The 52,155-nt window shown below is 71.9% G+C and carries 41 protein-coding genes; 21 read left to right on the top strand and 20 right to left on the bottom strand.

Translation table 11 applies throughout. The features are described from left to right. On the top strand, positions 1 to 5,170 hold a 5,170-nt coding region (locus KZQ38_RS34870), incomplete at its 5' end, for a type I polyketide synthase (RefSeq protein WP_219448297.1). Between the two features lie 23 nt (positions 5,171 to 5,193). Here the strand turns inward: KZQ38_RS34870 and KZQ38_RS34865 are convergent. The 7 genes from KZQ38_RS34865 to KZQ38_RS34835 all read right to left on the bottom strand — a co-directional run bounded on the left by KZQ38_RS34865 (position 5,194) and on the right by KZQ38_RS34835 (position 15,542). Beyond that, positions 5,194 to 7,281 carry an ATP-binding protein gene (locus KZQ38_RS34865; RefSeq protein ID WP_219448296.1) on the bottom strand — a complete coding sequence of 696 codons (2,088 nt, stop codon included), beginning with the start codon at positions 7,279 to 7,281 and terminating at the stop codon, positions 5,194 to 5,196. Between the two features lie 451 nt (positions 7,282 to 7,732). After that, positions 7,733 to 8,968 (bottom strand): hypothetical protein, encoded by a 1,236-nt coding sequence (locus KZQ38_RS34860; RefSeq protein ID WP_219448295.1) that lies wholly within the window; start codon positions 8,966 to 8,968, stop codon positions 7,733 to 7,735. A gap of 352 nt (positions 8,969 to 9,320) precedes the next feature. After that, a complete protein-coding gene (locus tag KZQ38_RS34855; RefSeq protein ID WP_219448294.1) occupies positions 9,321 to 9,941 on the bottom strand; it encodes a DUF1062 domain-containing protein in 621 nt (206 codons plus the stop codon). A 495-nt stretch (positions 9,942 to 10,436) separates the two neighbouring features. Then, a complete protein-coding gene (locus KZQ38_RS34850) occupies positions 10,437 to 11,651 on the bottom strand; it encodes a PP2C family protein-serine/threonine phosphatase (protein WP_219448293.1) in 1,215 nt (404 codons plus the stop codon). A 132-nt stretch (positions 11,652 to 11,783) separates the two neighbouring features. Next, positions 11,784 to 12,806 carry an LLM class flavin-dependent oxidoreductase gene (locus KZQ38_RS34845; RefSeq protein ID WP_219448292.1) on the bottom strand — a complete coding sequence of 341 codons (1,023 nt, stop codon included), beginning with the start codon at positions 12,804 to 12,806 and terminating at the stop codon, positions 11,784 to 11,786. A gap of 146 nt (positions 12,807 to 12,952) precedes the next feature. After that, a complete protein-coding gene (locus KZQ38_RS34840; RefSeq protein WP_219448291.1) occupies positions 12,953 to 14,788 on the bottom strand; it encodes an RICIN domain-containing protein in 1,836 nt (611 codons plus the stop codon). A 49-nt stretch (positions 14,789 to 14,837) separates the two neighbouring features. After that, positions 14,838 to 15,542: a hypothetical protein gene (locus KZQ38_RS34835; protein WP_219448290.1), complete on the bottom strand. Its 705-nt coding sequence runs from the start codon at positions 15,540 to 15,542 to the stop codon at positions 14,838 to 14,840. Between the two features lie 443 nt (positions 15,543 to 15,985). On the opposite strand from KZQ38_RS34835, the gene KZQ38_RS34830 reads away from it, so the two are divergent. Together KZQ38_RS34830 and KZQ38_RS34825 are read left to right on the top strand one after the other, a co-directional pair. Next, on the top strand, positions 15,986 to 17,038 hold the full coding sequence (locus KZQ38_RS34830) for a hypothetical protein (protein WP_219448289.1): 1,053 nt from the start codon (positions 15,986 to 15,988) through the stop codon (positions 17,036 to 17,038). A gap of 37 nt (positions 17,039 to 17,075) precedes the next feature. After that, positions 17,076 to 17,558: a hypothetical protein gene (locus KZQ38_RS34825; RefSeq protein ID WP_219448288.1), complete on the top strand. Its 483-nt coding sequence runs from the start codon at positions 17,076 to 17,078 to the stop codon at positions 17,556 to 17,558. A 333-nt stretch (positions 17,559 to 17,891) separates the two neighbouring features. Here KZQ38_RS34825 and KZQ38_RS34820 read toward each other — a convergent pair whose 3' ends face one another. Beyond that, positions 17,892 to 18,512: an enoyl-CoA hydratase/isomerase family protein gene (locus KZQ38_RS34820; RefSeq protein ID WP_219448287.1), complete on the bottom strand. Its 621-nt coding sequence runs from the start codon at positions 18,510 to 18,512 to the stop codon at positions 17,892 to 17,894. Between the two features lie 3 nt (positions 18,513 to 18,515). Next, on the bottom strand, positions 18,516 to 19,652 hold the full coding sequence (locus KZQ38_RS34815; RefSeq protein WP_219448286.1) for a cytochrome P450: 1,137 nt from the start codon (positions 19,650 to 19,652) through the stop codon (positions 18,516 to 18,518). A gap of 342 nt (positions 19,653 to 19,994) precedes the next feature. Here KZQ38_RS34815 and KZQ38_RS36795 point away from each other — a divergent pair, with 342 nt between their 5' ends. The 5 genes from KZQ38_RS36795 to KZQ38_RS34795 all read left to right on the top strand — a co-directional run bounded on the left by KZQ38_RS36795 (position 19,995) and on the right by KZQ38_RS34795 (position 23,373). Then, positions 19,995 to 20,144 (top strand): hypothetical protein, encoded by a 150-nt coding sequence (locus tag KZQ38_RS36795; protein ID WP_257902938.1) that lies wholly within the window; start codon positions 19,995 to 19,997, stop codon positions 20,142 to 20,144. Between the two features lie 86 nt (positions 20,145 to 20,230). After that, positions 20,231 to 20,983, top strand: coding sequence for an SDR family oxidoreductase (locus tag KZQ38_RS34810; protein ID WP_308258737.1), 753 nt, complete (start codon positions 20,231 to 20,233; stop codon positions 20,981 to 20,983). Then, a complete protein-coding gene (locus tag KZQ38_RS34805; RefSeq protein WP_219448284.1) occupies positions 20,977 to 22,188 on the top strand; it encodes an acyltransferase family protein in 1,212 nt (403 codons plus the stop codon). Before KZQ38_RS34810 ends, KZQ38_RS34805 begins: the two co-directional genes overlap by 7 nt. Next, positions 22,178 to 22,720: an NAD(P)H-dependent oxidoreductase gene (locus KZQ38_RS34800; RefSeq protein WP_219448283.1), complete on the top strand. Its 543-nt coding sequence runs from the start codon at positions 22,178 to 22,180 to the stop codon at positions 22,718 to 22,720. Before KZQ38_RS34805 ends, KZQ38_RS34800 begins: the two co-directional genes overlap by 11 nt. Continuing rightward, a complete protein-coding gene (locus tag KZQ38_RS34795) occupies positions 22,720 to 23,373 on the top strand; it encodes an antibiotic biosynthesis monooxygenase family protein (RefSeq protein ID WP_219448282.1) in 654 nt (217 codons plus the stop codon). The genes KZQ38_RS34800 and KZQ38_RS34795 overlap by 1 nt, the downstream gene beginning before the upstream one ends. Here KZQ38_RS34795 and KZQ38_RS34790 read toward each other — a convergent pair. Continuing rightward, positions 23,337 to 24,008: a hypothetical protein gene (locus KZQ38_RS34790; protein ID WP_219448281.1), complete on the bottom strand. Its 672-nt coding sequence runs from the start codon at positions 24,006 to 24,008 to the stop codon at positions 23,337 to 23,339. The two genes, KZQ38_RS34795 and KZQ38_RS34790, sit on opposite strands and share 37 nt — an antisense overlap. 188 nt (positions 24,009 to 24,196) lie before the next feature. Beyond that, positions 24,197 to 25,636, bottom strand: coding sequence for a DHA2 family efflux MFS transporter permease subunit (locus tag KZQ38_RS34785; protein WP_219448280.1), 1,440 nt, complete (start codon positions 25,634 to 25,636; stop codon positions 24,197 to 24,199). A 138-nt stretch (positions 25,637 to 25,774) separates the two neighbouring features. Between KZQ38_RS34785 and KZQ38_RS34780 the strand changes: the two genes are divergently transcribed. The 6 genes from KZQ38_RS34780 to KZQ38_RS34755 all read left to right on the top strand — a co-directional run bounded on the left by KZQ38_RS34780 (position 25,775) and on the right by KZQ38_RS34755 (position 32,163). Next, positions 25,775 to 26,479 (top strand): TetR/AcrR family transcriptional regulator, encoded by a 705-nt coding sequence (locus KZQ38_RS34780; protein ID WP_219448279.1) that lies wholly within the window; start codon positions 25,775 to 25,777, stop codon positions 26,477 to 26,479. Continuing rightward, positions 26,476 to 27,294, top strand: coding sequence for an SDR family NAD(P)-dependent oxidoreductase (locus KZQ38_RS34775; protein ID WP_219448278.1), 819 nt, complete (start codon positions 26,476 to 26,478; stop codon positions 27,292 to 27,294). The genes KZQ38_RS34780 and KZQ38_RS34775 overlap by 4 nt, the downstream gene beginning before the upstream one ends. Positions 27,295 to 27,525: 231 nt before the next feature. Next, positions 27,526 to 28,500 (top strand): methyltransferase, encoded by a 975-nt coding sequence (locus KZQ38_RS34770; protein ID WP_219448277.1) that lies wholly within the window; start codon positions 27,526 to 27,528, stop codon positions 28,498 to 28,500. A 311-nt stretch (positions 28,501 to 28,811) separates the two neighbouring features. Next, positions 28,812 to 29,543, top strand: coding sequence for a response regulator transcription factor (locus KZQ38_RS34765; RefSeq protein WP_219448276.1), 732 nt, complete (start codon positions 28,812 to 28,814; stop codon positions 29,541 to 29,543). A 218-nt stretch (positions 29,544 to 29,761) separates the two neighbouring features. Beyond that, complete coding sequence (locus tag KZQ38_RS34760) at positions 29,762 to 30,244, top strand: hypothetical protein (RefSeq protein WP_219448275.1); 483 nt, start codon at positions 29,762 to 29,764, stop codon at positions 30,242 to 30,244. A 338-nt stretch (positions 30,245 to 30,582) separates the two neighbouring features. Continuing rightward, a complete protein-coding gene (locus tag KZQ38_RS34755) occupies positions 30,583 to 32,163 on the top strand; it encodes a helix-turn-helix transcriptional regulator (protein WP_219448274.1) in 1,581 nt (526 codons plus the stop codon). A gap of 72 nt (positions 32,164 to 32,235) precedes the next feature. Here KZQ38_RS34755 and KZQ38_RS34750 read toward each other — a convergent pair whose 3' ends face one another. After that, positions 32,236 to 33,369 carry a Dyp-type peroxidase gene (locus KZQ38_RS34750; RefSeq protein WP_219448273.1) on the bottom strand — a complete coding sequence of 378 codons (1,134 nt, stop codon included), beginning with the start codon at positions 33,367 to 33,369 and terminating at the stop codon, positions 32,236 to 32,238. Between the two features lie 61 nt (positions 33,370 to 33,430). On the opposite strand from KZQ38_RS34750, the gene KZQ38_RS34745 reads away from it, so the two are divergent. Next, positions 33,431 to 34,756: a right-handed parallel beta-helix repeat-containing protein gene (locus KZQ38_RS34745; protein WP_219448272.1), complete on the top strand. Its 1,326-nt coding sequence runs from the start codon at positions 33,431 to 33,433 to the stop codon at positions 34,754 to 34,756. Positions 34,757 to 34,758: 2 nt separating this feature from the next. Here the strand turns inward: KZQ38_RS34745 and KZQ38_RS34740 are convergent, their stop codons facing one another. Further along, positions 34,759 to 35,520 (bottom strand): hypothetical protein, encoded by a 762-nt coding sequence (locus tag KZQ38_RS34740; protein WP_308258736.1) that lies wholly within the window; start codon positions 35,518 to 35,520, stop codon positions 34,759 to 34,761. A 121-nt stretch (positions 35,521 to 35,641) separates the two neighbouring features. On the opposite strand from KZQ38_RS34740, the gene KZQ38_RS34735 reads away from it, so the two are divergent. Beyond that, positions 35,642 to 38,119: an SdrD B-like domain-containing protein gene (locus KZQ38_RS34735; protein WP_219448271.1), complete on the top strand. Its 2,478-nt coding sequence runs from the start codon at positions 35,642 to 35,644 to the stop codon at positions 38,117 to 38,119. 94 nt (positions 38,120 to 38,213) lie between these two features. On the opposite strand, the gene KZQ38_RS34730 is transcribed toward KZQ38_RS34735, so the two are convergent. After that, on the bottom strand, positions 38,214 to 38,648 hold the full coding sequence (locus KZQ38_RS34730) for a hypothetical protein (protein WP_219448270.1): 435 nt from the start codon (positions 38,646 to 38,648) through the stop codon (positions 38,214 to 38,216). A 492-nt stretch (positions 38,649 to 39,140) separates the two neighbouring features. After that, positions 39,141 to 39,515, bottom strand: a complete 375-nt coding sequence (locus tag KZQ38_RS34725) for a VOC family protein (RefSeq protein WP_219448269.1) — start codon at positions 39,513 to 39,515, stop codon at positions 39,141 to 39,143. A gap of 73 nt (positions 39,516 to 39,588) precedes the next feature. Here KZQ38_RS34725 and KZQ38_RS34720 point away from each other — a divergent pair, with 73 nt between their 5' ends. The 5 genes from KZQ38_RS34720 (at position 39,589) to KZQ38_RS34700 (ending at position 46,408) form a co-directional block, all read left to right on the top strand. After that, positions 39,589 to 40,593, top strand: a complete 1,005-nt coding sequence (locus KZQ38_RS34720) for a serine/threonine protein phosphatase (protein WP_219448268.1) — start codon at positions 39,589 to 39,591, stop codon at positions 40,591 to 40,593. 139 nt (positions 40,594 to 40,732) lie between these two features. Beyond that, the gene (locus KZQ38_RS37390; RefSeq protein ID WP_219448267.1) at positions 40,733 to 42,334 is read left to right on the top strand and encodes a GMC family oxidoreductase; all 1,602 of its coding nucleotides are present in this window, start codon (positions 40,733 to 40,735) and stop codon (positions 42,332 to 42,334) included. A 69-nt stretch (positions 42,335 to 42,403) separates the two neighbouring features. Further along, positions 42,404 to 43,120, top strand: coding sequence for an SDR family NAD(P)-dependent oxidoreductase (locus KZQ38_RS34710; protein ID WP_219448266.1), 717 nt, complete (start codon positions 42,404 to 42,406; stop codon positions 43,118 to 43,120). 35 nt (positions 43,121 to 43,155) lie between these two features. Beyond that, on the top strand, positions 43,156 to 45,279 hold the full coding sequence (locus KZQ38_RS34705; RefSeq protein WP_219448265.1) for an alpha-galactosidase: 2,124 nt from the start codon (positions 43,156 to 43,158) through the stop codon (positions 45,277 to 45,279). A 133-nt stretch (positions 45,280 to 45,412) separates the two neighbouring features. After that, positions 45,413 to 46,408 carry a methyltransferase gene (locus KZQ38_RS34700; RefSeq protein WP_219448264.1) on the top strand — a complete coding sequence of 332 codons (996 nt, stop codon included), beginning with the start codon at positions 45,413 to 45,415 and terminating at the stop codon, positions 46,406 to 46,408. 31 nt (positions 46,409 to 46,439) lie between these two features. On the opposite strand, the gene KZQ38_RS34695 is transcribed toward KZQ38_RS34700, so the two are convergent. From KZQ38_RS34695 to KZQ38_RS34675, 5 genes are all read right to left on the bottom strand, one after another. After that, positions 46,440 to 47,537 (bottom strand): ParB/RepB/Spo0J family partition protein, encoded by a 1,098-nt coding sequence (locus tag KZQ38_RS34695; protein WP_219448263.1) that lies wholly within the window; start codon positions 47,535 to 47,537, stop codon positions 46,440 to 46,442. Between the two features lie 731 nt (positions 47,538 to 48,268). Further along, complete coding sequence (locus KZQ38_RS34690) at positions 48,269 to 49,423, bottom strand: 3-deoxy-7-phosphoheptulonate synthase (RefSeq protein ID WP_219448262.1); 1,155 nt, start codon at positions 49,421 to 49,423, stop codon at positions 48,269 to 48,271. Positions 49,424 to 49,474: 51 nt separating this feature from the next. Beyond that, positions 49,475 to 50,389, bottom strand: a complete 915-nt coding sequence (locus KZQ38_RS34685; protein ID WP_219448261.1) for a glycosyltransferase family 8 protein — start codon at positions 50,387 to 50,389, stop codon at positions 49,475 to 49,477. A 16-nt stretch (positions 50,390 to 50,405) separates the two neighbouring features. Then, the gene (locus tag KZQ38_RS34680; protein ID WP_219448260.1) at positions 50,406 to 50,660 is read right to left on the bottom strand and encodes an acyl carrier protein; all 255 of its coding nucleotides are present in this window, start codon (positions 50,658 to 50,660) and stop codon (positions 50,406 to 50,408) included. Between the two features lie 59 nt (positions 50,661 to 50,719). After that, positions 50,720 to 52,155, bottom strand: a 1,436-nt coding sequence (locus tag KZQ38_RS34675) for a condensation domain-containing protein (protein WP_219448259.1), incomplete at its 5' end; no start/stop codon positions are given.

Here is a 52,155-nt window from a genome sequence, read left to right as displayed (position 1 = left end):
CGTGACCGTGATGGCGACGCCGGGGATGTTCACCGAGTTGTCCAAGCAGGGCGGGTTGGCGTCCGACGGGTTGTGCAAGTCCTTCGCGGCCGGTGCGGACGGCACCGGCTGGTCGGAGGGCGTCGGTGTGCTGGTGTTGCAACGGTTGTCGGATGCTCAGCGCGACGGTCGGGAGATCTTGGCCGTGGTGCGTGGTTCGGCGGTGAACCAGGACGGTGCGTCGAACGGGCTGACCGCGCCGAATGGTCCGGCTCAGCAGCGCGTGATCCGCCAGGCGTTGCGCAGCGCCCGGCTTGATCCGTCCGATGTGGATGTTGTGGAGGCGCACGGCACCGGGACGGTGTTGGGTGATCCGATCGAGGCGCAGGCGATCCTGGCGGTGTACGGGCAGGAGCGGGTTCGGCCGTTGTGGTTGGGCTCGGTGAAGTCCAACCTCGGCCACACCCAGTCGGCGGCCGGTGTCGTCGGTGTGATCAAGATGGTGTTGGCCATGCGGCACGACCTGCTGCCGCGCACGCTGCACGTGGACCGCCCGACCGACCGGGTGGACTGGTCGACGGGTGCGGTGGAGCTGCTGACCGAACCCGTGCCGTGGCAGGCGAACGGCCGTCCACGGCGAGCCGCCGTGTCGTCGTTCGGCGTGTCCGGCACGAACGCGCACGCCGTGCTGGAGGAAGCACCCGCCGTCGAGCGCGAGCCGGTCACCGAACCGGACGGCCCGTTGCCGCTGGTGTTGTCCGCGCGCAGCGCGTCGGCGCTGGCCGCGCTGGCCGCGCGGCTGGCCGACCACCTGCCGCCGTCGCGAGCCGGCGCGGCGTGGACGCTGGCCACCGCGCGGGCGCGCTGGGAGCACCGCGCCGTGGTCGTCGGTGCCGACGCGGTCGCCGGGCTGCGTGACCTCGCCGCGGCCCGGTCCTCGCCGGACGTGGTGACCGGTGTCGCGGCGGAGAACCCGAGGACGGTGTTCGTGTTCCCGGGCCAGGGTGCGCAGTGGGTCGGGATGGGGCGGGAGCTGTGGGAGTCGCAGCCCGTCTTCGCCGCGCGCATGGAGGAGTGCGAGCGCGCGCTGTCGCCGTACGTGGACTTCTCGCTGCGGGACGTCGTGCTCGGCGCGGGTTCGCTGGACCGCGTCGAGGTGCTGCAACCGGTGACGTTCGCGGTGGTGGTGTCGTTGGCCGCGCTGCTGCGTTCCCGCGGGGTCGAGCCGGACGCCGTGGTCGGCCACTCGCAGGGCGAGATCGCCGCCGCGTGCGTGGCGGGCGCGTTGACGCTGGAGGACGCCGCGAAGGTCGTCGCGTTGCGCAGCGCGACCGGTGCCGAACTGGGTCGCGGTGGCGGCCTGCTGACCGTCGCGGTGGGCGTGGCGCGGGCCGAGCGCGACGTGCGTGACTGGGACGACGTCGAGATCGCCGCCGTGAACGGGCCCGATTCCGTGGTCCTCGCGGGCGGCCACGACGCGATCGCCGAGGCCGAGCGGCACTACCGGGAGCGGGACGTGCGCGTGCGCCGGGTGGCCGCGTCGTTCGCCTCGCACACCCGGCACGCGGAACCGATCGCGGCGAAGGTGGTCGAGCTGCTGGCGGACGTGCGTGGCCGCACGCCCACCGTGCCGTGGCTGTCCACTGTGGACGCGGAGTGGGTGCGGACGCCGATCGACGCCGGGTACTGGGGGCGCAACCTGTGCGGCCGGGTCCGGTTCGCCGACGCGATCGACGTGCTCGGCGACCAGGGCTTCGGCCTGTTCGTCGAGGTCAGCACGCACCCGGTGCTGACGGCGTCGATCTCGGGCACGCTCGCGGACACCCCGGCCGCCGTCGTCGGCACGCTGCGTCGCGACGACGGCGGGGTGGACCGGTTCGTGCGGTCCCTGGCCGAGGTGTTCGCGCACGGCGGGACCGTGCACTGGCCGGCCGTGCTGCCCACCGCGGCACCGGCGGCCGTGCCCACCACGGTGTTCGAGCGCGGCAGGTACTGGCTCGCACCCGGCCCGGCCGCGACCGGCGACCTCGCGCGGGTGGGCCTGGACGCGGTGCGGCACCCGGTCCTCGGTGCCGCCGTGGAGGACCCGGCGGCGGACGGCCTCGTGCTGACCGGGCGGCTGTCCCGCGAGCAGCACCCGTGGCTGGGCGACCACGTGATCTCCGGCGCGGTGTCGGCGCCCGGGTCGCTGTTCGTGGAACTGGCCCTGCAAGCAGGCCAACGGGTCGGCTGCCCCGTGGTCCGGGAACTGGTGGTCGGCAGGCCGCTGGTGCTCGGCGACGCGGACCAGCCGCTGGTCCAGGTGGTCGTCGGCGACCGCGACGCCGCCGGGGAACGGCCGTTCGAGGTGCACTCCCGCGTGGACGGCGAGTGGACGCGGCACGCCACCGGAACGCTTGCCGTGCAAGGCGATCCGCCGGTGGCGCTGACCGCGTGGCCACCCGCCGGCGCGCGGGAGGCCGATCTCGGCGACTTCTACGCGGCGCTCGCCGACGCCGGGTACGACTACGGCCCCGCCTTCCAGGGGTTGCGGGCCGCGTGGGAGGCCGAGGGCGCGTGGTACGGGGAGATCGCCGTCGACACCGACCCCGCCGGGTACGCGGTGCACCCGGCACTGCTCGACGCCGCGTTCCACCCCGCGTTCCGCGTCGGCGGTGAGCCCGGTATCGGGTTGGCGTGGAACCGGGTCACGGTCCACGACCGCGCCGGAACGGCCGCGCGGGTGCGGCTCTCGACCACGTCCGACGGCCTGGCCCTGGCACTCGCCGACGCCGACGGCGCGCCGGTCCTGACGGTCGGGTCGGTGGTCATCCGCCCGTTGGCGAACGCGCCGACGCCGTTCGTCGTGCGGTGGGAACCGCTGTCACCCGCGCCCATCGGCACGGTGCGGATCCCATCGGTCGCCGACGCGACCGGTGACGAGCCCTGGGTTTTGCTGCGCGTGCCGCACGGCACCGGTGACGAGCCGACCCGCGCCCGTCAGGTGCTCGGTGAGGTTCTTGTTGCGCTGCAAAGGTTCCTGACCGGGCCTGCGCGTTTGGTCGTCGCCACGACCGACGCGTGGACCGACCCGGTCGCCGCCGCGGTGTGGGGTCTGGTGCGCAGCGCGCAGGCCGAAGCACCGGAGCGGTTCCGCCTGGTGGACCTGCCACTCGCGGCGGAGTTGCCCGCCGTGCTCGACACCGCGGCCTGGCAGGTCGCGGTGCGCGACGGCCGGGTCCTGGTCCCGGCATTGTCCCGGTCCGCGCCCGCCGACCGCGTCCCGCGCCTGGACCCCGGGGGTGCGGTCCTGATCACCGGCGGCACCGGCACGCTCGGCGGCGTCGTGGCCGAACACCTGGTCGCGCGGCACGGTGTGCGTGACCTCGTTTTGGCGTCCCGGCGGGGCGAGCACGCGCCGGGTGCGGAGTCGTTGCGGGAGCGGCTGGTGGCTGCCGGGGCACGCGTCCGGGTCGTCGCGTGCGACGTCGCCGATCGGGCGGCGGCGCGTGACCTGGTCGCCGGTGTGGACCGGTTGACGGCGGTGATCCACACCGCGGGCGTGTTCGACGACGCGTTGATCGGCGACCTCGACGGCACGCGGCTCGACGCCGTGCTGCGGCCGAAGGTGGACGCGGCCGTGCACCTGGACGAACTCACCCGTGACCTCGACCTCGCCGCTTTCGTGTTGTTCTCCTCGGCCGCGGGCGTGCTGAGCAGTCCCGGCCAGGGCAACTACGCCGCCGCCAACGCGTTCCTGGACGCGCTCGCGGCCCGCCGCCACGCCGCCGGCCTGCCCGCCACCTCCCTGGCGTGGGGGCTGTGGACCTACGACGGCGGCGACGAGCAGCGGGCGGCACGCGAGGCGCAGTGGACGGCCCGTTCCGGTTTGCGGCTCATGGCGTCCGACGAGGCGCTGCGGGTGTTCGACGCCGCGTTGGCCTCGCCGGAGCCGGTGCTCGTGCCCGTGCTGCCCGACCGGCGGGCGCTGCGGGAGCTGGCGCGGTCCGGCGGGCTCGACCCGGTGCTGCGTCACCTCGCGCCCCGTGCGACCACGCCCGGTGCGCCCGTCCTGACCGGGTTGGACGCCGGTGCGAAGGTGGAGGTGTTGACCGACCTCGTGCGGCGGGAGGCGGCGGTGGTGCTGGGGCACGCCGCGGACGCCGGCGGGCTCACCCCGACCAAGGCGTTCCGCGAAGCGGGCTTCGACTCGCTGACCGCCGTGGAGCTGCGGAACCGGCTCAGCCGGGCCATCGGCGTGCCGTTGCCGGTGACGTTCGTCTTCGACCACGAGACACCGCGTGCGGCGGCCCGTGACCTGCTCGATCGCGTGGAGCGCCGCGAGCCCGCGCCGAGCGCGAACCGCGATCTCGTCGCCGTCTACGCCGAACTGGTCGGCCGCGGCCTGCACCCGGCCGCCACCGCGCTGGCCGAGGCCGCGGCGGCGGTGCGCACGCGTGGGGAGACCCGGGCCGAATTGGTCGCCGGTGTGCGCGTGGTCCCGCTGGCCGAGGGTGACGAGCTGCCGAAGCTGATCTGCCTGCCGTCGATCTCGACGTGGGAACCGGCGTTGAACTTCAGCTCCCTGTCGGCCGAGTTCACCGGCAAGGCCGACGTGACGGTCGTCGTGCCGCCCGGGTACGAGACCGACGCCCCCGTGGCGTCCTCGTGGTCCGCGCTGGTCGACGTGCTCGCCTCGGTCGTGCGCGACCAGGCAGGCGGCAAGCCGTACCTGCTGGTGGGTTACTCGTCGGGCGGCGCCCAGGCCCACGCCGTCACCGCGGCCCTGGAACGGTCCGGCAACCCGCCGCTCGGCGTGGTGCTGGTGGACACCTACACCAGCGACCGCATCCCGTTGCGGCTCCAGGCGTTCTTCCAGCGGCAGTACCAGGCGGTCACGCGGCCGGAGAACTACTCGTTCGAGAAGATCACCGCGTCGGTGCTCTACATCGGACTGCACAACGGCGAATGGGAGGTCGACCAGGACCTCACCACGCCGGTCCTGATGCTGGAAGCCGCCGACCCGCCGGAGACCCCGGAAGGCGAGCAACCGCTGGCCGACGACGAGTGGCGACACGAGTGGCCGGGGCCGCACGAGCGGATCACCCTGCCAGGCGACCACTTCACCATCATGTCCCGTCACGCGGACCACGTCGCGGAGGCCATCGTCACGTGGTGCTCGAAGGTCGGTGGGCGTGGAGTTCCGGCATGACGGTGCCGGCGCGGTTCGCCGGTTTAGGTGGTCTCCAGGAGGTCGAGCCGCCGGCAGAGGTCGGCCGTGCGGGGGTCGCCGAACTTCTCGAAGATCGCCAAGGCCGCACGCCATGACCGGATGGCGAGGGAGGTCTCGCCGATGCGGTGAAGTGAGGTGCCCAAGGTGTAGAGGATGGCGGCGTGGTCCTGGGGATGGGAAGGGTGGTGCTCGCGGTCGAGGGCTTGTTCGCAGAGGGATATCGCTTCGTGGTGGTCGCCGGCGCTCAGTCGGGCTTGTGCCAGCCGGAGCAGCACTTGGGACTCGTCGCCGAGATAACCGGTCCGCCGTAGCAGGGCGAGGCTGTTCTCGATGTGCCGGCTTGCTTTGTCGTGGTCCCCCAGACCGCTGTGGGCCACGCCGAGGTGACACTCGATGAGGTACTCCACCCTGCCGCTGTGGATCCCGGGATCGAGTGCCGCCGCGGCCAGCAGGTAGTCGACGGCGACCGTGTACCGCTTGCGGTCCACGGACAACCAGCCCAGGTGGAACAAAACCTCGGTGATCAACCGATGGTCGTCGAGGTGGTACGCCAGCGCCAACGCGGTCTGCATCGTGCTCTCGGCCTCGTCCAACTCGCCGGAGTGCCAAAGCAGGTGCGCCGCGGTCTGCACCAGTCGGCACTCACCGACATGGTCGCCGAGACGGCGGGCCGCGGCCAGACCTGCCTGGCAGATCGCGAGTGCTTCTGCCCACAACCCCCGCATGGACAGCAACACTGTGAAGACCCGAGCCATCGCGGCGGTCGACCAGTCCAACGCATGGTGCTCGGCCGCGCGGGTGATGGTGAACGCGTTGACCTCCTCGCGTTCGGCCCAGGCCCACGCCTCGGCAGCGTCGGCGAACCGGATCCCGGGTGTGACGACGGAGTTCGGTGGGGCGGTGTCGAACCAGTCGGTGAGCACCGGCACGATTGCCTTCGCCGCTATGACGGAGTGGTGGACGTACCACTCGACCACGGCTCGGATGGCCTCATCATGGTCCTTCGGGGATTCATCGTGGTTCATCCGCCCGGCGGCGTAAGCACGCAGCAGGTCGTGGAGGCGGTAGCGGTCGCGGGCGATCGGCTCGATCATGTGCGCCTCGACCAGGGCGTCGAGCAGCCGCTTGGCCTCGGTCACCCCGGTACCGGCGAGAGCCGCGGCGGCGTGCACGCCGATCTCGGGGCCGGGGTGCAGGCCGAGCCGGCGGAACATCCGTGCCTGGGCCGGGCCGAGCAGGTGGTAGGACCAGCCAAACACGGACCACACGGCGGTGTTCTCGTCGGTCGGGACGCTCAACGCGTCCCACCGCCCCGGGTCGCTGCGCAACTCGGTGACCAGTTCGGCAAGCGTCAGGTGCGGGCGCGCCGCGACGCGTCCGGCCGCGATCCGCAGCGCCAGCGGGAGCCGAGCGCAGGTCTCGACCAACTCGGCCACCGCCTCGGGTTCGGCGTCGGCCCGCGAGTCACCGAGGACCGTGCGCACCAGCTCAAGCGCTTCGGCAGGGGTGGGCAGGTCCAGCGTCACCGGCGTCGCGCCCTCACCGATCACCAGGCTGGTCAGGCTCGCCCGGCTGGTCACCACGACCAGGCACCCCGGCTCGCCGGGCAGCAGCGGGCGCACCTGCCCGGCGGAGCCGGCGTTGTCCAGCACGACCAGCACCCGGCGGCCCGCCAACGCCGACCGGTAGAGCGCGGCCCGTGACTCCAATTCCGCCGGTACCCGCTGCACGCCCAGCGCGTCGAGGGACCCACCCAGCACGTCTCGCGGATCCGCCGTGGCGTCGGGGCCGTAACCACGCAGGTTCACGTACAGCGTGCCGCCGGGGAACCGGTGTTGGACGCCGTGTGCCCAGTGCACGGCCAATGCGGTCTTCCCGACACCCGCCGTGCCGTCCAGCGCCGAGATCAACACCGCGCCGCGGCCGCTGTCCTCGTCGCGGGTGAGCAGGGCATCCAACGCGGCGAGGTACTCCCCCCGTCCGGTGAAGTCCCGCACTGCCATCGGCAGTTGACGTGGCACCCGCACGCGGTCGGACGACTCGCGGACCCACACGTGACCGATGGAACCGGCCTGCACGATCGGTCCCACGCTCCCACCGCCGGTGACATTCCGAACGTCCGGCAGATCGTTCACGGCACCGATTCTGTCGTTCCCGACGATCGCGCTCAAAGCCACGCGGTGAACACCACTCTCACGGACGAACACGACGCTTCAGCCGCAGCGCAATGCGGCGGACACGGACGGCTATCCGAAATCGAGGTCTGCTCGGCGACACCGGCTTCCCGGGAACCGGACCTGGACGCCGGTACACAGGCGGGGCTGCACGGCCGGCCCGATCACTCGGCAACTGCCACCCTGTCGCCGGGCGACGAAGGCCGCAGCCGCATTCGCCGCCGTGCCCTCCCGGAAAGAGCCGCCCGTCGGCGCGGTGCTCACCATGGGCCGGCCGCCCCATGCGAGATTCGCCGCAGCGTACGTGAACGGCTTGGAGCGCGAACCGCCACGGCCGGTGCCGAGCCGTTCCGGTCGGCGGATCTCGTCAGACGTCGTTATCGAGCAAGTCACGGACGAGGTGGATGCCGGTACCCAATACCTCCTGCACGTGGAATGACTCGAGGTCGGAGTCCAGCGCTTGCAACCAATCCCCGACGGACTCGAACGAGTACAACACGTGCCACGGGTCGCGGTGGTTGGGGCGTTCTCGCTGCTGGGTGGTCAGAGCGATGGCAAAGGCAACTGCGGCGGGCCACACACGTTCCAGGGTCTCCTCAGGGACCAGCCACGTGTACGGCTCATCGTCCGCGTACTCCTCGACCACGAGTTCGTCCCGCTCGAGCGCCCGGTAGGTCTCCCGGAGGTTCGGGTGGACGTGGTCGAAGTGGGCGATGATGCTGCCCAGCCTGGCACCGCACCCGAAACCGGCCAACACAGGCGGCCTGAGGTCAGCCGGTGGCAGCCAGATCCACATGTCTGACGGGGTGTTCCAGTGCGTGTACGGGAGGAACGTGGCACCGTTGTCCCACCACATCCGTCGTAACCGGTCACCAAAACCCGGACCAGCCAGACAGGCGACCAGGGTGCCGACGGCAGCCCAGCCCGCGGGTAGTGCCAAGTCCTCGTCCCGTGTTCTGTCCAGGTGCAGCGCGAGCCGGGCGGGGTACGGGTTGAGCAAGTCGCCGTCGAACACACAGCACGGGCACACCATGATCTCTTTGGAAGAGGTCGAGGGAAGCAGCGCGCTGCTGTGGTAGGCGTCTCCGCACACCATGCACTCGTCGTCGGTGGGCGTATCGGCGAGATCGCGGGCACGGGCGGCGGCAACAGCGGTGTCGACCTGCTTCAACAGGTCCAAGGCCGACAAGCCTGAGGGCAGGATTTCTCCGTCGATGCCCGCGACTCGGCCCAGGTGATCGACGACGTCGGCGGTCAGCGGTGCCCACAAGGCCACCTCCAACGGGGAGTCGAGGTCGAACACCGACGGGTCGTCGGGGTGTTCGTCTCCACGACGTGCCCGATGCGACTGGGCTGCCCGGCCCACCTGGAGGGTTGCCGGTCCCGCATACAGGCGAAGCCCGCCGGCTTCGGGATTGGGCTCGACCTCGACCGGCCAGCCGGCGACGCGAAACACCTCGGCCAGCTCGGCCTGCAACCGCGATGCGGACAACTGCCCTTGTGCTTCGATCGCGCGCAGTGCCCTGGCTGCAGTCATGTAGTTCTCGCCGGTGGCGGACATACGTGCGCGAACGCGCGTTTTGAAGGGATCGTTGACGGTCACGCCGGACTCCTCGCGCGGCACGGCTTCCCACGCTCCGTGCCGGGGTGACCGGACACGACAAGAACTGCGCGCGATCGAAGACCTTGACCGGGTGGCGTCGGCACGGCGTGGGCGCAACCGACTCGGCTCGGGCGTGGCGCGTCTGCCCATGCGTAGTCTAACCCAGCACAGGGACGTTCAAGGTCGGGTCCGGTGCCGAGAAGTCCGCGTCGCGCGAAAGCAGGCGAGACGGCCGCCGTGCGGTTCAGGTGAACTGAGTGGCGTCGGTGGCCTCCACCCTCGGCTGTGGTGAAGATGAGGTGGCGAGCCGCGACCGTCCCGCCTGGACAGAGGGCGGGACGGTCGCCGGTGATCAGCCGCTGGCGCGGAGGCGGGGTGTGGGCGGGGGAGCGGGTTGGCGCACTTCGTCGCGGGAGGTGGCCGGTTGGTCGATGGTGAACTCGAAGTCCCGGTGTGCCTTGGCATCCGGGGCCATCGGCAGGTGAAGGCGGCCGTCCGCGACCATGCGGCGCACCTCGCCGCGGCTGATGCCGAGGCCGAGGGTGAGCAGTCGTTCGACGCGGATCGGTGCGGGGAGTTCGAAGGTGATCAGCACCGTGCGCGACGGGCGGGCGGTGCTGACCACCAGGTCCCACGTGCCGGTCCAGTCGAGGCGGTACCCGTTCTTCGCGGCCAGCGACGGGCTCATGGTCAGCGCCCGCACGGCGGCCGGGTCGTTGGCCTCGTACGCGACGAGGAGAGCGGGCTCCAGGGACTGGACGTGGACGCGTTCGTGGACCGGCGTCTTCCAGGTCCGGTCGCACGTCGCGCAGCTCATCAGCAGCCAGACGTCGAGGAGCTTGCCGTTGGCGTTGACGCGGAACTTGCCCGAGGGGTGGTGACGCGTGCCCGAGCAGTTCAGGCAGGGCTTCACGACGGTGGGCAGGGCGGTTTGACGCACGGCCCACCGGGCCGCGCGGTCGATATTCGTCACTGTGGTTGTTTTCCGGGCTCGGCGGAAACGCGGATCACGCCGCGGTCCTGGGGGACTGTGGGTGCACACGAGTGCGCGTCACCACCTCGGAGCCGGGTCTACCGGCTCCGAGGGTGCGCGACAGGTCGAATCGTGTTGGCAGCCGTCACAGGTACATAGGACGCATCATGATCGGGACCGCGAGCCCGGACAACCTAATTTCCGCCGGTCCGCCGCCGGGGCGGGTGCGTGCTGGTCACGCGCCCGCCCCGGCGACGTCCACCTTCTCCCAGTCGACGAGCCGCATCGGCACCCGCCCAGCTCGACGAAAACGGTCCCGCTGAACAGTCCGCCGTCGGTACGGGATATTCTTGCTCCGTTGACGCTCACGGCTGCGAAAGAGCAAGCCACCCGTTCCCCGTGAGGGGTCGCATTCCGCCGCCGATCACCAATCGGCGGCGGAATGCGGTCGACCACGTGAACCGCCCGAAGCCCTTTCGCCGCGCGAGGCGAAGCTCAAGGGGCGGGGTTGTGCCGGACCGCCAGCAACGCGATGTCGTCGGACGCGGCCTGGTCGCCGACGAGGGCGGCCATGATGCGGACGCAGGCGGCCTCCGCCGGTATCGGGGCCACGGTCTGCCGAAGCAGCTCCAGGCGCTCGTCCAGGTCCTCCTCGCGGCGTTCCACCAACCCATCGGTGTACAACGCGACCAACGCGCCGTCGGGCACGTCGACGGAGGTGCCCTGCCGCCCGGTGACGGCCAGGTCGTAGCCGATGGGCGGGCCGACCGGGACGTCCACGAAACCGGCCGGCCGGCCCGGCGCGGCCAGGACGGGTGGCAGGTGACCGGCCAGGGCGATGTCCATGCGGGAGATCGCCGGGTCGATGACCGCGTAGGCGACCGTGGCCATCGTGTGGCTCTCGAAGTGGCTGGCCTTGCGGTCCAGCTTGCCGAGCACGTCCGCCGGGTCGGGGAACTCCAGGGCGTAGGCGCGCAACGCGCTGCGCAGGCGTCCCATGACGATCGCGGCACGCAGGCCGTTGCCGACCACGTCGCCGATCACCAGGCCGATGCGCCCACCGGGCAGGTGGAAGACGTCGTACCAGTCGCCCCCGACGCCGCTGTCGGTGCCGGGGACGTACCGGCCGGCCATCTGCCAGCCCTCGGTGGTCGGCAGCAGCCCGGGCAGCAGGCTCTCCTGGAGGATGGAGGCCGCGGCCCGCGCGGAGCTGGACCGGTGCGCGTGCGCGGCCGTGGCGAGCCGGTCGGCGACCAGTTGCAGCAGGTCGACGTCCTCGTCGGTGAACCGGCGGGACGTGGTGCGGCCGACGTGCAGCACGCCGGTCAGGTCGCCGTTGGCCACCATCGGCACGCCCAGCAGGACGCGCAGTCCCCGCTGCCACAGCAGCGGGCTGACCACGGTGGACTCGTCGACGTGGTCGATCTGCACCGGCGCGCGGCGCGCGGCCACCTGCCCGGAGAAGCCGGTGCCCACCGGCACCCGGACGCCCTGGAAGACCTCCTCCTCCAAGCCCGAGGCCGCCGTGGTCACCAGCTGCTCGCCGCCGGCGTCGGTCAGCATGATCGAGACGGTGTCGACGGAGAACAGGTCGCGCACCTGCCGCAGCAGCACGTCGAAGAGCTTCCGGAGGTCCAGCTCCCGCAGGGCGCCGTCGGTCACGGCCTCCAGCACGCGGGACCGAACCCGCGTGCTCCGCGCCTCATCCATTCGTCAGCCCCGTCCCGATCCTCGCGTGCCAAGTGAACAGCCCGACCGCGTGACGGGTGCCATGCCGGTTGGCGCCGAACGGGCAGCCCACACTACCTCTGCCCGTGGCGCGCCGGTTCGACCAGGTGCACGTCAGCGCCAGCCCAGGGCGGGTGCGACGTGGGTGAGGATGCTTTCGAGCACGTGGGCGTTGTAGTCCACGCCGAGCTGGTTGGGCACGGTCAGCAGCAGCGTGTCGGCCTCCGCGATCGCCTCGTCCTCGGCGAGCTGACCGATCAGGACGTCGGGCTCGGCGGCGTAGGTGCGGCCGAAGATCGCCCTGGTGTCGGCGTCGATGTAACCGACGTGGTCGGAGCTTTCGCCGTCGTGGCCGAAGTAGGCGCGGTCGAGGTCGGAGGTGAGCGCGAAGATGCTGCGCGACACCGAGACGCGTGGCTCGCGCTCCCAGCCGGCGTCCGTCCACGCCTTGCGGAAGGCCCGGATCTGCTCGGCCTGCTGCACGTGGAACGGCGCGCCGCCCTCGTCGTTCTTCAGCGTCGAACTCATCAGGTTCATGCCGTTCTCGGCCGCCCAGACCGCGGTGGCGTTGGAACCGGCGCCCCACCAGATCCGCTCGCGCAGGCCCGGCGAGTGCGGTTCGACGCGCAGCAGCCCCGGCGGGTTCGCGAACATCGGCCGCGGGTTGGGCTGGGCGAAGCCCTCGCCCTTCAACACCGTGAGCAGCACGTCGGTGTGCTTGCGCGCCATGTCGGCGTCCGTGTCGCCCTCGCTGGGCCGGTAGCCGAAGTAACGCCAGCCGTCGATCACCTGCTCCGGCGATCCCCGGGAGATGCCGAGCTGGAGCCTGCCGCCCGCGATGAGGTCCGCCGCGCCCGCGTCCTCGGCCATGTACATCGGGTTCTCGTACCGCATGTCGATCACGCCGGTGCCGATCTCGATGCGCTCGGTCTTCGCGCCGACCGCGGCCAGCAGCGGGAACGGCGAGGCGAGCTGCCGGGCGAAGTGGTGCACGCGGAAGTAGGCGCCGTCCGTGCCCAACTCCTCGGCGGCCACCGCCAGGTCGATGGACTGCAAGAGCACGTCCGACGCCGTCCTCGTCCGCGAGTGCGGGCTGTCGGACCAGTGCCCGAAGGACAGGAACCCGATTTTCTTCATACCCGTGGAACGCGCCGACAGTCTGGTTGATTCCTCAACTACCCCGCTCTGTCGTCTTCGGACCTGCTGTGACGACGGGCACTGCCGAAGGTGTCGGGCGGGCGGCCCCGGTCGGAAGTCGACCCGGACCGCCCGCGGGACCCGGCCTACCTGCTCACGAACCGGCGGGCCAGGTTTCGGGCCACGTGCACGCCCGGACCGCCGAAGCCGATGATGTCCAGGGTGCCGTCGCCGGTGATGTCGGCGAGGAAGCGGGGGTGCCGGTCGACCCGCCACCCGCCCGCGCCCTCGTCGTGGCCGAAGCCGCCGCAGACCAGGCGGGCCTGGTCGAACCGGCCGCCGCCGCGGCCGGGGGAGACCCAGACGCCCTCGTCGCCGAAGCCGACGATGTCCGGGTTGCCGTCGCCGGTGAGGTCGGCCAGCAGTCGGAGGTGCTTCTCGCCGGACCACCCCTGGGCCTGCCCGAAGTCGTTCAGGACGAGTTCCGGCTCCTCGAAGGTGCCGTCGCCCTTCCCGCGCGCCACCACCACGCCCTGCGGCCCGAAGCCGACGATGTCCAGCGCCCCGCCGGCGGTGGTCCTGACCAGGTGCCGGGGGTGTTCCGCGACGGTGCGCCAGCCCCGGTCGACGCCGAAGTCGGCGAGGACGAGCCGGGGTTCGGCGAACGCGCCCGCCTCGTCCTGGAGCGACACCTGGACACCGCTGTCGTGGATGCCGACGATGTCGACCCGCCCGTCGCCCGTGGTGTCCACGAGGAAGCGCGGGTGCTTGTCGGTGCGCCACGCGCCGGCCTGGTCGCCGTGGCCGAACGCCCGGAGTGCCGGCTCGGCGCCCACCGGCGCGAACCTGCCCTGCTCGTCCTGCCGGGACACCCGGACACCGATCTCGTGGAACCCCACGATGTCGACGCGGCCGTCGCCGGTCGTGTCGACCAGGAAGCGCGGGTGCTTCTCCGCGCGCCACCCGCCGGCGGGGTCGCCGTGGCCGAACGCCCGGACGACCGGCTCGGCGCCCATCGGCGCGAACCTGCCCTGCTCGTCCTGCCGGGACACCTGGACGCCGTCGGCGCGGAACACCACGGCGTCGAGCCTGCCGTCACCGTTGACGTCCACGAAGGACCACAGGTCCTCGCGGCGCGCGTCGTTGACCGCGATCGTGAACGGGAGCAGCACGCGCTCGACGTCCTCGAACGTGCCGTCACCCCGGCCGGACACCGTCACGACGCCCTTCGCGGACCTGAGCGCGACGATGTCCGCCCGCCCCCGGCCCGTGACGTCGGCGATGAACCGCGGGCTGGTCCCCGCCCGCCAACCCGGGCCGCCGCTCGGCGGGCGGGACACCCCGTCGCTCCGCCAGCTCCCGGCGCCCTCGTCCCAGCCGAAGCGGTCGAGGACCAGCCGCGCGTCGCTGAAGGAGGGCGTCGCGTCGGGCGTGGGCCGCCGCGTGGTCGAGGGGGCCAGCCGCCACGACTGGCGGCCGTTCCAGTGGCTCACCGGCGTCCAGCGCAGCACGGGTTCGGAATCGCGCTCGGGTGCGGCCGGGGTGAACCGCCACCGCTGCCCCTCCGCGCCCTCGTCGTGCTTGCGCAGGGTGACCCGGGTGCCGTCGTCGTTCACGGGATCGGCCAGGTCGAGGACGGCGCCGTCGCTCACGCACTCGATGCGGTACAGGTCCGCCTCGCCCTCCACCGGGATGACGCGCCACTGCTGGTTCTTCCCGTTGTTGGCGGTCCACTGGCGGACTTTCCGGTCCGCGGTTCCGGGGTTGTCGAGCACCTTCCCGCTGCGCGCGTTGCGGATGACGTACGTCCGATTCGCCTGCGCGACCGGGACGAGCTGCCACTGATCCGGGCTCGGGCCGCCGTCCGGGTGGTCGCGGACGATGAGGACGCCGTCCGCGCTCGACGGCGTTTCCACGCCCAAGGCCCGCTTGGCGGCGGCGTTCACGATCTCTGCTTTGATGGTTTCCGTGGGCACGGGCATCCTGATGCCCCTTCCGGGCCGTTGGCTTCAGGCGGGTTTTCGGTGCGGCCTACGTGAGGACGTGGTGGTAGGGGACACCCCACTCGTTCGGCAGGCGCGGGTAGAAGGTGTTGATGACCGTGCCCGTGAAGTCCCCGCCCCAGTTGTAGGTGACGCGGGCCTCGCTGTTCGCCGTCACCGCGTGGTCCTTGAAACCGAGAATCGCGTCCGGGTGGGTGATCGGCACGAAGGTGACCCCGCCCCACGGCGTCACCGTGACCACCCAGAGCTGGGTGTCCTCGGGAGCGCCGTTCTTGCCGCGCCACTTCTCGCCGACCTTGCCCGGCAACCCGACCTGGAGCGCGTCGGCCTGGCTTTTCGGCGCGTCCTGGTGGACGGTGATGCGCCGCCGCCGCGGTTTCGGCGTGCCGTCGTCACCGCGACCGGTGGCGTCCGGTTTGTCCGTGACCTGGCCGGCGGCGCTCTCGAGGAAGTACAGCGGTCGCTGGCCGAAGAAACCACCGGGCGTGATGTGCCAGAGGTGGCCGTTCCGGTCCTTGGTGTCCGGGTCGAGGGTGGTGGCCAGTTGGAGGCCCTGGTCGTGGCTGTCCTCCTTCAGGTTGACGGGCTTGAGGTACCCGCCGTTGAAAGCGTGGACGAGCATGACCGGCCGGTTCTCGACCAGCGCCGCGACAATGGCGTTGTCGTGGCTGTTCACCGGCACCGGGCCGCCGACCACCAGATTCGCGAGCGGCGTGCGTTCCTGGGTGTACATCCCTGATACCTCACCTGTTCCGGATGTGGAGAACAACGCGGCGAACGCCCGACGTGGACCCGCCGAAACCCGACACTCAAGCAGGTGTCACCAGGTATACCGCACCCGGCTCTGCCGACGGCCAGGCAATTCACTCGTTCGGCGGGGAATCGGAGACGAACGGCCGAATGCGCCGCGGCGGTCTCACGCGACACGCCGGGAGGATCGGCGCAAACACCTCGACAACGGGTCCGGTAGCCGTCATTCGGGTGATCGACAAGCGAAGGCAGGTGTTTTCTTCGTCAATCAAGTGCAAACGCCGGGAGTGTGTTCCGCCGATTCGGTGTGAAGCATGGTCGCGGCTGGTACCCGTCGTCGTACCCGTGCTAGCGTCGATCACGGGTGCGTGCCGCCTCAGTTTCTTCCTCAAGTACGGTTTCACCACATCGGGCGAGGGTCGAGGAATGCCTGCGAACACGTACAACCTGGAACGGGTAAAACGACAGCCGCTGACCAAGCGCAATCTGCGGGAACTCAACATCGAGCAGTCCTGGCAGTCCGTCCTGAACCACCCCGACCTGGTCTACGTGGACCAGTACGGCACCAGCCACAAGCCCATCGGCTTCTCCGTGAACAAGTCGAGCTTCGGCGACTTCCAGGGCACCGCCACCCAACTGGGCTGGCTCGCCTACCTGCACCTGGGCGAGCCGCTGGTCGAGGAGCGGGGCGACGTCGACCAGCCGCCACCGGACACGTTCTCGTCACGCACCTACGTCAACCGGAGCCAGACGACGCCGCTGAAGTTCTCCGACACGGTCAACTTCACCGTGTCCAACGCGGTCACGTGGTCGCTCCAGGGGCAGTCGCAGCTCACGTTCGGCGGGAAGGCCAGCGCGTCGTTGCAGTTGCAGCTCCAGAACCAGCTCCAGTTGCAGCTCCAGAACAGCATGCAGAACAAGAACGCGAACACCGTGACCAACAAGAACAGCAAGGACTCGGTGGGCGTGGACAACGCCAACGCCAGCGAGACGGCCGCGACGAACACGGTGACGCACGGGACGACTTTCACGACCCAGGGCAGCGCCACCGGCACGGCGGAGCTGCACGCGCAGCTGATGCTGGGCATCACCGCGTCCGTCGGCGGTTCGCTGACCACCAGCTGGGCGTCGACGTCGCAGATCTCCGGCGACGTCGCGCCGAACTCGCGGGTGCAGACCATCGCCACGCAGCGGCGGACGCGGAAGCAGTACACCTACGAGATCCCGGTGACGTTCTCGGGTTTCATCGCGGTGCGGTACGCCGTGCCGGTGGCCGTCCTGTCGCCACCGCAACCCGCCGCCTACCCCGGCCTGGAGCACGTGGTCGCCCGCGACATCGGCGACATCGACCTGGTCAACGGCGGCGACTTCCGCCTCAAGGGACGGGCGGAGGTCGTGTCCTCCCTCGACGTGCACCACACGATGTTCGACAGCGAGGACCTGCCGTACAGCCAACGAGCGCTCTACAAGGCGCCCTGACCGGGCGACCGGTCCCGACGATCAGGGGTGGACAGCCATGGTGTTCGAGAACATCTTCAACTTCGCCAACAAGGGAGCGGCGATCTTCTCGGTGACCCGCGACGGCACGAAGCCGCGGCCGGGTGAGGGCGTCGACTTCGAGGACGCCGACGACGACACCTACGACGACACCCACGGGAGCCTGTTCAGCAGCGCGATCCACGGTGCCTCCGCCCGGTCGAAGGTCGTGCAGGAGCAGTCACCCGAGGCGCGGGCGATCCTGGGGTTCCTCGGCACGTTCATCCAGACCGCGCAGACGACCGCCGACGAGCAGTCCCGGTACGCCCAGGACCCGGCCTCGGTGTCCGAACCGGCGTCCGCCGGTATGCGGCAGTCGAGCACGACGGTGACCGAGGACAGCGCCCTCCAGAAGGACGAGGACCTGGAGAACCCGCCGAAGAAGAGCGACTTCACCTCGGCGCCCAAGGCTCCCGGGGCGTCCGCCGAACGCCCGCCGCGTGCGTCCGATACCGAGAAGTGATCCGCTGCTCGACGTGGTGTTCCGCGAGCACGCCCAGGGGACGTGCCAGGTCGACCGCGCGGGCGCCGTGCCACACCAGCCGGAACGGTGCCCGCGCGCCGAACCCGCCGCGGTGGAGCCGATGAGCAACCAGCGCGGGCCGGTCGGGACTCCCCTCTCCACCCCGGCGCCGCCGCTCCGGTGGGAGGGCGGTCGGCATCCCGCGACCCCACTCGTGGGAGAGCGGTTGCCCGATGGACACCTCCCGGCCCATCACGTCGACCGCCGAGGCGGTCATCCACAGTTGAGGACTGCTTCAGGTCGATCGGCCGGCCCGGCACGACATCGCGCCCCCTAAGCACGCGGTGGCTCGTGCTTAGGCGAGTCGGTGACGAAGCGTGCCGCCCATGCCGTCGCCGCGGCGACCACGTCGGCGGCGGGCACGACCTCGTCTACCAGGCCGATCGCCAGGGCCTCCGCCGCCGACACCACGCGGCCGGTGTAGATCAGGTCCTTGGCGACCGCGGGTCCGACCAGGCGTGGCAGCCGCTGCGTGCCGCCCGCGCCCGGGATGATGCCCAGGCGCACCTCGGGCAGGCCGATCGTCGCGTCCTCGGCGATGACGCGACGATCGGCGGTCAGGGCGAGTTCGCAGCCGCCGCCCAGGGCGAAGCCCGTGATGGCCGCGACCACGGGCTTCCCGATCGCCGCCACCGCGGCGAACGCGGCCTGCAACACGGGCGCGTGCACGCGCATCACCTCGTGCGTGCTGGTGGCCATCTCGGCGATGTCGGCGCCGGCGCTGAACCGGCCGACGCCGCGCAGCACCACGGCCCGCACGTCGTCCCGCCGCGTCATCTCCTCGGCCGCCAGGCGCAGCAGGCCCCGGGCGTCCCGGTCCAGGGCGTTGACCGGAGGCCGGTCCAGCAACACGGTGCCGATCCCGTGCTCGACGCGCACCGACACGGCGGGCACCGCCTACCACCCGACCGGGAGCGAGCGCAGACCGCGCATGGTGCGGTTGGGCAGCAGCTCCACCGAATCGGCCGGCACGGCCAGGCGCAGGCCGGGCAGGCGGCGGACCAGTGCCGTGAACACGGCCCGCAGCTCCAGCCGCGCCAGCGGAGCGCCGATGCAGTGGTGCGCGCCGTACCCGAAGCCCACGTGCGGATTGACGGCACGGGTGAAGTCGAGCCGGTCGGGGTGGTCGAACACCGCGGCGTCGCGGTTGGCGGCGGCGAGCCGCGGGATGACGGCCTCGCCCGCGCGGACCACGCCCCCGTCGAGCACCACGTCCTCGGTCGCGACGCGGGTGAAGAAGCCGACCTCCGCCTCCAGCGGCGTGTGGCGCAGCAACTCCTCCACCGCCGCGGGCACCAGGTGCGGGTCGGCGGCCAGCTCGTCCCAGCGCTCCCGTTCGGACAGCAGGGCCAGGGTGAAGTTGCCGATGTGGTCGGCGGTGGTCTCGTAACCGGCGATCAGCAGGGTGACGATGAACGCGATCAGCTCCTCCTCGGTGAGCCGGTCGCCCCTGTCACCCGCGTGCGCCAGAACGCTCACCAGGTCGTCCGCGGGGCGGATTCGCCGCTGTGCGACCAGATCGGCGAGGTAGGCGTCCAAACTGCCCCGTGCGCCCGTGATGGTGGCGGGGTCGTCGGCGGTCAGCGCGACCAGCCGGCCGGCCCAGCCGCGGAACAGGTCCTGGTCCTCGACGGGCACGCCGAGCACCCGGCAGATCACGGCGATGGGCAGCGGCCAGGCCAGTGCGGCGACGAGGTCGGCGGGTGGTCCGGCGGCGACCATGTCGTCCAGCAGCGCCGTGACCGCGGCCTCGACGTCCGCCCGGTGGGCCGCGACCCGGCGGGCGGTGAACGCGCCCGCCGCCAGCCTGCGCAGCCTGGTGTGGTCGGGCGGGTCCAGGCCCAGCAGTGAACCGCCCTGGTGGTCGACCGGCGTGACGCGCGGCGCGGCGGTGCCCACGGCCGCGGCCCGGCTGAACCGGCGGTCGGACAGCACGGCCCGGACGTCCCGGTGGGTGGTGGCGAGCCACGCGTCACCGCCGTGCGGCAACGTCACCCTGACCAGCGGGCCGACCTGGTACGTCGTGGCGTTCATGCGTCGGGTGACCTCCCGGTCGACGGCCCGGCGGAATCGCGCGGACCGGTTCGTGAATTGATTGTCCGGGTTCACGGTACGTTCTTCGGGACATCTCCTGGCAAGTGTCTTGAACAACTCCTGGAGTAGTTGTGGAGATCTTCGCAATAGCCTCACGGGAACGTCACATGGGGGCTTGACCTGGGGTTTTGTGGCTGGACGTGCCTTGCGTTCCGCTGTCGGGATTCTTTCGAAGTCTTGTCGGTGACCGGTTGGGCGGATCGCGGCGGGGCAAATAGGCTGAGTTTTGCGCCCGGTTCGGCGCACACCTCGGAGCGGTTCGGAGAATCATGGAAACCACGGTTGTCGGCACCGGAGTGGACGGGCACGTCGTCGGCGGGCGGGGGCGCGGTCGCGCGGTCGCGGGAGGCGTCGGCCTGGTCGCTGGAGCGGGTGGGTCTGTCGGCGCGGGGTGGGGGCGCGGACGTGTGGTGGCCGAGGGCGTCGGTGTGAGCGGACATGTTGGCGCGGTCGCCGGAGCGGGTGGGTCTGTGGTCGCGGGGCGGCCTCGCGGACGTGCGGTGGCCGGGGGCATCGATGTGAGTGGGCGCGTCGCTCTGGTCACCGGAGCGAACAAGGGCATCGGGCGGGCGGTTGTGCAACGCCTGGCGCGGCTCGGGATGCGGGTCTACCTGGGTGCGCGGGACGAGGCCCGTGGTCGGGCGGCGGAGCGCGAACTCGCCGCGGCGGGTGACGTGCGGTTCGTGCGCCTGGACGTGACCGACGCCGGGTCGGTCGAGCGGGTGGCGCGCCGGATCGAGCGCGAGTCGGACCGGTTGGACGTGCTGGTGAACAACGCGGGCGTGGGCGGCCCGCCGACACCGCCGAGCGAGACCTCCGCCGCCGACGTGCGCTTCGTGCACGAGACCAACGTGTTGGGGGTGATCACGGTGACCAACGCGGTGCTGCCCCTGCTGCGCCGATCACCCGCCGGCCGGATCGTGAACGTCAGCAGCGTGCTCGGCTCGCTGGCGCACGCCGCCGCGAACGCCGACCCGACCGGTGTCTTCCCGCCCGGGAACTTCCCGGTGATGTTGGCCTACAACACCTCCAAGGCCGCGCTCAACGCCGTGACCGTCACCTACGCCAACGAACTGCGCTGCACCGGCATCCTGGTCAACGCCGTCTCCCCGGGCTTCGTCGCCACCGACGCCAACGGCCACCGCGGCACGCTCACCCCCGAGCAGGGCGCCCGCGTGCCGGTGCTGCTCGCCACGCTCGGCGAGGACGGACCGACCGCCGCCTTCTTCGGCGAGAACGGCACGGCCACCGGGCAGGTGCTGTCGTGGTGACCACGACCCCGGCCCGGGACGCGACCGGGAAGCTGCCCGTGCTGCCTTCGTTGGCGGGGCTGCGTTTCGTCGCCGCGGTCATCGTCTTCCTCAACCACGTGATGGTATCCGCGTCACCGATCCCGCCCCACGGGCCGCTGACGCCTTACGCGGACCCGGAGCTGAACCGGGCGTTGGCATGGGTGCTCATGCCGGTCGGGTACACCGCGGTGGTCTTCTTCTTCGTGCTGACCGGCTTCGTGATCACGTGGTCGGCGCGGCCCGGTGAGCGGCCGACCGCGTTCTGGCGGCGACGTGCGTTGAAGCTCTACCCGAACCACGTTGTGATGTGGGTGCTGACGATGGTCCTCTACGCCGGCGCGGTCACGCCGCTGTCGTCGTGGTTGCCGAACCTGTTGCTGGTCCAGGCTTTCTTCCCGTCGTTCGCGGTGTTCTTCAGCGTCAACGAGCCGTCCTGGGCGCTGTGCTGCGACCTGTTGTTCTACGCGTTGTTCCCGCTGCTGGTGGTGCTCGTGCGGCGGTTGCCCGAGCGCCGGTTGTGGCTGTGTGCCGGGGCGGTGGTCGTCGCCGCGGTCTCCGTGCCGTTCCTGGCCGCGGCGTTGCTGCCCGAGGCGCCCGGGCTGTTCGGGTCGTCGGTGTCGGTGCCGCGGTTCTGGGCCGGGTTCGTGTTCCCGCCCACGCAACTGCTGACGTTCGGCCTGGGCATGGTGTTGGCGCGGATCGTCATGACCGGTCGCCGGCTGCCGCTCGGCGTGAAGGGCGCCGTCGTCGCGGTGGTGCTCGGCTACGCGGTGTCCCAGTCGCTGCCGCTGGAGTTCCAGTTCGCGGTGGCGCCGCTGGTGCCCGCCGGCCTGCTGGTGGCCGCGGTCGCCGCGGCCGACGCGCGCGGGCGCCGGTCCTGGTTGGGCAGCCCGCTGATGCGGCGGCTGGGCGACCTGTCGTTCGGCTTCTACATCTGCCAGGGCGTGCTCCTGTACTGCCTGCGGCCTTTGCTCGGGGCGGACACCTTCTTCAGCGTCCCGGTCGGCACCGCGGTCCTGCTCGGGCTGCTGGCGGTGAACCTGGCCGGCGGCTGGCTGCTGTTCACCTTCGTCGAGACCCCGGTCATGCGCCGCTGGGCGCGGAAACCGGTGCGGCGCGGTCGCCCGCAGTCCGGTGTGGACGGTACTCGTGACCATGGACGGGAGGAACTCGGTGCCCCGTGAGAAGACGACGTTGACCCTGCTGCTCGCCGGTGCGGGGGACGGGCGCGCGGGCTGGGCCGTCGCGGAGTGGCTCGCCGGCTGGGCTGAGGTGCGGTCCGACGTGGACGCCCGCCTGGTGGACCTGGCGGATCACCCGCCACCCCGCGGCCCCGCCCGCTCGCCCGTCACCCGGGACGCGCTGCCGACCAGGCTGGCGGAGGCGGACGCGGTCGTGGTCGTGACGGCGGACCACCACGGCGGCATGACCGCCGAGCTGAAGAACGCGGTGGAGCGGTCGGCGGACCGGTGGGCCGGCAAGCCGGTCGGGTTTGTCTCCTACGGCGGCGGGCACGCCGTGGCGTGCCTGGGACAGGTCATGCGTGGCGTCGACGCGGTGGTCGCGGGCGCGGTGGAGGTCACTGGTGCCACTTCGGAGGCACTGGCGGGCCACGTCGAGGCGGTGAGCGCGCTGATGGACGTGTTGGCGTGGTGGGGTCGGGAACTGCGCTGGGCGCGGACCGGGACAACGCAGACGGTGAAGGGATGTGCGTGATGGGTGTGAGAACGTGGATCGGACCGGATGTGCGGCGTGACGACGCGGCGGCCGTGTTCGTCAGCCACCGGCACGTCCCCGACCGGGAGACCGGGCTCGCGGTGCTGGCGGGTGCGGTGGCGCGGTGGGAGGAGCAGCGGGGGCTGCTGCACGCGAGCGGCTACCTGGACAGCGAGGGCGAGGCGGTGCTGGCGTACGCGCAGTGCGCCGACTCCGCCGCGCACCGCCCGTTCGCCGGGCTGCCCGGCGCGGCGACGGTCGAGTACCGGTTGCGGCGCAGCGTGGTCGTCGCGCCGGCGGTGCGGCCACCGGGCTGCGTCGTGGTGGCGACCTTCGACGTCGACGGACCGGAGCGGCAGGCGCTGATCGTCGACTCGTTGGCCGACGCGCTCGACGGGACGCCCGCCACGCGGCACCCGGGCCTGCTGGCCGCGCACTTCCACGTCAGCGTGGACGGTTCCAGGGTGTTGAACTACGCGGAGTGGACCTCCGAGGAGGGGCACTCCGCGTTCCTGGAGGGCTCGACGCGGGCGATGACGTTGCGCGTCTCCACCAGCCTGCCCGGTGTGCGGCCGATCGGCTTCCGCCGCTACCGCCTCCAGTGCGGCACCCGCGCTCAGGCCGGCGCGGTGAACGTGACGTCGTGGCGGTAGCGGCGACCCACGTCGCCGTCGCCGATCCCGGCGAGGATCGGTTCCCACACCTGCTCGATGTGCGCGACCGCCTCGGCCTCGGAAACCCATTCGGACAGCACCAGGACGACCCCGCCGTCCACGCTCACGTGGAAGTTCGCCGCGAGCGCGCCGGGGTAGGCGCGATCGGCGCCCTCCGCGTCCTCCTCGGCGGCCAGCAAGCCGTCCACCCAGGCCCGTGCCCGTTCAGGTTCCGCCATGGTGAACGTGGCCACGGGGAAGCACGTGGGCACGGGCGCGGGCGTGGTCACGGCGGAGCCGCGGACCACCCGGTAGAGGCGGAACGGCACGGACTCCGGCGTCGCGGCGCCGGGGACGTGCCGGTCGCCGAGGACACCGGCCGGGTCGTCGGCGAACGCGCGCGCGGACGCCTCCGCGCCCCACTGCGAGTACACCAGCACCGCCTCGCCGTCGGTCGAGCGGAAGCAGGTCAGCGCGAGCAGGTCGCCCGGCCAGGCCGCGGTTCGCCACCGCTCCGCGACGGCATCGGCCACGTGGCGCTGGACATCGGGCTCAGGGGTGGTGATCACGCTGACGAGCACGGTGTCGACGTCGGGTCGGTCGATGGTGGGCAACGCACCGGTTTCGACGGGCATGTCGGACTCCTCACGGCGTGGCGGCGATCGGCTTACGCTCCATCGTCGGCGCAGCGGCGGACCCGGGACAGGGCTGCTCTCACAAGATCGTGTGAAGTCGTGCAGGTTTTCTGCCCTGTCGTGCTCGGCACCCCGTGAGTGCTCCGGCCAGGGGCGACCGGAGCACTCACGGCGGCGCGCCGCGCGGCTCACCCCGCGGTGGGCTCCCGCTCCTCGACCACGGGGCGGTCGCCGCCGGTGGGCGTGGCGCGGTCGGAGATGAGCAGCGCGCCGATCAGCACCACCACGGTCGCGCCGAACGCGAACCAGTAGGTCGCGTGGAAGCCGCCGATCGTGGTCGAGCCGACGGTCTGGAGGATGAACGCGGCGGCGGCGATGCCGACCGACGCGCCGAGCTGGTTGAGCATGTAGAGCACGGAACTGCCCTGTGGCACCAGGTGTGGCGGCAACGTGCGGTACATGGCGCCCATGGCGGGCGCGCCGACGAAGCCCATGCCGAGGCCGCTGGCCAAACCGGCGACCACCGTCCACAACTGGTTGGTGTCACCGTCAATCTGAGTGAACCCGAACACCGCGACCAGGGCCACCAAAGCGCCGGCGACGGCCAGGGTGCGCGAGCCCAGCTTGTCCGACAGCCGGCCGGCCAGCGGCATGGCCGCCGCCGCGCCGAGCCCGAGCGGTGCGATCAGCAGACCGGACTCGGACGCGCCGGTGCCGTGGATCTTCTGGTAGTACAGCGGTAAGGCGAAGAAGACGGCGAAGTTCGCGATGCCGGACAAGCCCATCACCGCGACGCTGACGGTGAAACCGCGGTGCAGGAACAACCTCAGGTCCACCAGCGGGGGGATCTTGCGCGCGCCGAGCGCCTTGACGCCGTAGCCGACCACGAGCACGAGCCCCAGCACCAACGGGACCACCACCTGCCAGGCGCCGAACGCGCCGCGCTCGGCCGCCTGCGACAAGGCCAGCACGAGCAGCGCGATACCGGGACCCACCAGTGCCAGGCCGACCACGTCGAGCCGGTCGCGGTGCTGCTCCGCGCCGGGCTGGTCCTCGGGCACGAAGCGCAGCGCCAGGAGGAAGGCGATCACGATGATCGGCAGGTTGATCATGAACATCGAACGCCAGCCGAATCCCTGGAGGACCGCGCCGCCGAGCACCGGGCCGAGCACGGGGCCGAGCGAGAGCACCAGGCCCATCAGCCCCATCACGCGGCCGGCCCGCGCCGGCCCGGCGGCGCGGGCGAGCAGCACCAGGACGAGCGGGTCGAGCACGCCCGCGCCGATGCCCTGGACGACGCGGAAGAAGATGAGGCTGCCGATGTCCCACGCCAGCCCGCAGGCGACGGAGGCGGCCAGGAACAGGACCAGGCTGCCCAACCAGAGCCGCTTGCCGCCCACGCGGTCGACGGCCCACGCGGTGACCGGGATCGTCACGGTGAGGGCCAACAGGTAGCCGGTCGACACCCAGCCGAGCGTGCTCACGGAGCTTCCGAACTGGGTGGCGATGGCGTGGTTGCCCACGGTGACCATGGAGCTGTTGAGGATGCCCATGATCCCGCCGAGCAGGACCACGCCGATCTGGACCAGCAATGTGGCATCCGTCCGGTCGGACGGCGCGTGCGTCATGATGGATCTCTCTCTGGAGGCCAAGAACTTGAACCGACGAGTTCAAGGTAGAGCCGCCTCGTGCTACGGTGCAACAAGCAAGTCCAGACAAGTGAACCGCAGAGTTCAATAAGAGAGGCGCTCGGGTAGGCTGAGGGAGTGACGGACACGGCAGCTCCAAGCACACGAGGTCGGACCACCCACCGCGGGCGCATCGACAAGCGGCGGGCGATCCTCGATGCCGCGTTCGTGGTCTTCGCCCAAGCGGGCTTCGAGGGGGCGTGCGTGCGCAAGATCGCGGCGGAGGCCGGAGTGGCCAAACCGACCGTCTACAACCACTTGGGCGACAAGGAAACGCTGTTCCGGCACTCGATCACCGCCGTCGCCGAGCGGGAACTGGCCGAGCACCTGGAAGCGGTCGAGTCCCTGGTCACCGCCGGCGGCGACGTGCGCGAGGCGTTGACGGACCTGGCCCTGCGGCTGGCCCGCAACTTCGGCAGCGACCGCGCTTCCTCCCTGCGCCGGCTGGTCGTCGCGGAGGTGTCCCGGTTCCCGGAGCTGCTCGACGCGGTCTGGGGACCACGCACCAACCGCGTCGAGGAAGCCCTCGCCGACCGCCTGGCGCGGCTCGCCCTGGCCGGTTGCCTGAACATGCGCGAGCCCGTGGAGGCGGCGGAGCAGTTCATCGCCCTGCTCTCGGGTCCCATCGAGTCGAGGTCGCGGTTCGGCACCCGCCGCCTGGCCGACCAGGAACTCCAGGGCATCGCGGTCGCCGCGGTCCGCACCTTCCTGCGCGCGTTCGGGGCTCCCGCCACCGAGGGGGAGCGCTCGGCGCCCGAGGCCCCACGAGGGGAGATCACATGAAGACCGTCGTCGTCTCCGGTGGCACCGACGGGATCGGCCGGGGCATCGCCTCGGCCCTGCTCCGCCGCGGTGACACCGTGGTCGTGATCGGCCGCGACGAGCGGAAGGGACAGGCGTTCCTCGACGAGGCGCGGCGACTCGGGGCGCCGGCCTCGTTCCTGCGCGCGGACCTCAGCCTCGTCGCCGAGAACGACAAGGTCGTCGCGCGGGTCGAGGCGGAGCACCCGGTGGTCGACGTGCTGGTGCTGTGCGCGCGGCACTTCCGGTCGACCCGGGCGGTGACCCCCGAGGGTTTCGAGTACAACTTCGCGTTGCTGTACCTCAGCCGCTTCCTGCTCAGCCACGGCCTCGCGGACCGCCTGACGGCGTCGACCCGGACGCCGGTGGTGGCGAACGTCGGGGGACCGGGCGGCGACCTCGGCGAGTTCCGCTGGGACGACTACGACCACGTCCGCGACTACAGCGGCGTGGGCGCCATGATGCACGCCGGTGGCCTGGCCAACGACATGCTCGGCGCGGCGTTCGCGCAGGCGCACGACGCCATCCGGTACCTGCTGATCAACCCCGGGCCGACCGCGTCCAGCTTCGCCGGCGAGTACGACGCGGCGACGCTGGGCCACATCGAGATGATGAAGCGGTTCGGCAAACCGGTGGAGCAGGCCGCCGCGCGCGTCCTCGAGCACATCGACCACCCCCCGGCCGCGCCGCTGAGCGCGTTCTCCGACAGCGGGCCCATCAGCCTGGCCCACCGCAACTTCGCCGGTGAGCCCGCGCGTCGGCTGCACGAGCTGACGCTGCGCGCGTTGTCGCGCTGACACCACGCCGAACCGGGGGCGCGCCGGGCCTTGCCGGGGCGCACTCTTTGCGAGAACTTGTAACTGCGTCGACCGCGGCTGCCCGGGTGTCCGGCCTAGGCTCGTGAACGCGTCGACTAGACGGGGCAGCGCGGTGCGCCACCGCGTGCGCGATTCAGAGGGGGCCTCTACGTGAATTCGCAGTCGGTACGGGTTTCGGAAAGCCAGGACGTCGGGCACATCATGGCCCTGGTGTCCGGGCATTGGCAGACCAGGCTGCTGATGACCGCCGTCGAAAGCGACCTCTTCACGCTTCTGTCGCATTCACCGGCGAACGCCGCGGAACTCGCCGGGAAGCTGGGATTCCGGATGCCGGGCGCGCGTGACTTCCTGCTCGCGCTGCACCGGCTGGGCCTGCTCGAACTGGTCGACGACGTCTTCCGCAACACACCGGTGGCCGACCGGTACCTGGTGCACGGCCGACCGGAGTACATCGGCGGGTACCTGCTGTTCTGCGACCGGGAGCTGAACCCGGCGTGGAACGGCCTGAGCGGGACGCTGCGCACCGGCGTGCCGAGCAACCCGGCCGCCGTGACGGGCAGCCCCTACGAGGCGCTGTACCAGGACGACGAACTCGCCGACTCGTTCCTGAGCGGCATGGACATGTTCAACACGCATGTGGCGGTGGCGTTGAGCGAGTTGGACTGGACGCGTTACCACACGTTCGTCGACGTGGGCGGCGCGCGCGGCAACCTGGCCCACCACCTGGTGCGGGCCAACCCGCACCTGTCGGGCGTGGTGTTCGACCTGCCGCACGTCGAGCCCGTGTTCACCCGGCACATGGCCACGTTGGAGACCAACGGTTCCGTGACGTTCCAGGGCGGCGACTTCTTCACCGACCCGCTGCCCGCAGCCGACGTGCTGATCCTCGGCCACGTGCTCCACAACTGGTCGCCCGCCGACCGGGTCCGGTTGCTGCGCAACGTCCACCGGGCCGTCAACCCGGGTGGTTCGGTCGTGGTCTACGACCCGATGGTGGGCGACCGCACCCCGCCGCTGTACTCCCTGCTGGCCGGTCTCAGCATGCGGGTCTGGTCGGCCGGTGGTCAGGAATACTCGGTGGAGGATTGTCACGGCTGGTTGCGCGAAGCGGGGTTCCGGCCGGACGACGGGGGTTCTCGCCGACTCGGGGACGACAGCCTGGTGATCGCGCACAAGGACCGCTGAAGGCGTTCGGGAGCGGGGGTGGTCGCGGTGTGGTGACCCCCGCCCGTGGTCGCCCCCGGTGCGTGGAAAGCGTGGGCGGCGGTTCGGCCGACTCTTGACGGCCGAGCCAGGATGGGTGTTCACAGGGGGACTGGGTAAAGCCGCACATACGCCGATGATGTTGTCGCACGACGTCGAATTCCTTCTCGAGTGGCTTGACGGGGGGTAGTGCGCGCACCTCGGCACGATCCGGGACGACAGCCGACCGGCGCATTCCGCCCGGCTGCGCCATGCCGGAACGCCCGGTCGGGAAACGCGTGATGGGGGGTCACATGCAGATCTTGCTGGTCGAGGAACAGGAGGGAGCGACGCACTCGCCGGCCTCGGAACTCCAGCGCTACGGTCACGACATCACCACCGTCGGGACCGGCGCGGTGGCACTGGAGGTGTACGAGGACGCCGACATCGTCCTGCTCGACATCAACCTGCCCGACATCGACGGGTTGGAGGTCTGCCGCCGGATCAGGGCGGCCGGCGACAAGCCGATCATCGCCTTCGCCCGGCGGGGCGCGGAGCTGGACCGGGTGCTGGGTCTCCAGGCCGGTGCGGACGACTGCCTCGACAAGCCTTACGGGGTGCGGGAACTCCAGGCGCGGATCGAGGCCGTGATGCGCCGGATCGAGCGCGGCGGGTCGCGGTGCGCGCGCCTGAAGTGCCCGGAGACCGGCAAGTTGTCCATCGGCTCGCTGTGCATCGACCCGGTATCCCGGGAGGTGAAGCTCAACGGCGGCCCGGTGCAGTTGACCCGCAAGGAGTTCGACCTCCTGTTCTACCTGGCGGAGCGCTCCGACACCGTGGTGACCCGGCCGAGGCTGATGCTGGAGATCTGGCACGACACCACACCGCACGCGCTCAACAGCCGGGCGAGCCGCACCATCGACACCCACGTCAGCTCGCTGCGCGGCAAGCTGGGTCGGGAGTGGATCCGCACCGTCCGCGGCGTCGGGTTCCGCCTGAGCCCGCCGCACGTGCGGGTGCGGTCGATGTCCCGCGCCCGGGACTGAGCCGGGTTCGCCGCGGGTCCGCGTCGTGGCGTGGTTCCGGGCACCGCCGACCACGCCGCCCGGCGTGGTCGGCGGTGCGGTGGCGTTGCCGGAGGTCGACCTCGGCGGTGTGCGGGCCATGACGCGCGCGAGCGGTTTTGTCGGTGTCGTCTGGTGTACTCGACCGCAGGTCCGGGGCTATCCACTCCGGACGGACGCGGTTCGGAGGAGACGACGACATGGGTGTGCTGACCGATTACTTCCGCGCGGCCGACGCGGCGGACGTGGTGCGGGTGGTGGAGCAGGACCTGCACCCGCTCGACGGGTGGCAGCCGGGGTTCGACGGGGTGTCCGCCAAGCAGATCGACCCGGTCGTGGTCCTGGGCATCCTGGTGGCGGCTGTGCGCGACGTGCCGTGGGAGCCGGGCGTCGTGGGGCAGCGCGCGGTGTGGCCGACCACGCCGAAGCCCGAACGGGGCGTGTACGTCGAAGACGACCCGTGGCTGGAGGGTCCGTGGGTGTTCGAGCTGGACACCGCGACCCGGGACGTGCTGGCGGACGTGCCGGACGCGGCGTTGCCCGGACTGGGGGAGCGGTGGTCCCGGTCGGAGGAGGTCATGTGGTCCGGACCGGAACTGGCCGAGTTGGCGGGTGAGTTGTCGGCGCTCGCGCGGCGGGCGCGGGAGGCGGGTGAGCTGCTTTACTGCTGGACGTGCCTCTGACACCCGGCGTTGATCCGGGGAATGGCCGGAACGCGGGTCGGGTTCGGCCGGTGTGGTGAATCCGCCGGGCCGCGTTCCGGCCGTTTTCGCTGGTGGGTGCGGGAATCGCGGAGCCGGTTATGAGGGGTGCTCGGAACGCACGAGTCAGATTCCCCCTGATGGCACGCAAGTTCACCTGGTTGTCGGGCATGACGACTGCTGCGTCTGCGTGCCAGGGTGATGTTCTGTTCACGCGGAGTGAGCGGGGGGTGCGACCCCCGAACACCTCACCTGCGAGAATCATCGGCCTGGCTCGGGGAGGGGCGTAGACGGTGCCGCACAGAACGCAATCCGCTCGTGTGCCGGCGGCCGACTTGTCGGAAACGCTGACCAGGATCGTCGCGGAACGCGACTGGAACGCGCTGGAAGTGCTGTGCGACCGGTACGTCTTCGCCGCCGAGGGCGAACTCGCCGGCCGACTGCTCTCGGCGCTCAGCCAGGTGCCGGACGAGGAGTTGCGCGCCCGCCCGCGCCTGATGCTCTCGTGGACCGGCGCTTACTACGCGATGGACGAACTCCAGGTCCGCGAACTGCGGCCATTCCTGCGCCACTACGCGGAACTCGGCACCCGGCTGGCGGCGACGATGGACATCGCGCGCGAGACGTCGGCCGCGACGCTCGTCGCGGTGGGCACCGCGGCGATGATCGGGCTGCGCATGAAGGGCGCCTGCGCCGAGGCCGAGGAGCTGGGCGAGCGCCTGTCCACCCGCGCGGCGCAGCTCAGCTCGCTGCCCGGCGCCGACGTGGTGGCGCACCCCGGGTGGCTCGCCGTGCAACGTGGACTGACCCGCTCCCTGATGGACGACTTCCCGGCCGCGGTGGAGCTTTACCGCCAGGCGTACGAGCGGGCGACCGTGGGACCGGGCACGGCGGCCACCGCCCTCAACGCCGCCGCGAACCTCGCCATGATCTTCGGCCACCTCGGTCACGGCGCGCTCGCCCGCCAGTGGCTCGACCGGGTGCGTGGTGTCGAACCGCCCTCCGAGCGGGTCCGGTTCCTGCTCACCGCGGGCGGCACGATCGCCGAGGGCTGGGACGCGCTGGACCGCCACGACAGGAGCGGGCTCGCGCGCTGCCTGGAGGAAACCGGGGACGGCACCGGGCAGCTGGAGGTCTGGCCGTTCGTGGCGGCGCTGGTGTTCGCGCACGGGCTGCACCTCGGCGACCCGGCCACGTCGCTGGCCCACCTCGGCGTGCTCCGGCTCAACCACGCGCCCGAACTCGTCGCGCAGGGCACCGCCGCCCAGGTGGTCCGGCGCGCCCACGTCGAGCTGCTGATCGCCACCGGCCAGGCCACCCGCGCCCTGCGGTTGATCAAGGAGGCGGATGCGCAGGCGTCGTGGTCGGCGTTGCCCGCGGCCCGGCTCAGGCTGCTCAACGGCGAGTACGAGGCGGTGCGCGCGATGGCCTCGCGCACGTCCTGGCACGAGACCACGTCCCGCCGGGACGCACGGCAGATGTTGCTGCTCAAGGCGATCGCCGCGCTGCGCATGGGCGACCGGGACGAGGCACGCCGGACACTCCTGCCCGTTCGGCGCCTGCGCACGCCGGACGAAGTGCTCTCGCTGGCGTCGTTATCCCCGGCCGACCGCGACGAGGTGATCCGGTTGGGCGACCTGCCCCTGTCCGACGAGGCGGCGCACCGCCTGGCCCGCGCCCGGCCGGTGTTCCCGGACCGCGTCGAGCTGGTCGAGCTGACCAACCGGGAGCAGGTGGTGCTCACCGAGCTGGACGCCGGGCTGACCGTCGCGGAGGTCGCGCGTAAGCTCGTCGTTTCCGTCAACACCGTGCGCACGCAGATGAAAAGCGCTTACCGCAAGCTCGGTGCGTCCACTCGGGAGGGTGCGCTGATGCGTGCTTACGAGACCGGGGCGCTCTAGCGCCCCGCCCGACCGCCGTCCTCGCTGCGCCGGCGGGGCGGTCGGGCCGCGCTCCGGCTTCGAGGACCGGCCCTACCGGAAGAGCGTGGAGCCGAGCGGGCGTTCGGGGGAGAAGCCGGGGAGCACCAGGAACGTCGCACTGGCCGTCGTCGTGGTGAACGGCAGCAGCGCGTCGCTGTTGTCCATGCGCGTCAACGTGTTGGTGAACGTCCGGATGTCGTTCTGGAAGCTGATGAACAGCAGACCGGGCGCGGGTTCGTCCATGCTGTAGGAACGGCGCAGCATGTGGCCGACACCGACCACGCTGGAGTGCGCCCGCCGGACGTGGGAGTCGGCCGGGATGAGGTAACGCCCGTCCGGCGTCTTCGCGCCGAGGTCCGGGTCGGCGGCGATGGTCCCGCCGGAGAGCGGCGCGCCGGTGCTCCGGCTCCGCCCGAACACCGCCTCCTGGTCGGCGACGGGTAACGCCGCGAACCGCCGCAGATCCAGCTCCATGCGCCGGATCACGGCGATCGTGCCGCCGGCGACCGGCGCCGGTCCGGGCAGCCACAGGTCACGCTCCTGCTCGGCCTCCGCGTGCGGGCCGACGATGCCGTCGATGAAGCCGAACACGTTGCGCGGCGCGGTGACCGCGGATTTCACCGGAACGGCCGAACCACGCCGACCGGTCTGCCGCCAGCGCTCGCGCACCCCGGCACCGGCCCGGTCCAGCAGCGCGGCGGCGACCACCGGCGGCACGACCGCGTCGCTCGCGCAGACCTGCACCAGCAGGTCGCCACCACGCGCCCGCGGTTCGATCCGCTCGTGGGCGAACGGCGGGAGGTCCGTCGCGCCGGGCAGGGCGGGGTCGACCGCGCGCACCAGCCGGGGGCCGACCCCGATCGTCACGGTGAGGTCGCCCGGCGGCAGGCCCAGCAGTCGCGCGTCGGTGCCCGCGACGAGCCCGCGGACGGCCTCGCCGAGCCCCGCCAGCAGCGGGCCGACCGCCACCCCGTCGTCCACGTCGGCCACCAGGACCAGCAGGTTGGGCTGCGCCTCGCGGGGTAGCACCACGCCCGCCTGCCGAGGTCCCACGGGCGACACCGGCGCGGGCCCGTCCGGGCGGGAGCCGCCCGGTTCGCACCCCGCGGTGACGCCGGCGGCCAGCGCGGTGGCGGTGACGCCGAGGAACGCGCGGCGGGACGGTCGGTCTTCGGCTCGGCGCACGGTGTGGAGAGTGCCAGACCCGGCCTACCGCGGGCGAATCCGGCAGTCCAGACTGGGCCCCATGCATCGTTCAGGTCTTGTCGCGATCGCGGCGGTGCCGGTGTTGGCGCTGGCCGCCTGTGGCGCCGACGACGGCGGGTCGGCTGCGGGCGAACGACCGGACGGCACGCAGGTGACCATCCGCGTGCCGGTCGACGCCCCGACGATCTCCGCCGCCGTGTCCCTCGCCGAACCCGGTGACCTGGTGCTGGTCGCACCGGGCGTGTACCAGGAGTCGGTCAAGGTCGACAAGGCCTGGGTGACGCTGCGCGGTGAGTCGCGGGATGGCGTCGTCATCGACGGCCGGTTGCGGCAGCCCAACGGCATCGTCGTCACCGCGCCCGGGGTGGCCGTGGAGAACCTGACCGTGCGGAACAACACCCAGAACGGCGTGCTGCTCACCGGTTCGGCGGCGGCGGCCACCGGGTCGCCGGGGCGCGGCGGCTACGACACCGGCGACGAACCGGTCACCTTCCTCAAGTCCTTCCTGGTCTCCCACGTGACCGCCACCCGCAACGGGCTGTACGGCATCTACGCGTTCTCCGCCCAGGACGGCGTCATCGAGCACTCGTACGCGTCCGGATCGGCCGACTCGGGCATCTACGTCGGGCAGTGCAAGCCCTGCCGCATCGTGGTGCGGGACAACGTCGCCGAACTCAACGCGGTCGGCTACGAGGGCACCAACGCCGGCGGTGACATGTACGTGGTGGGCAACCGCCTCGTCGGCAACCGGGTCGGCCTCACCACCAGCTCCGACCACCAGGAGAAGCTGCTGCCGCAGCAGGACGCCCTGGTCGCGGGCAACCTGGTCGCCGACAACCAGCAGCCCTCGACCCCCGAGCAGGCCGACGGCGGGTGGGGCGTGGGCATCGGCGTCGACGGCGGCAGCGACAACCGGTTCGTCCGCAACCGGATCACCGGCCACGTCAACGGCGGGCTGGTGATCACCGCGACCGCCGACGTGCCGCCCAACGGCAACCAGGTCCTGGAGAACGCGTTCGCGGCCAACGCGGTCGACGTCGGCTGGACGTTCCCCACCGCCACCCGCGGCCAGGGCAACTGCCTGCGGGGCAACGACCTCGCGACCACGGTGCCCGACCTGCTCGCGACCACCGCGACCTGCCCGGCCGCCGAACCGTCGCCGTCCGGCACGTGGTCCGCGCCCAAACCGCCGCGCGGCATCCCGTTCACCGACGTGGCCGCGCCCGCACCGCAGCCGCAGCTGCCGAACGCCACCACCGCGGGACCCACCGCCGTACCGGCCACCCCCGCGCTGCCGGACACCGCGAAAGTCGCGCTGCCACCGGCGTCGCTGCTCGCCGACCGCGCGGTGGTGCGGACGTCCTGACGCTACGGCGTCGGGACGACCCCTGGCGCGGGCCGCACCGGCACGTACGGCCGGGCGTCGAAGTCGATGACCACGGACTGCGGCTCGGACGCCACGTCGGCCTGGACCCGGTGCATGGTGCCGTCCGGGTCGAGCCAGTAGCGGACGTTGCCCGCGGTGTCCGGCTTGGCACGCGCGGCCGGTCCGGACATGATGTCGACCCGGCGGCCACCGATCTCGTCCCGACCCACCCAGGCCGCGCCGTTCTGCGGCAGCAGCTCGGCGTTGTCGGGTCGGTCGCTGCCGAGGTCGAGGGCGATGAGCAGCGCGCTGTCCAGCGAGCTGCCCGCCGTCCGCAGCGGACGGCGGTGCCAATCGGAAGCGGGTGGCGTCGCCGGAACCTCCGCCGGGGCGTCCACGACCGGATGGAGGAACACGGTGGTGGTGTTCCACTGGATCAGCCCGTCGCTGGACGTGCCGCGCCCGGCGCCACGCACCACGCCGTACCCGATCTTGGCCCGGTAGTCGACGGAACCGGTGACGACCAGCCCGCCGGAGGTGGTCGGCACGGTGATCGTCACCGCGCGACCACCCGCCTCGTAGTTGCGGAACCGCGTGACCGCCAGCAGATTCGCCTCGTCGGCCGTCAACGGGCGCGGGCCGGCGGGCTCCCGGTCGACGGCCAGGAACGCGGTCACGCCGACCGCCGCGACGACCACGACGCCGATGGCGGTCACCACCCAGCGGGACCGCGGGCGGCGTTGCTGGGCTCGGATGCTCGGCACGCGGCGGGATGCTAACAGGCCCCCTGATTCACCCCCTGATTCACCCGATCCAGCGGCACACCGGAGGACATCGTTCTGGTTGTCTGTGGCGGTTCACAAAGACTTCATCGAGGGGACAGCGATGAGCCGGAGATCCCGGACGCGTATCGGGCGGCGGGCGCGGGTCGGGCTCGCCGGCCTGCTGCTGGCGAGCAGCGCCGTCACCGGAGCGGCGACGCCGTCCGCGGCGGCGCAAGAGGACGGCACGCTGACGGTCCAGGTGTTGCGGGACTTCTTCGGCACCGGCGTGATCAACGCGACGATGGACGTGCCGCAGCAGGGCATGAACGTCGACGTCAGCGACCCGGCGGGCCACCACGTCACCGGCACCACGGACGCCACCGGCAAGGTCGTGGTCCCGCCGTCCAACGTGCTCATCGGCGGTCACTACCGCGTGGACGTCACCGTCCCGGCTCCCTACAGCGACTACCTGCGCGCCGCGCCGGCCTCGACGGCGACCAACCACTTCGACAGCTTCACGACCTTCGTGGACGTGTCGAACGGCAAGGACGACTCGGTGATCACCGGCGTCTGGAACGCCGCCGACTACGCCCTGCCGGACACCCGGTACTTCGTGCCGATCCAGAACGGCGCGCGGGGCCGCGACACCCGGGCGCTGGTGGCGTTCGGGACGGACGCCAGGGGCACGTGCCCGACCGTGGCCTGCCCGACCCCGCTGGTCACCCAGGACAAGGTGGGCACGACGTACGGGCTCGCCTACGACAAGGCCCGGAACCGCTTGTTCCAGAGCGCGTTCGCGCGGCGGTTCACCGCCTACGGACCCGGGGGCGGTGACGCGATCTACACCGTGCCGCTCGACGGCAGCGGCACCGCGCCCCTGTTCGCGAAGGTCCCGGGTGCCGCGGTGACGCCCCACGACACCGCCAACCTGATCAGGGACGGCGGTTTCACCGAGGCGCCGGGCAAGGAGGGCATCGGCGGCATCGCGTTGTCGGAGGACGACAGCACGCTGTACGCGGTGAACCTCCAGTCCCGGTCCCTGGTGAGCTTCGACGCCACCGGGGCCACGGCCGCCGCGCCGCTGGCGACGGTGCCGATCCCGGACCCGGGTTGCGCGGCGGAGGGCGACTGGCGGCCGTTCACGGTCACCGCGCACGACAGCACCCTCTACATCGGTGGTGTGTGCAGCGCGGAGAGCACGCAGAAGCGGACCGACCTCAAGGCCGTCGTCTACGCCTACAAGGGCGACAAGTTCACCGTGGTGCTGTCCCAGGCGTTGACCGGCGAGCGCGGCTACGTCCTGTCCGGGCTGGGTGGGGAGCAGGGCACCCACTGGAACCCCTGGGACACCAGGGTGTCCACTTGGGACAAGCACGACGTCAACGGCAACGGCGCGCTGATCGACCCGCAGCCGCAGGTGGCCGGCATCGTCTTCACGCGTGACGGTTCGATGGTCCTCGGCTTCCGCGACCGGTTCATGGACGCGGCGGGCTGGGGCGGGCTGGACCCGCGGCCGGATAGGCCCGGTACCGAGAACGGGTTCTCCGGCGGCGACATCAACATGGCCTGCGTCAACCCCGCCGGTGGCTACACCTGGGAGGGCACCGGGAACTGCCCCGACCACGCGAACGGCAACAACGACGGTGGTCAGCCCGCGGGCGTGGTCGAGTTCTTCCCCGGTGAGTTCTTCGCGCCGGGTGGTTCGCCCGGACCGCACCAGGAGACCGCGCAGGGTTCGATCGCGTACATCCCCCAGCAGGACTGGATCGTCAGCACGCAGATGGACCCGACCGTCAACGTCGCCACGGGTGGCACGGGCTACTACCACTTCGCGACCGGTGAGGGACCCGGCAACAACCCGAACCGCAACGCGTACGAGTTCGTCAACGACGCGCAGAACGGGTTCGGCAAGGCCGGTGGTCTCGGTGACGTCGCCTACCAGGCCGCGAACGCGCCGATCCAGATCGGCAACCTGGTGTGGTTCGACGGCGACCGCAACGGCGTCCAGGACCCGGGCGACGTGCGGCTGCCGGGTGCGACGATCAACCTGCTGGACTCGACCGGCAAGCAGGTCGCGACGACCAAGACCGACGCGGCGGGCGAATACTACTTCGGCGGCGTGGGCGCGGAGTACGAACTCACCCGCGGCGCGAAGTACACGGTGCAGTTCAACGTGTGCACCGCGGACACCAGCAAGGTCCCGGGTCGGCCGCCGGCCAAGGACGTGGTGTTCACGCTCTCGCAGGTCGGCGACGACCGGGTGCACGACTCGAACGTCGTGCCGCCGACCAGCGGCGAGCTGTGCAACGGGTACGCGCCGGTGACCGCGCCGGCCAACCCCGGCGAGGTCGACCACACGATCGACGCGGGCGTGCACATCCCGCAGCCGGCGCCGACCACGACGACGCCCCCGGTGACCACCGAGCCGCCGACCACGGCGCCGACCACGCCGGCCGCCCCGCCGCACAAGCGGACGGATTCGTTGGCCGACACCGGTGTTTCGGGTCTGCCGTGGGTGATCCTGCTCGGTGTCCTGGTCCTCGGCGCGGGCACGGCCCTCGTGGTCCTGAGCCGGAAGCGGCGCGCCAGGCAGGAGTGAGCGACGAACGCGGGTGAAGCCCGCCCGCCCGGTTCCACGGGCGGGCGGGCTTTTCCGTTCTCACCATGGGTTTTCGCGGCGCACCGCGGTCAGGTCACCACCAGGGGGTGGAGTTGCCGTCGGTGCAGGTGCCGTTCGAGGCGGCCACGTAGCAGGCCCGGAACGCGCGGTTCGGGCTCGGGCTCGACGGGTACGCCTTCGTGTAGTTGCGGTTGCCCGCCGTGTAGGTCGAGAAGTCGTCCGCGACCCGGTCGCCGTTCAGGTCGACCTCGAAGCGGATGAGGTCCTGGGCCTGGTAGTTGAGGATCCGGCCCCAGCCGTACTGGATGCCGCCGCAGTTGCCCTGGCGGACCTGGACGATCCGGCCGTCGACCGTGCGCTCCACCGCCGTGGACGGGTTGGCGCACGTGGCGGGGTTGTCCCACCACGGAGGAGCCGCCGCGGACTGGGCCGCGGCCGTCCCGCCGATCAGCACGGTGCTCGCGGCGGCCGCTGTCACGACAGCCGCGATCTTCATGGTCTTCCTCATTGTTCCCCCTTGTCGCCGATCCAGCGGACGCGGTCGGCGCTCCAGCCCGGGTGTGCGTGCCGAAGCTCCGGCCCGTTCGGCTCGGGCGGCACCCCGTCCGAGGCCGTGCGGAGCCGCCAGGCGGTGTCCTTCGGCGTCAGGTGTTCCGGCACAGCTCGGTGTCGTCACTCCCCGCCGACACGAGCGCCTCGCCGTCCGTGCCTCATGGTCCCACCGCAAGTGGAGGCAGGGCATCAACCCGATCGGGTGAAGCGAGACCCCGCTGGTTTGCGGAGCGCGAACCGTGGTGGAGACGGGTGGGCAGCCGCTTTGGGGCGTGGCTCAGGCGCGGGAGGGTGCGCCGGGGCTGGTGCCGGTGCGTGGACGCGGGAGTCGGCGAGCTGCGGTGGAGTGGTGCGGGGCGGTGCTGATAGGTGTGCGCGCGGGGCTCGCCGTCACCGGCCCGGAGGCGCGGGGGCCGGCCCGGTCGGCGGGTGGCGAAGGCGGTGGTGCTCAGTTCAAGCGGGCGCGGAGGAGGCAGAACTCGTTGCCCTCCGGGTCGGCCAGGCAGTGCCAGGACTCCTCACCGGTCTGCCCGACGTCGACCGGTCGCGCACCGAGTGCCAGCAGGCGCTCGAGTTCGGCGTCCTGGTCGCGGTCGGTGGCGTTGACGTCGAGGTGCATCCGCAGCTTCTCCGTCTTGGGCTTGTCGCTGGGGCTGAAGACCAGCGTCGGCTGCAAGCCGCCGAAGCCCTCCTCCGGCCCGATCTCCACGGCGCCGTCGTCGTAGGTGGCGAGCACGTGGAAGTCCAGCACCGCGCACCAGAACTCCGAGAGCTTCTGCGGGTCCCGGCACTCGACGACCATCTCGGAGATGCGGCAAGCCATGATCGGCATCCTAACGGCGCGACCACCGCCGGCGACAACCGGTCACCGGCGATCCGCATGACACACTCGGTCGGTGACCACTCCCAGAGAGGAACGCCACCACGAGCTTTCGGCCTCGCTGGGCACGCGAAGCGATGCGGAACTCGCCGCGCTCCTGGACGCGGCGCGGGACACCGGGGTCGGTGTGGGCGGCGGGTCGGTGGTGCTCGACGTGGACGGCGTGCCGGTGTTCGCGAAGCGCGTCCCGCTGACCGACCGGGAACTCGCGCACCCGCGCTCCACGGCCAACCTGTTCGACCTGCCGGTGCACTGCCAGTACGGCATCGGCGGCCCGGGGTTCAACGCCTGGCGGGAACTGGCCGCGAACCTCGCGGTCACCGAGGCGCAACTGGCGGGTGGCCCGCCCTCGTTCCCGCTGCTGCACCACTGGCGGGTGCTGCCGGGACGCGCGCCGGTCGCGGCGGAGCACGGTGACGTCGACGCGGTCGTCGCCTTCTACGGCGGCGACCCGGCGGTGCGTGCCCGGCTCGACGCGCTGGCCGCCGCGTCGAGCAGCCTCGTGCTGTTCTCCGAGTACATCCCGCACGCGGTGGTGGACTGGCTGCGCGTGGAGCCGGCGGGCAAGGCCGCCGAGGTGGAGCGCCAGTTCGCGTGGATCGTGGCGGTGCTTCGTGATCAGCGGCTGCTGCACATGGACGGGCATTTCGGCAACATGCGCACCGACGGCGAGCGGATCTACCTCGGTGACTTCGGGCTGGCCACGTCGCCGCGGTTCGACCTGTCGGCCGCGGAGCGTGCCTTTGTCGAGCGCAACGCCGCCCATGACGCTGGCTACGCCGCCATGCGGTTGGTCAACTGGCTGGTGACCGACGTCTGCGGGGTGCCGACGCCGAGCGGCGGCGGTCCGGTCGCCCGCAACGAGTACGTGGCCCGGTGCGCCGCCGGCCACGTCCCGGACGACGTGCCGCCGGTCGTGGCCGCGATCCTGGCCCGGCACGCACCGGCCGCCGCGAAGATGAACGCCTTCTACTGGCGGCTGTTCGACGGCGACTTCCAGGCGGAGCACCCGGAGCTGTAGACCCGTGTTCGACTGCGGAAAGCAGCAGTCGAACACGGCCGAAGTCGTTGCACCGCGAGGTTTCCGAAATTGACACACCGGCACCGGGCGTTCGACGGTGCGTGCCGGACGCGGGAACTGCGATGGGAGCGGGGCTTTCGTGACACGGTTCGACTACGTCATCGTCGGCGCGGGGCCGGCCGGGTGCGTGCTCGCCAACCGCCTGTCCGCGGACCGGGCGGTCGAGGTGCTGCTGATCGAGGCAGGCGGGCCGGACACCAACCCGCTCATCACCATGCCGGGGGGATTCCCCGCGCTGCTGAGCGACCCGGACACCGCGTGGCACTACCGGACCCGGCCGTTCGGCCCGGCGCGTCAGGTCGAGCACTGGGTGCGCGGCCGGACGCTCGGTGGCTCGACCTCGATCAACGGCATGATCTACAACCGCGGCGGCGGCCCGGACTACGACGCGCTCGCCGACCTCGGCAACCCCGGGTGGGGCTGGGCCGACATGCTCCCGGTGTTCAAGGAGATCGAGGACAACCAGCTCGGCGTGTCCGACGTGCGCGGCGAGGGCGGGCCGCTGCACGTCTCGACCACCGACCGCACCGAGCCGCTGCTGGAGGACGTCCTCGCCGCCGGTGTCGAGCTGGGGTGGGAGCGGGCGCGGGACCTCAACGAAACCGACGGCGAGCGCATCGGGTACGCGATGGCCACGATCCGCGGCGGCGAGCGGGTCAGCGCGGCCACCGCCTTCCTGCGCCCCGTGCTGGACCGACCCAACCTGACCGTCGTGGTCGACACGACCGTCGACCGGGTGGTGGTCGAGGGCGGCCGTGCGGTCGGTGTGCGGGGACGTCGCGACGGGCACGCCGTCGAGTACCGCGCCGCCCGGGAAGTGGTGCTGGCGGCGGGCAGCATCGCCACGCCCAGGGTGCTCCAGCTCTCCGGCATCGGTCCCGCGGCGACGCTGCGCGCGGCGGGCGTCGAGGTCGTGGTGGAGAGCCCGAACGTCGGCAACCGGATGCGCGAGCACCGCATGTTCCGGTCCCAGTTCCGGCTCACCGAGGACGTCGGCTACAACCGGCTGCTCGGCACCGAGGACGGGCGACGGGCCGCGGAGGAGATGTACCACGCGGACCGGCGGGGGCCGCTGGCCGCGCCTTCGTTCGACATCATCGGCTTCTTCAAGACCCGTCCCGAGCTGAGCCGTCCCGACGCCCAGTTCCAGGTCGCGCCGTTCTCGATGCGGCTGCCCGAGCCCGGGAAGTTCCCGGAGGTCGAACGCGCGCCGGGCATGTGGTGCATCGCCTACGCGCTCCACCCGGACAGCGAGGGCAGCGTCCACATCACGTCGGCCGACCCCGACGCGCCGTTGGCCATCGACCCCAACTACTACGCCACCGAATCGGATCGCGCCGCGGCGGTGGCCGTGTTCCGGGGGGTGCGCCGCTTGTTCGCCACCGAGGCGTTGTCGCGGTGGATCGACCACGAGGTGGTGCCCGGCCCCGAGGTGCGGACCGACCGGGAGATCGTCGAGCACGGCATGGCGGAGGGGCTGTGCGGCTACCACGCCATCGGCACCTGTGCGATGGGGCCGCGTGACGACGACGTCGTGGACTCGCGGCTGCGGGTGCGCGGCCTGGCCGGCCTGCGCGTCGTGGACGCGTCCGTGCTGCCGACCATGCTCTCCGGCAACCCCACCGGTCCGGTCACCGCCCTGGCGTGGCGGGCCGCCGACCTGATCGCGGCCGAGGCGTGACCGCGGCTCCGGCGACAGCACCGGCCGCCGAACTGGTCGGGAACGAACACCGGCTGTTAGCGTCGCGCCATGATTCCGAAAAAGTCGGCGATCGTGACGGGTGGCGGTACGGGTATCGGGCGCGCGGTCGCGGAGGAGTTGCTCGCGATCGGTTTCGAAGTGGTCATCACGGGTCGTCGCGCGGACGTGCTGAAAACCACCGCGGCGGAAATCGGGGCGGTGCCGCTCGATTTCGACGTGACCCGGCCGGAACAGGTGGAGGCCGCTCTCCGGGAATTACCGGCCACGGTGCACGTGTTGGTGAACAACGCCGGCGGGAACACCGACATCGGCCGCCCGCCGGCGGCCACGCTCGCCGACCTACGGGATTCCTGGACGGCGAACTTCGAGGCGAACGTGATCGGCGCGGTGCTGCTGACCAACGCGCTCGCGGAACGCATCGCCGACGGCGGTCGGATCATCAACATCAGCTCGATCGCCGCGCGCAAGGGCGTCGACGGCTACGGCGCGGCCAAAGCGGCGGTCGAGACGTGGACCGGCCAGCTCGCCCGTGAGCTGGGGCCGCGCGGCATCACCGTGAACGCGATCGCGCCGGGCCTGGTCGACGAGACGGGGTTCTTCGGCGGCGAGCTGCCCGCGGCGCACCGGGACGTGGTCCTCGCGCACACGCCGACCGGGCGGTTGGGGCTCCCGGCCGACATCGCCGCCGTCGCGGGTTTCCTCGCCGGCGACCGGTCCGGCCAGCTGACCGGCCAGGTGATCCCGGTCGACGGCGGGGCCGAGTAACGACACCCGGTCCGAGCGACGACGAGGTGCGGTCGATGAGCGATGTCATCCACTACGCGGCGCGGGCGCGGGTCTGGGTCCTCGACACACCCTCCACCTCCTACGCGTTGCACCTCACCCCGGGAGGCCGCCTGGTCAACCTGCACTGGGGTGAGCGGATCTCCCCGGCCGACGCGGCGCACCTCGCGGAACAGCTCGGCGACGACTGGGTGGGCGGCGCGGAAACCGCCTTCGACGGGATCGAGGAGTACCCCGTCGAGGGCGGTGTGCGTTACCGCGAACCGGCGCTCTCGGTCCGGTTCGCGGATCGGACCCGCGGCGTCGAGCCGCGTTTCTCCGGAGCGGAGACGGTCGACTCCGGCACGACGCTCCGGTTGTGCTTCGAGGACGAGCACTACCCCCTCCGCTGCACCCTCAACTACCGCGTTCTGCCCGATTGCGACGTCGTCGAGCGGTGGGTGGACCTCGTCCACACCGGGGACGCCGCGGACGGTGGGATCGAGGTGCTGGTCGCGGCGTCGGCGACCTGGACGGCGCCGTTCCTCACCGGCTACCGGATGAGCCACCTGCACGGCCTGTGGTACGGGGAGAGCAGGCTGGACCGCGCGGAGGTCGCGCCGGGCTCGGCACTGGTGATCACCAGCCGGACCGGTGCGACGGGCCACTTCGCGAACCCCTGGTTCGCCGTGGACGACGGCACCGCGCTGGAGGACAGCGGCCGGGTGTGGAGCGGCGCACTGGCGTGGAGCGGGTCGTGGCGGATCGCCGCGCACCGGTCGCCCAACGGCAGGCTCCAGGTCGCCGGCGGCCTCGGCCACGAGGGCGTCCAGGTCGGGGTGCTCACCCCGGAGCGGCCGTTCACCACCCCCGTCTTCGCCGGCCTCCACTCGGCGCGGGGGTTCGGCGGCGCGAGCGAGCAGTGGCACGCGTACGTGGCCGGGCACGTCCTGCCCCGGCCGGGGTACGTGCGGCCGGTGCTGTTCAACTCCTGGGAGGCCACCGGTTTCGGCATCGACGAGGAGAACCAGCTCCGGCTCGCGGAGACGGCGAGCCGCCTCGGCGCGGAGCTGTTCGTCGTGGACGACGGGTGGTTCCGGGGCCGGACCGGCGACCACGCGGGCCTCGGCGACTGGACGCCGGACCCCGGGCGCTTCCCGCGGGGCCTGCGCCCGGTGGTCGACCGCGTGCACGAGCTGGGGATGGGTTTCGGCCTCTGGGTCGAGCCCGAGATGGTGAACCCCGACAGCGACCTGTACCGGGCGCACCCGGACTGGGTCTACCACTTCCCGCACCGCGAGCGCGGCGAGTCACGCCACCAGCTCGTGCTGAACCTGGCCCGCCCGGACGTGGCCGAATGGGTGCACGCGCAGGTGGACGGGCTCGTGCGGGAACACCGGGTCGACTACCTCAAGTGGGACATGAACCGACCGTTCAGCGAAGTCGGCTGGCCCGCCGAAAACCACCCGGACCGCGTCTGGGTCGACCACGTGCGCAATCTCTACGCGATTCTCGACCGGTTGCGGCGGGAGCACCCGGGTGTCGCCTTCGAGACGTGTTCGGGCGGTGGCGGGCGACTGGACCTCGGGATGCTCGCCCGCAGTGACGTGGTGTGGGCCAGCGACAACACCGACGGGCTCGACCGGTTGGCGATCCAGCACGGTTTCACGCAGGTGTACCCGCCCCGCGTCATGCTGGGCTGGGTCACCGACGACCACCTGAACCGGGGCGGCACGCCGCTGCGCTGGCGGTTCCACGTCGCGATGGCCGGCGTGCTGGGCATCGGCGGCGACGTGGCGGCCTGGGACGAGGAGCGGCTGGCGGAGGCGGCTCGGCACATCGCCCAGTACAAGGCCGTCCGGCCGGTCGTCCAGCAGGGGCTGCTGCACCGGCTGGAGGCGCCCGGCACGGGCGACCACCGGACGGCGGTGCAGTACGTCTCGGCGGACCGGCGGGAGTCGGTGGTGCTCGCCTGGCTGCACGCCCGGCAATTCCGCTCCGCGAAACCACCGTTGCGGCTGCGCGGACTGGAATCGGGCGCGGTGTACGAGTTGGTGGGCACGGGCACCACGTGGTCGGGGGATTTGCTGATGAATCACGGTATCGCCCTGCCGCTGACCGGCGACTTCGACAGCCGGCTGCTCCACTTCGTCCGCCGCTGACCGGTCGGCGCATTAGCGCCGGAGTCGCGAATTGCCGAGTCGGCGAATTCACCGCACCCGGTGGTGATACGCTGCCGTTCCGGTGTCAGTGGTGACGCCAAAAGCACCCCACACGAACAGGAGGAATACTCACATGTCGACGAACGCGGGGCGCTCGTTGCGTGAGATGGCCGGATTGGCGACGCCGATGTCCCTGCGGGTGGCGGCCACCCTCGAACTCGCCGACGCCGCGGGCACGACCGGCGCCACCGCCCGGGCGCTGGCCGACAAGGCGGGTGTCGCGGAGGAGCCGCTGCGACGGGTCCTCGACCACCTGGTCACCATCGGCGCGTTCGCGCGCGAGGGCGACCGCTACGTGGCCACGCCGGAGGGGCGGCAGCTCAGCCGCGACGACCCGAGCGGCATCTGGCCGATGCTCGACATCAACAGCGCGATCGGCCGCGCGGAACTGGCGCTCGTGGAGCTGCTGCCCGCCGTGGTCGACGAGTCCTCGGCGTACGCGCGCCGGTACGGCCAGGACTTCTGGCGCGACCTCGCCGAGCGGTCCGAGCTGCGGGAGTCGTTCGACCGGACGATGGCGGTCCGGTTCCGGGACTTCGCGCCGCAGATCAGCACGCGGTACGACTGGTCGCGGTTCCCGACCGTGGTGGACGTGGGCGGCGGCGCGGCCACGCTGCTGGTCGAGATCCTGCGCGCCCACCCGGCGGTGACCGGCCGGCTGGTCGAACTCGCGCCCACCGCCGAGGCGGCGACCGAGGCGCTGGCGGCGGCGGGGCTGGCCGACCGCGCGGAAGCGGTGAGCGGGAGCTTCTTCGACCCCCTGCCCACCGGGGCGGACGCCTACGTCCTGTCCGACATCCTGCACAACTGGAACGCGGCGAAGGCCCGGGAGATCCTCGCGGGCTGCGCCCGTGCGGCGGGGCCGGGCGGCCACGTGATCGTCGTGGAGCAGTTGCGGGAGGAAGCCGCCGACACGGCGATCGACCTGTTCATGCTGAGCACGTTCGGCGGCCGGGAGCGCACCAGCGCCGAACTGGCGGAACTGGCCGAGCCGTGCGGTCTGGTGCTGCGCGACACCGTGCAGGTGGCGGACGCCCGCACCCTGCTGGAGTTCGAGGTCGCCGGCTGACCGGCGCGAACCGGTCGCGGGGCGGGTGCGCCTACCCCGCCAGCCAGGAGTCCGACCGGGGGTTCTCCTCGGCCTTCTCCACCTCGTCGAGGTAGTCGACGAAGTGGTTGAGCATCTCGGCCATCGCCCGGGTGACCTTCGGCATCAGCTTGACGCAGTGGGGCGGCAGGCCCGCGATGAACTCGTGCGGGTCCCGGTGCACCCGGATGTTCAGCTGCACCCACTGGATCAGCACCCGACCCGCGTCCGTGCCCCGCAGGGCCGGGTCCCGGGCGAGCGTCTCGGCCACCGACATCGACAGCCGCAGCGGGTCCGCCCGCTCCACCTCGCGCCGGGCGCCGGACCGCTGCCCGCGGTTCGCGCCCGGCGTGGCGCCGTCCGGGTCGAGCGCGAGCTTGCGCACCGCCTGCGCGGTGGACACCGAGATGCCCGCCGCGGCTGCGATCTCGCGGATCGTGGCCTTCGGGTGGGTGGCGATGTAGGCCATCGCGGTGCGGCGGCGCTCCTCGGAGTTCGTCGGCCGCACCCGCCCGTCCGTGCCCACCCGCGAGTCGCCCGGCTCGTCCAGCCGCGACCGGGTCCGGATCGTGCCGATCGTCTTGGCCGACAACCCGGACAGCCGGGCCAGGGAGCGGTCGGAATACTGCGGGTACAGGCGGATCAGCTGCTCGGCGGCCGTCCGGCGGTCGGCCCGGCTCAGGGGCAGGCCGTGCCGGGTGTTGGACTGCACCGCCAGCAGGTACGCCGACCGCTCGTCGCCGTCGAAGTAGTGGGCGGCGATGGTGGACTGCCCGCCCAGCTGGGCGGCGCGGAGCCGGTGGGTGCCGTCGATGACCCGCATGGTCGCCCGGTCGACGACGATCGGCGGCAGGTCGGGCAACGCCTCCGCGAGCTTCACCACGTGGTCGACGTCCACACCGGACAGTCGCAGGCACTGCGAGGGCAGCAGGGACGCCACCGGGATGAAGTGCGTCTTCGAGCGGTCGACGCCGGGCGTGGGCGTGGTGCCGACCCTCTGCCGGACGACGTCCACGTTCGCCCGGCAGAGGGTTGGTTCACCACGTCGGTGCCCGGACAGCTTCTCGACGCGATGTCGGTGCAGGTCGTCGACCTTCTTCTGGGTGGACAACGTTCCTCCGTCTCTGGTGGATGAGCGCGCGAGCCGGTCCGCGACCGCCCCTCCGCCCGCGATCGGTCCCGGCCGCGCGGGGACGCCGCGGACCCCGGCCGGCGCGACGCGCTGACGCCGCCCGCGGCGGAGCCCGGTGGTGGCTGCCTTTCCCGCCGTCACCGGTCCATCGACGGTGGTGGACCGGTGACGCGGTGATGCGCCGATCCCGCGGTCGCCGCCGCCCGGGAGCGGGCGGCGGCGATCAACCGGTGAAAGGGGGATCGGCGGTCACGGGGGAGCGGTCGCCGGTTCAACGCGGCGGTACCCGTCGGGCGCGGAAGTGCCGGCCGGCGGGAGTGGCGGTGCCCGAGGACGGTGCGGCGTAGCTCGGATCTTTGCCTGCATACGAGAAGCCGGACACCGTTTCCCCCGTGATGTGAGCGATGGCGGTAGCGCCGCAGGCGACCCGCCTGGCCTCGTTGATCAGTCTCGCGGGGCATCCCGACGGGGACAAGAGCGCCTGTCGGCTAACCCCCGAACAGACCAAACGCCGCACCGGGGACGGGACACGCGAACCACGCGACCTCCAGCGCACCGCGGAAGAACCCCCGTGAAATCCCCTGTGCGCGGCCATCCGCGCATAGACCCGCGTCGGCAATTCACCTGCGGCATGGTCAATCGGAATGGTTCACGCGCGTGGTTCGCGGGCACTGTCCGCAGCGGACCGGAACGCCGGCGCGGTCCGCGCGTCAGCCGGCGAGGACGTCCGCGAACCGGTCGACCAGCGCCGCGGCCTGGTCGGGGTTGAGCCGGGGGTCGCACGCCGAGGTGTACCGGTGCGGGTCCGGCCCGGTGCCCAGGTCCTCGTCGGTGTCCACGCACTCGACCACCTCGTCCGGGGTGACCTCCAGGTGCAGGCCGCCGGGGTGCGCGCCGTGCTGCCGGAGCACGGCGCAGAACCGCTCGACCTCGTCGGCCATCCACCCCAGCACGCGCGTCTTCAACCCCCGCGCCGAGCGGATCGTGTTGCCGTGCATGGGATCGCTCAGCCACACGACCCGGTGCGCGTCCTCGCCCAGCGCCCGCACGACCGGTGGCAGCCGCTCGCCGACCCGGTCGACGCCCATCCGGACGACCAGGCTCAACCGGCCCGGCGTCCCGTTCCCGAGCAGGCGCGTCACCAACGCCACCACGTCGGCGACGGCGGCGTCCGGCCCGATCTTCACGCCGACCGGGTTGGTGATGCCCGCGGCGAACTCGACGTGCGCGCCGCCCGGGTCGCGGGTGCGCTCGCCGATCCACACCGAGTGCGCGGAGGAGGCGAACACGCCGCCGCGCACCTGGTCCGGGCGCAGCAGGGCGCGTTCGTAGTCCAGCAGCAGCGCCTCGTGGCTGGTGTACGTGGCGGGTCCCGCGGCGAGCGTCCGGAGACCGCGGGCCGCGTGGTCGTAGGCCGCCAGCAGCCGGCGGGGGTCGGGCCGCCGGGCCTCACCGGTCGCCGTGAGGTCGTTGACCGCGTCGCCGAGGTAGACGGGGATCTCGACGCCGTCCGCCCCGGTCTCGACCTGGTACGACCGGGGTTTGGCGTACTGGCCCGCCAACCGGCCGACCACGACCGGCGCCCGGCCCGTCCGGCGCAGCCGCCCGCCCAGCTCGTGCAGCTGCCCGGCCTTGGCCCGGACGCGGTCCGGCGCCGAGTCGGTGAACAGCTCGGCGCAGTCGCCCGCCTGGAGCACGACCTTCTCGCCCCGCGCCACCGCGGCCAGCTCGTCCACCAGGTCGGCGCAGTCCCGGGCGTCCACCAGCGGTGGCGACCCGCTCAGCCGGTGGAGCACTTCACGCAGGGTGTCCGGCTCCGACCACGCCGGCTGGTGCGCGGCGATCAGCCCCGATGCAGTGGTCACGATCGTCCTTCGGTGATAGGGCGGAGGGCGGCGGCGCGCGGGGCGCGCCCGTTACTCATGCGCGACGACCCGGTGCAGGTAACGCCGGTAGAGCCGCAGCGACGGCCCGTCCGGGCAGTTGTCCTGCCAGGGCTTGTGCCTGCCGCTGAAGTGCAGGATCGACGCGCGGGACTCGTCCTGGAGCAGGGAGCGCAGCGGCTGCACCGACTCCGCGCGGTGCACGTAGTCGGGCCGGGCCGCGATCGTGGACATCGGGAAGGTGTTCCAGCGCGGGTTGAGGCGTTCCCAGCCGCCGTCGGCCGCCCAGTTCAGGGCGTCCTGGTCGTGGTGCACCGCCAGCTCCGGGTACCGCACCAGGAACTCGTCGGCCCGCTCGAACAGGTCGGTGTCCGCGCACGCCTGGAGGTCGAACAGGATCAGGCCCGCGTTGAAGTATTCCCGGTCGACGGGCACGCCCAGCTTCCGCCACCGCTCGGACGCCTCCCGGTAGCGGAACCGCGGCCCGGTGGGGTCCACCACCGCGGCCAGCGGGTGACCGCCGGTCGACTGCGCCAGCAGCGGTTCTATGTCGCTGAGCACGACCATGTCCGCGTCGACGTAGAGAACGCGTTGCTCGTCGGGGAACATGTCCCCGATCCGCAACCGCAGGTACGTCGCCTTGGTGATCCGCGACGAGACCGGGAGGTCCTGCCCGGCCACCTCCGCGCGCCGCAACTCCAGGTGCAGGCCCAGGCGCGTGGCGTGGAAGCGCAAGCGCTCGATGCTCTCCGGGCTCAGGTCCTCGTGCAGCACGATCACCCGCATCACGTCCAGGACGTGCGCGTTGGCGTCGGCCAACGATTCCATGAGCACGCACAGCGGTAGGACGAAACGGCTGTCGATGGCGCAGACGATGGGCGTGGAACCGGTGCGGGACTGCATTGGGCGGGCCCTGGTGCGGAGGCCGCTGCTGTCCGTCGGGGTCATTGCGTCCTGTCCTTCCTCAGCCGGCGATGCGCACGATGTGCTCCGCGAGCAGACCGATCGACCGGGCGTCGCGGATGACGTCGTCGCGGTCGCTCAGGGAGATGTCGAAGTCGTTCTCGACCTTGGTCAGCAGTTGCAGCAGCGCCACGGAGTCGAACCCGGCGACCGACACCAGGTCGTCGTCCTCACCGGGGGGCGCTCCGTCGTGGTCGGGCAGCAGTTCGCCGACCCACGTCCTGAGCCGGGCAACCACCGTGGATCTGTCGGGCATCGCGTCCTCCGCGCTCGGTCGGGTCCGGGCGGGACCCGGGTCGTGGTCGGGTTGCCGGGTCACCGTCCGCTGTGGACGAACGCGTCCCGGAACTGCTCGGCGGCGGGCGCGGTCGGCACGCCGGTCGCCATCCGCACGGCGAAGTCCTCCAGGGCCAGCAGGACCGGGTGGGGTCCGGGCACCGGGACGTGCCGCCGGTCCAGCATCACCACGGGTTCGGGACCGCCGGGGCTCTGCCGGATCTCGACGTAGAACCGGTTGTCGTAGAAGTCGATGACCTCCGTCGGCCTCAGTTCGGTGCGCGAGCGCAGGTCGGCGAGCCGCTCGACCGGGTGCGCGGGTGGCCGCGGGCCGCCCGTCGCCAGGTCGCGGAAGTCGTTGTGCATCACGTCCAGCCGGGCGGGGTCGAGGATCGCGTCCAGCTCCGGGACGCGGTACCGTCCCATCGCGTAACCGCGGATGCCGGCGGCCATCGACCGCTGCACGACCTCGTCGAACGGCGCGTCGTCCACCGCGACGTCGAACGCGCAGGCTTGGGAGATGTTGCCGATGTAGCTCCGCTCGGCGGGCGTGAACCGGTTGGAGACCATGCACCGCAACACGCTCACCGGCCGCCCGGAGAGCGCCGAGACGGCCACCGCGGTGAGCGCGATGTAGACCGTGGGGGTGGTGACCCGGTTCCGCAGCGCGATGTGGTCGACGGCCGCGCCCAGCGCCGGTGAGCACATCGAGGAGCGCAGCCAGCGCCCCGGCGGGTCGAACGGCACCTCCTCGGCGAAGTTGGTCACGTCCACGCGCTCGATCAGGTCGCGCCACCGGGCCAGGGCACGCCGGTTGAGCGCTTCGCCGTCCGGGCCGTTCTCCTCCCGCGCCCGCGACACGGGCGTCAGCGGCGGCGGTTCGGCGTCGACCTCCGCACCGGCGAGCCGCGCGGTGATCTCCTCCACCAGCCGGTTGCGGCCCAGGCCGTCGATCGACAGGTGCGAGATCACCAGCAGCAGCCAGGTCGGGCGGTCGCCGTCGTGCAGGATCGTCGCGCGCACCGGGAGTTCGGTGTCGTGCCGGAACGACCGGGCCGCCAGCTCGTTCGCGAGGTCGGTCGGCGCACCGTCCGAAGAGGACCGGACCCGCACGGTCAGCTCGCCGGTCGCGGCGACCCGCTGCGACACCGTCCCGTCGGGCGCTTCGGCGTAGGTCGTGCGCAGTGCCTCGTGGCGCGCCAGCAGGTCACCCAGCACGGTCCCGACGGCCGCCACGTCCGGGCCGGGTGGCACGGGCACCGCGAACCGCACGTTCAGGTACGCGTCGTGCGGCTGGAACTTCCGCACGGCCAGCCAGATCCCGAACTGCGACCAGCTCAGCGGCGCGGTGGCCGCGGTGGACGTGAACGGGACGGTGACGGTCGACGGCACCGGCCGGGTGGACAGGGGCATACCGGTCAACTCCTCGTTCGGATCGCCGCGGTGGCTGTGCCGCGCGACCGGGTGGTCAGATC

Source organism: Saccharothrix obliqua, assembly GCF_019375475.1.
Taxonomy (GTDB): domain Bacteria; phylum Actinomycetota; class Actinomycetes; order Mycobacteriales; family Pseudonocardiaceae; genus Actinosynnema; species Actinosynnema obliqua.
Note: the sequence above shows the minus strand (reverse complement) of the source record. Positions and strands in the feature narration are given on the sequence as shown.

What these genes read in the sequence shown, in the direction of transcription:
- KZQ38_RS34825 (WP_219448288.1), top strand. Translation starts at nt 17,076, where the DNA reads ATGGTGTTCGAGAACATCTTCAACTTCGCCAACAAGGGAGCGGCGATC.
- KZQ38_RS34710 (WP_219448266.1), top strand. Translation starts at nt 42,404, where the DNA reads ATGATTCCGAAAAAGTCGGCGATCGTGACGGGTGGCGGTACGGGTATC.
- KZQ38_RS34845 (WP_219448292.1), bottom strand. Translation starts at nt 12,806, where the DNA reads ATGAAGAAAATCGGGTTCCTGTCCTTCGGGCACTGGTCCGACAGCCCG.
- KZQ38_RS34735 (WP_219448271.1), top strand. Translation starts at nt 35,642, where the DNA reads ATGAGCCGGAGATCCCGGACGCGTATCGGGCGGCGGGCGCGGGTCGGG.
- KZQ38_RS34775 (WP_219448278.1), top strand. Translation starts at nt 26,476, where the DNA reads ATGAAGACCGTCGTCGTCTCCGGTGGCACCGACGGGATCGGCCGGGGC.
- KZQ38_RS34840 (WP_219448291.1), bottom strand. Translation starts at nt 14,788, where the DNA reads ATGCCCGTGCCCACGGAAACCATCAAAGCAGAGATCGTGAACGCCGCC.
- KZQ38_RS34745 (WP_219448272.1), top strand. Translation starts at nt 33,431, where the DNA reads ATGCATCGTTCAGGTCTTGTCGCGATCGCGGCGGTGCCGGTGTTGGCG.
- KZQ38_RS34705 (WP_219448265.1), top strand. Translation starts at nt 43,156, where the DNA reads ATGAGCGATGTCATCCACTACGCGGCGCGGGCGCGGGTCTGGGTCCTC.
- KZQ38_RS34725 (WP_219448269.1), bottom strand. Translation starts at nt 39,515, where the DNA reads ATGGCTTGCCGCATCTCCGAGATGGTCGTCGAGTGCCGGGACCCGCAG.
- KZQ38_RS34785 (WP_219448280.1), bottom strand. Translation starts at nt 25,636, where the DNA reads ATGACGCACGCGCCGTCCGACCGGACGGATGCCACATTGCTGGTCCAG.
- KZQ38_RS34815 (WP_219448286.1), bottom strand. Translation starts at nt 19,652, where the DNA reads ATGAACGCCACGACGTACCAGGTCGGCCCGCTGGTCAGGGTGACGTTG.
- KZQ38_RS34850 (WP_219448293.1), bottom strand. Translation starts at nt 11,651, where the DNA reads ATGGATGAGGCGCGGAGCACGCGGGTTCGGTCCCGCGTGCTGGAGGCC.
- KZQ38_RS34760 (WP_219448275.1), top strand. Translation starts at nt 29,762, where the DNA reads ATGGGTGTGCTGACCGATTACTTCCGCGCGGCCGACGCGGCGGACGTG.
- KZQ38_RS34700 (WP_219448264.1), top strand. Translation starts at nt 45,413, where the DNA reads ATGTCGACGAACGCGGGGCGCTCGTTGCGTGAGATGGCCGGATTGGCG.
- KZQ38_RS34790 (WP_219448281.1), bottom strand. Translation starts at nt 24,008, where the DNA reads ATGCCCGTCGAAACCGGTGCGTTGCCCACCATCGACCGACCCGACGTC.
- KZQ38_RS34765 (WP_219448276.1), top strand. Translation starts at nt 28,812, where the DNA reads ATGCAGATCTTGCTGGTCGAGGAACAGGAGGGAGCGACGCACTCGCCG.
- KZQ38_RS34830 (WP_219448289.1), top strand. Translation starts at nt 15,986, where the DNA reads ATGCCTGCGAACACGTACAACCTGGAACGGGTAAAACGACAGCCGCTG.
- KZQ38_RS34680 (WP_219448260.1), bottom strand. Translation starts at nt 50,660, where the DNA reads ATGCCCGACAGATCCACGGTGGTTGCCCGGCTCAGGACGTGGGTCGGC.
- KZQ38_RS34730 (WP_219448270.1), bottom strand. Translation starts at nt 38,648, where the DNA reads ATGAGGAAGACCATGAAGATCGCGGCTGTCGTGACAGCGGCCGCCGCG.
- KZQ38_RS34795 (WP_219448282.1), top strand. Translation starts at nt 22,720, where the DNA reads ATGGGTGTGAGAACGTGGATCGGACCGGATGTGCGGCGTGACGACGCG.
- KZQ38_RS34685 (WP_219448261.1), bottom strand. Translation starts at nt 50,389, where the DNA reads ATGACCCCGACGGACAGCAGCGGCCTCCGCACCAGGGCCCGCCCAATG.
- KZQ38_RS34835 (WP_219448290.1), bottom strand. Translation starts at nt 15,542, where the DNA reads ATGTACACCCAGGAACGCACGCCGCTCGCGAATCTGGTGGTCGGCGGC.